The organism is Paenibacillus sp. FW507-14B1B (assembly GCF_058781425.1).
The window spans coordinates 444,882-502,552 of record NZ_JBYSWS010000003.1 but is presented as its reverse complement, the minus strand read 5'-3'; the positions used below and the strand labels follow the sequence as shown (position 1 = coordinate 502,552).

General features: G+C 44.0%; 49 protein-coding genes (2 of these 49 cut by a window edge). 37 read left to right on the top strand and 12 right to left on the bottom strand.

Annotation, left to right across the window (positions count from 1 at the left end):
• The 9 genes from AC3WJJ_RS17925 to AC3WJJ_RS17885 all read left to right on the top strand — a co-directional run.
• A protein-coding gene (locus AC3WJJ_RS17925) for a glycosyltransferase family 4 protein (RefSeq protein ID WP_492542797.1) crosses the window boundary here: on the top strand, positions 1–619 show its 3' portion. Its footprint begins 578 nt before the window's first position; 619 of the gene's 1,197 nt are visible here — the last part of the coding sequence; its start codon lies beyond the left edge, outside the window; the stop codon is at positions 617–619.
• Entirely contained in the window at positions 619–1,758 is a 1,140-nt protein-coding gene (locus AC3WJJ_RS17920; protein ID WP_492542796.1) for a glycosyltransferase, read from the top strand. Before AC3WJJ_RS17925 ends, AC3WJJ_RS17920 begins: the two co-directional genes overlap by 1 nt.
• A 2-nt stretch (positions 1,759–1,760) precedes the next feature.
• Positions 1,761–3,137, top strand: a complete 1,377-nt coding sequence (locus AC3WJJ_RS17915) for a sugar phosphate nucleotidyltransferase (protein WP_492542794.1) — start codon at positions 1,761–1,763, stop codon at positions 3,135–3,137.
• A gap of 28 nt (positions 3,138–3,165) precedes the next feature.
• On the top strand, positions 3,166–4,503 hold the full coding sequence (locus AC3WJJ_RS17910; protein WP_492542792.1) for a UDP-glucose dehydrogenase family protein: 1,338 nt from the start codon (positions 3,166–3,168) through the stop codon (positions 4,501–4,503).
• A gap of 50 nt (positions 4,504–4,553) precedes the next feature.
• Positions 4,554–5,735, top strand: coding sequence for a nucleotidyltransferase domain-containing protein (locus AC3WJJ_RS17905; RefSeq protein WP_492542790.1), 1,182 nt, complete (start codon positions 4,554–4,556; stop codon positions 5,733–5,735).
• Between the two features lie 157 nt (positions 5,736–5,892).
• Positions 5,893–6,186: a lasso peptide biosynthesis PqqD family chaperone gene (locus AC3WJJ_RS17900; protein ID WP_492542789.1), complete on the top strand. Its 294-nt coding sequence runs from the start codon at positions 5,893–5,895 to the stop codon at positions 6,184–6,186.
• Positions 6,186–6,668 carry a lasso peptide biosynthesis B2 protein gene (locus tag AC3WJJ_RS17895; RefSeq protein WP_422659337.1) on the top strand — a complete coding sequence of 161 codons (483 nt, stop codon included), beginning with the start codon at positions 6,186–6,188 and terminating at the stop codon, positions 6,666–6,668. The genes AC3WJJ_RS17900 and AC3WJJ_RS17895 overlap by 1 nt, the downstream gene beginning before the upstream one ends.
• 30 nt (positions 6,669–6,698) lie before the next feature.
• Positions 6,699–8,504, top strand: coding sequence for an ABC transporter ATP-binding protein (locus AC3WJJ_RS17890; RefSeq protein WP_492542787.1), 1,806 nt, complete (start codon positions 6,699–6,701; stop codon positions 8,502–8,504).
• Positions 8,505–8,789: 285 nt separating this feature from the next.
• A complete protein-coding gene (locus tag AC3WJJ_RS17885) occupies positions 8,790–8,990 on the top strand; it encodes a cold-shock protein (RefSeq protein ID WP_422659342.1) in 201 nt (66 codons plus the stop codon).
• Between the two features lie 171 nt (positions 8,991–9,161).
• On the opposite strand, the gene AC3WJJ_RS17880 is transcribed toward AC3WJJ_RS17885, so the two are convergent.
• Positions 9,162–10,784, bottom strand: coding sequence for an amidase family protein (locus AC3WJJ_RS17880; RefSeq protein WP_492542785.1), 1,623 nt, complete (start codon positions 10,782–10,784; stop codon positions 9,162–9,164).
• Positions 10,785–11,010: 226 nt separating this feature from the next.
• Between AC3WJJ_RS17880 and AC3WJJ_RS17875 the strand changes: the two genes are divergently transcribed.
• From AC3WJJ_RS17875 to AC3WJJ_RS17840, 8 genes are all read left to right on the top strand, one after another.
• A complete protein-coding gene (locus tag AC3WJJ_RS17875; protein WP_492542783.1) occupies positions 11,011–13,095 on the top strand; it encodes a methyl-accepting chemotaxis protein in 2,085 nt (694 codons plus the stop codon).
• A 332-nt stretch (positions 13,096–13,427) separates the two neighbouring features.
• Positions 13,428–13,628: a cold-shock protein gene (locus tag AC3WJJ_RS17870; RefSeq protein WP_422659342.1), complete on the top strand. Its 201-nt coding sequence runs from the start codon at positions 13,428–13,430 to the stop codon at positions 13,626–13,628.
• A gap of 268 nt (positions 13,629–13,896) precedes the next feature.
• Positions 13,897–15,573, top strand: a complete 1,677-nt coding sequence (locus tag AC3WJJ_RS17865) for an extracellular solute-binding protein (protein WP_492542781.1) — start codon at positions 13,897–13,899, stop codon at positions 15,571–15,573.
• A gap of 98 nt (positions 15,574–15,671) precedes the next feature.
• The gene (locus AC3WJJ_RS17860; RefSeq protein ID WP_492542779.1) at positions 15,672–16,571 is read left to right on the top strand and encodes an ABC transporter permease; all 900 of its coding nucleotides are present in this window, start codon (positions 15,672–15,674) and stop codon (positions 16,569–16,571) included.
• A gap of 20 nt (positions 16,572–16,591) precedes the next feature.
• Positions 16,592–17,476 carry a carbohydrate ABC transporter permease gene (locus tag AC3WJJ_RS17855; protein WP_492542777.1) on the top strand — a complete coding sequence of 295 codons (885 nt, stop codon included), beginning with the start codon at positions 16,592–16,594 and terminating at the stop codon, positions 17,474–17,476.
• A gap of 41 nt (positions 17,477–17,517) precedes the next feature.
• Complete coding sequence (locus tag AC3WJJ_RS17850; RefSeq protein WP_492542775.1) at positions 17,518–19,248, top strand: sensor histidine kinase; 1,731 nt, start codon at positions 17,518–17,520, stop codon at positions 19,246–19,248.
• Between the two features lie 21 nt (positions 19,249–19,269).
• Positions 19,270–20,922 (top strand): response regulator transcription factor, encoded by a 1,653-nt coding sequence (locus AC3WJJ_RS17845; RefSeq protein ID WP_492542773.1) that lies wholly within the window; start codon positions 19,270–19,272, stop codon positions 20,920–20,922.
• 28 nt (positions 20,923–20,950) lie between these two features.
• Complete coding sequence (locus tag AC3WJJ_RS17840; protein WP_492542771.1) at positions 20,951–22,675, top strand: alpha-1,3-galactosidase-related protein; 1,725 nt, start codon at positions 20,951–20,953, stop codon at positions 22,673–22,675.
• 64 nt (positions 22,676–22,739) lie between these two features.
• On the opposite strand, the gene AC3WJJ_RS17835 is transcribed toward AC3WJJ_RS17840, so the two are convergent.
• From AC3WJJ_RS17835 to AC3WJJ_RS17820, 4 genes are all read right to left on the bottom strand, one after another.
• Positions 22,740–23,753, bottom strand: a complete 1,014-nt coding sequence (locus AC3WJJ_RS17835) for an anti-sigma factor (protein ID WP_492542769.1) — start codon at positions 23,751–23,753, stop codon at positions 22,740–22,742.
• The gene (locus AC3WJJ_RS17830) at positions 23,750–24,241 is read right to left on the bottom strand and encodes an RNA polymerase sigma factor (protein ID WP_492542767.1); all 492 of its coding nucleotides are present in this window, start codon (positions 24,239–24,241) and stop codon (positions 23,750–23,752) included. The genes AC3WJJ_RS17835 and AC3WJJ_RS17830 overlap by 4 nt, the downstream gene beginning before the upstream one ends.
• A gap of 213 nt (positions 24,242–24,454) precedes the next feature.
• Positions 24,455–25,495: a hemolysin family protein gene (locus AC3WJJ_RS17825; RefSeq protein WP_492542765.1), complete on the bottom strand. Its 1,041-nt coding sequence runs from the start codon at positions 25,493–25,495 to the stop codon at positions 24,455–24,457.
• 69 nt (positions 25,496–25,564) lie between these two features.
• A complete protein-coding gene (locus tag AC3WJJ_RS17820) occupies positions 25,565–26,872 on the bottom strand; it encodes a hemolysin family protein (protein ID WP_492542763.1) in 1,308 nt (435 codons plus the stop codon).
• A 373-nt stretch (positions 26,873–27,245) separates the two neighbouring features.
• On the opposite strand from AC3WJJ_RS17820, the gene AC3WJJ_RS17815 reads away from it, so the two are divergent.
• From AC3WJJ_RS17815 to AC3WJJ_RS17785, 7 genes are all read left to right on the top strand, one after another.
• Positions 27,246–27,431: a hypothetical protein gene (locus tag AC3WJJ_RS17815; RefSeq protein ID WP_422659353.1), complete on the top strand. Its 186-nt coding sequence runs from the start codon at positions 27,246–27,248 to the stop codon at positions 27,429–27,431.
• 95 nt (positions 27,432–27,526) lie between these two features.
• A complete protein-coding gene (csaA, locus tag AC3WJJ_RS17810; RefSeq protein WP_492542761.1) occupies positions 27,527–27,856 on the top strand; it encodes a chaperone CsaA in 330 nt (109 codons plus the stop codon).
• A gap of 104 nt (positions 27,857–27,960) precedes the next feature.
• Positions 27,961–28,575: a PspA/IM30 family protein gene (locus AC3WJJ_RS17805; RefSeq protein WP_492542759.1), complete on the top strand. Its 615-nt coding sequence runs from the start codon at positions 27,961–27,963 to the stop codon at positions 28,573–28,575.
• Positions 28,576–28,589: 14 nt separating this feature from the next.
• Positions 28,590–29,621, top strand: a complete 1,032-nt coding sequence (locus AC3WJJ_RS17800; RefSeq protein WP_492542757.1) for a TFIIB-type zinc ribbon-containing protein — start codon at positions 28,590–28,592, stop codon at positions 29,619–29,621.
• Between the two features lie 2 nt (positions 29,622–29,623).
• Positions 29,624–30,418, top strand: a complete 795-nt coding sequence (locus tag AC3WJJ_RS17795; RefSeq protein ID WP_492543091.1) for a TPM domain-containing protein — start codon at positions 29,624–29,626, stop codon at positions 30,416–30,418.
• Positions 30,419–30,436: 18 nt separating this feature from the next.
• A complete protein-coding gene (locus tag AC3WJJ_RS17790; protein ID WP_492542756.1) occupies positions 30,437–31,438 on the top strand; it encodes an SPFH domain-containing protein in 1,002 nt (333 codons plus the stop codon).
• A 599-nt stretch (positions 31,439–32,037) separates the two neighbouring features.
• Positions 32,038–32,670, top strand: a complete 633-nt coding sequence (locus tag AC3WJJ_RS17785; protein ID WP_492542754.1) for an FMN-dependent NADH-azoreductase — start codon at positions 32,038–32,040, stop codon at positions 32,668–32,670.
• 82 nt (positions 32,671–32,752) lie between these two features.
• Here the strand turns inward: AC3WJJ_RS17785 and AC3WJJ_RS17780 are convergent, their stop codons facing one another.
• A complete protein-coding gene (locus AC3WJJ_RS17780; protein ID WP_492542752.1) occupies positions 32,753–34,663 on the bottom strand; it encodes a beta-N-acetylhexosaminidase in 1,911 nt (636 codons plus the stop codon).
• Positions 34,664–34,883: 220 nt separating this feature from the next.
• Here AC3WJJ_RS17780 and AC3WJJ_RS17775 point away from each other — a divergent pair, with 220 nt between their 5' ends.
• The 7 genes from AC3WJJ_RS17775 (at position 34,884) to pstB (ending at position 41,742) form a co-directional block, all read left to right on the top strand.
• Entirely contained in the window at positions 34,884–35,351 is a 468-nt protein-coding gene (locus tag AC3WJJ_RS17775; RefSeq protein WP_492542750.1) for a hypothetical protein, read from the top strand.
• Between the two features lie 78 nt (positions 35,352–35,429).
• Positions 35,430–36,386, top strand: coding sequence for a serine hydrolase domain-containing protein (locus AC3WJJ_RS17770; RefSeq protein WP_492542749.1), 957 nt, complete (start codon positions 35,430–35,432; stop codon positions 36,384–36,386).
• Between the two features lie 248 nt (positions 36,387–36,634).
• Positions 36,635–38,032 (top strand): stalk domain-containing protein, encoded by a 1,398-nt coding sequence (locus AC3WJJ_RS17765; RefSeq protein WP_492542747.1) that lies wholly within the window; start codon positions 36,635–36,637, stop codon positions 38,030–38,032.
• 80 nt (positions 38,033–38,112) lie between these two features.
• The gene (locus tag AC3WJJ_RS17760; RefSeq protein WP_492542745.1) at positions 38,113–38,967 is read left to right on the top strand and encodes a phosphate ABC transporter substrate-binding protein; all 855 of its coding nucleotides are present in this window, start codon (positions 38,113–38,115) and stop codon (positions 38,965–38,967) included.
• A 96-nt stretch (positions 38,968–39,063) separates the two neighbouring features.
• Positions 39,064–40,026, top strand: a complete 963-nt coding sequence (gene pstC, locus AC3WJJ_RS17755; protein ID WP_492542743.1) for a phosphate ABC transporter permease subunit PstC — start codon at positions 39,064–39,066, stop codon at positions 40,024–40,026.
• Entirely contained in the window at positions 40,023–40,931 is a 909-nt protein-coding gene (gene pstA / locus AC3WJJ_RS17750; protein WP_492542741.1) for a phosphate ABC transporter permease PstA, read from the top strand. Before pstC ends, pstA begins: the two co-directional genes overlap by 4 nt.
• A 55-nt stretch (positions 40,932–40,986) precedes the next feature.
• On the top strand, positions 40,987–41,742 hold the full coding sequence (gene pstB / locus AC3WJJ_RS17745; RefSeq protein ID WP_492542739.1) for a phosphate ABC transporter ATP-binding protein PstB: 756 nt from the start codon (positions 40,987–40,989) through the stop codon (positions 41,740–41,742).
• A 63-nt stretch (positions 41,743–41,805) separates the two neighbouring features.
• On the opposite strand, the gene AC3WJJ_RS17740 is transcribed toward pstB, so the two are convergent.
• Genes AC3WJJ_RS17740 through AC3WJJ_RS17725 form a run of 4 tightly spaced genes read right to left on the bottom strand, consistent with a single transcriptional unit; the run spans position 41,806 to position 46,180 of the window.
• Positions 41,806–42,588, bottom strand: coding sequence for a PHP domain-containing protein (locus tag AC3WJJ_RS17740; protein WP_492542738.1), 783 nt, complete (start codon positions 42,586–42,588; stop codon positions 41,806–41,808).
• 53 nt (positions 42,589–42,641) lie between these two features.
• The gene (locus tag AC3WJJ_RS17735; RefSeq protein ID WP_492542736.1) at positions 42,642–43,451 is read right to left on the bottom strand and encodes an energy-coupling factor transporter transmembrane component T family protein; all 810 of its coding nucleotides are present in this window, start codon (positions 43,449–43,451) and stop codon (positions 42,642–42,644) included.
• On the bottom strand, positions 43,426–45,297 hold the full coding sequence (locus AC3WJJ_RS17730; protein WP_492542734.1) for an ABC transporter ATP-binding protein: 1,872 nt from the start codon (positions 45,295–45,297) through the stop codon (positions 43,426–43,428). Before AC3WJJ_RS17730 ends, AC3WJJ_RS17735 begins: the two co-directional genes overlap by 26 nt.
• Positions 45,290–46,180, bottom strand: a complete 891-nt coding sequence (locus AC3WJJ_RS17725) for a DUF8171 family membrane protein (protein WP_492542732.1) — start codon at positions 46,178–46,180, stop codon at positions 45,290–45,292. The genes AC3WJJ_RS17730 and AC3WJJ_RS17725 overlap by 8 nt, the downstream gene beginning before the upstream one ends.
• A gap of 184 nt (positions 46,181–46,364) precedes the next feature.
• Here AC3WJJ_RS17725 and AC3WJJ_RS17720 point away from each other — a divergent pair, with 184 nt between their 5' ends.
• Positions 46,365–47,207 carry a MurR/RpiR family transcriptional regulator gene (locus AC3WJJ_RS17720; protein WP_492542731.1) on the top strand — a complete coding sequence of 281 codons (843 nt, stop codon included), beginning with the start codon at positions 46,365–46,367 and terminating at the stop codon, positions 47,205–47,207.
• Positions 47,208–47,269: 62 nt separating this feature from the next.
• Here the strand turns inward: AC3WJJ_RS17720 and AC3WJJ_RS17715 are convergent, their stop codons facing one another.
• Both AC3WJJ_RS17715 and AC3WJJ_RS17710 read right to left on the bottom strand, forming a co-directional pair.
• A complete protein-coding gene (locus AC3WJJ_RS17715) occupies positions 47,270–47,569 on the bottom strand; it encodes a helix-turn-helix domain-containing protein (protein WP_492542729.1) in 300 nt (99 codons plus the stop codon).
• A 7-nt stretch (positions 47,570–47,576) separates the two neighbouring features.
• Positions 47,577–47,834 (bottom strand): hypothetical protein, encoded by a 258-nt coding sequence (locus AC3WJJ_RS17710; RefSeq protein WP_492542728.1) that lies wholly within the window; start codon positions 47,832–47,834, stop codon positions 47,577–47,579.
• Positions 47,835–48,045: 211 nt separating this feature from the next.
• Between AC3WJJ_RS17710 and AC3WJJ_RS17705 the strand changes: the two genes are divergently transcribed.
• The 5 genes from AC3WJJ_RS17705 to AC3WJJ_RS17685 all read left to right on the top strand — a co-directional run.
• A complete protein-coding gene (locus AC3WJJ_RS17705; protein WP_492542726.1) occupies positions 48,046–51,075 on the top strand; it encodes an ATP-binding protein in 3,030 nt (1,009 codons plus the stop codon).
• A gap of 171 nt (positions 51,076–51,246) precedes the next feature.
• On the top strand, positions 51,247–54,663 hold the full coding sequence (locus tag AC3WJJ_RS17700) for an S-layer homology domain-containing protein (protein WP_492542724.1): 3,417 nt from the start codon (positions 51,247–51,249) through the stop codon (positions 54,661–54,663).
• A gap of 671 nt (positions 54,664–55,334) precedes the next feature.
• On the top strand, positions 55,335–56,471 hold the full coding sequence (locus AC3WJJ_RS17695; protein WP_492542722.1) for a response regulator: 1,137 nt from the start codon (positions 55,335–55,337) through the stop codon (positions 56,469–56,471).
• 309 nt (positions 56,472–56,780) lie between these two features.
• Entirely contained in the window at positions 56,781–57,530 is a 750-nt protein-coding gene (locus AC3WJJ_RS17690; protein ID WP_492542720.1) for a hypothetical protein, read from the top strand.
• Between the two features lie 14 nt (positions 57,531–57,544).
• Positions 57,545–57,671: the start of a vWA domain-containing protein gene (locus AC3WJJ_RS17685; protein ID WP_492542719.1), read on the top strand. The gene runs 1,559 nt beyond the window's last position; the window shows 127 of its 1,686 coding nt (coding positions 1–127); the start codon lies at positions 57,545–57,547; its stop codon lies beyond the right edge, outside the window.

Here is a 57,671-nt window from a genome sequence, read left to right as displayed (position 1 = left end):
AACACCTCAGGAAGCACAAGTGCTCACGATTATCGGTCAAATTGCTCCTTGGAAGAGACAAGAAGATGCAATAGAAGCATTCGCGAATCTTGTTCGTGAGGAGCGAGATGCGATTCTATGGATTGTCGGCGAGGCGAAGTTCCGGCAAGAGAATGAACAATATCTAGGCAGACTGCACGAGAAGGTAAGACTAATGGGCCTTGAAGATCAAGTGAAGTTCACAGGATTTAGAGAAGATGTATTGGAGATCTGCTGTGCTGCAGATCTCCTTTTATTATGTTCTGACCATGAACCTTTCGGACGGGTCATTATTGAAGCGATGTCACAAGGTACTCCTGTGATAGGAACAAGAGGTGGAGGGGTCCCTGAGATCATTGAACATGGAATGAGCGGGTTCATGTATGAGATCGGGAATACGGAAGAACTAACACATTATATCCGTCAGGTGCTGGATGATCAGGTTGTATGGTCTTCGTTAAGCTATAACGGTCAGGAGAGAGCGAAGGATATGTTCTCCATTAAGCAAACCTCTCATAAAGTTGAATTGATCTATAGGGAGCTGTTGTCGAGACCCGGAGCCGTGGTCATGGAGCATCAGCGGGCAAAGGAGATCGTATAATGCGGAATTTGAAAGTAGCCATTGTACATGACTATATGAACCAAATGGGCGGAGCGGAGCGAGTCGTAGCTGTATTCCACAAGATGTTTCCGGAAGCGCCTATTTATACAACGATTGTTGATCGTAATAAATTACTTTCAGAATTTGAAGATGCGGATATCAGGACGACTTGGATGCAGCGAATACCAGGGATATTGAGCAAATTCAAGCTGTTTTTCTGGCTATACCCATTCGCTGTGCGGACCATGAATGTGAAAGGTTATGATCTCATCCTTAGCTCCAGTAGTGCCTATGCAAAAGGAGTGCGTAAGGGGACTCAAGGTATACATGTATGCTACTGTCATGCCCCGATGCGCTTTGCTTGGGATTTTGAAACTTATATGGATAGCGTTAAAGTTCCAAGTATTGTGAAACGTATGGCAAAATGGTTCACCTACCCACTTCAGTCATGGGATAAGAAAAACTCGAAACAAGTTGATTATCTCATTGCCAACTCCAGTATCGTGAAAAAGAGAATTAAAACGTGGTATGGAATGAATGCTTCGATTATATTTCCTCCGGTAGAAATTAGCCGATTCGATATTAGTGAAGAAAAGCCGGGGGATTATTTCCTTATAGTCTCAAGATTAGTTTCCTACAAAAGAATCGACCTTGCAGTAGAAGCATGTACTCGATTGGGTCAGCGGCTACTCGTTGTTGGAGATGGGCCAGATCGACAGAGACTTGAACAACTGGCAGGGGAGACTGTTACTTTTCTTGGAAGGAAAAGTGATGAAGAGGTTGTTCGATATATGCAGCATTGTAAAGCGTTAATATTCCCCGGTATTGAGGATTTTGGAATTACACCGCTCGAAGTAAATGCTTGCGGCAGACCGATTCTTGCTTACCATGAGGGCGGAGCACTCGACACGGTTGTGGCTGAAAAGACCGGGCTGTTCTTCGAAGAGCAGACTGTAGATTCACTGTCCAAAATCATAAAGCGTTTTGATCATTATGAATGGAATCCTGAACAAATCCGACAACATGCGGAGAAATTTAGTGAACACTTATTTATAGAGCGGTTGCAGTCCAGTATTGATGGATTGCTCAGAGCAAAGAAAATTGACGCTAAGCTTACGGAAGTCGAAGGGAGTTATTAACGATGCACATCGTTCTATTGTCTGGAGGCAGCGGCAACCGATTATGGCCGTTATCCAATGAGACGCGTTCTAAGCAGTTTCTAAAAATATTGGATGGAGAGCCAGGACGTCGTCAGTCGATGGTTCAGAGAGTGTGGAATCAGCTAGGACAAATGAACCTTCAACAATTCACAATTGTGGCAACCGGAAATTCCCAAGTTGAGCTACTCCAGAACCAGCTCGGGTATGAAGTGGAAATTATCGTTGAACCAGAACGCAGAGATACTTTACCTGCTATATCCTTGTCAGCGGGTTATTTGTATTCCATGAAGGGTGTCAGCCCAAGTGAGATTGTTATCGTACTTCCGGTTGATCCATTTGTAGAGGATCATTTTTTTGCGAAAATAAAGGAATTAGAAACGTTAATGCTGGAGACAGGCGCTGATCTAGGACTGATGGGGGTCACGCCGGATCATCCCTCCTCAAAATTTGGTTATATCGTTCCAGAGTCGGCATCAACCTTGGGGAATGGATCTGAATTCTACAAAGTGAGCCACTTTGTAGAGAAACCAGAAGAAGAATATGCACTTCGCCTTATCGAACAATCTGCACTTTGGAATTGCGGCGTGTTTGCTTTCCGGCTCGAATATCTCCTTAACTATCTGCAGGGGCAAACGCTTCCTATTCAATACTTTGAACTACTTCAGCAATATGGCCGTATAGACAAAACGAGCTTTGATTATGCCGTGGTAGAGAAAGCGGAAAACATTGTCGTCATGCCCTATAAAGGTGTGTGGAAGGATCTGGGTACCTGGGATGCGCTGACTGAAGAAATTCAGTCTACTTTAATCGGAAAAGGGACTCTAACCGACGATTCTATAAATACACATGTTATCAACGAATTAGATATTCCTATAACGGTGATCGGAGCCCATGATTTAATTGTGGCTGCAAGCCCTGACGGGATTTTAGTATCTGACAAAAAAGCTAGTACTCGGATAAAAGAAGTGATCCAATTCGGAGATCAACGTCCGATGTATGAAGAACGCCGTTGGGGACGTTACCGCGTACTTGATTATATTAAGTATCCGAATGGAAACGAAGTATTAACGAAGCGTATATGCATTCTTGAAGGCCAGAACCTGAGTTATCAGTACCACATGCTTCGTAGTGAAGTGTGGACTGTGGTGTCCGGTGAAGGTGAGATGGTACTTGATGATACCGTTCGCATGATTGGAAAGGGAGATGTTATCGTTATTTCGGCGGAAGCCAGGCATAGCCTAAGGGCGATTACAGACATTGAGATCATTGAGGTACAGACGGGTAGTGAATTGATTGAAGATGACATTGTGAGACTCGCAATGAATTGGGATGAAATTAAAGTCAATGTGATGAGCTGATCATCTTCATAATTAGGAGTGAAGTAGAATGAAAATTACGGTCATTGGTACAGGATACGTTGGATTAGTATCAGGCGTATGCTTCTCAGAGCTTGGCAACGAAGTGATATGCACGGATAAGATTGAGGCGAAAATTGATCTGTTAAATAGTGGAGAGGTGCCGATCTATGAACCTGGTCTTCAATCATTGGTTGTCTCGAACATGGAGGCTGGGAACCTCAGTTTTACAACAGATCTGGATTCATCCGTGAAACGGTCTGATATGATAATCATCGCTGTAGGAACACCTTCGTTACCTAATGGTCAAGCTAATTTGAGTTATATAGAGCAGGCAGCCAAGGAAATTGGGCAAGCGATGAATGGTTACAAAGTTATCGTAACAAAAAGTACGGTTCCTGTTGGAACCAACGAAAAGATCAGGGAGATCATAGCTCAGTACACGAAAGAACCTTTCGATATTGCCTCCGTACCTGAATTCTTACGTGAGGGAACCGCTGTTCAAGATACGCTTCATCCGGACCGGATCATCATCGGTACGGACAGTAAGTGGGCAGAAGAACAACTCGTTGAGCTACACAAGACGTTAACTAATAATATTGTCGTAACAGATGTACGAAGCGCTGAAATGATTAAATATGCTTCGAATGCTTTTCTAGCAACGAAGATTTCCTTTATAAATGAAATTGCCAATATATGCGAGAAGGTTGGAGCTGATGTGACTAAGGTAGCCCATGGAATGGGTTATGACAAGCGCATTGGCTCTTCTTTTTTGAAAGCAGGCATCGGATATGGAGGATCTTGCTTTCCGAAAGATACACAAGCCCTTATTCAGATTGCTGGACAAATGGACTATGATTTTAAGCTTCTGAAATCTGTTGTAGAGGTCAATCATGAGCAACGCTACAACGTTATTCGAAAGCTAGAAAGCGTCTTAGGCGAATTGAAAGGAGCAACAATCGGTATATGGGGCTTAGCGTTTAAGCCTGAAACAGATGATGTTCGGGATTCTCCGGCATTTGAGATTATTGCTGCATTGGAGGAGAGGGGGGCCATCGTAAAAGCTTACGATCCAATAGCCACTGATAATTTCAGAAATAACTTCAATTTCAGCAGATTAACCTACTGTGCGAGCGCGAAAGAAGCGGCTTGGCAGGCAGATGCACTTTGTATATTAACGGAGTGGAACGAGTTTCAACAGATCGCTTTAGACGATATTGAGAGTTGGCTGAAATCGCCGTATTTAATTGACGGAAGAAATATATATAGTGAAGAGCAATTGGCGGGCACACAGCTTGGATATTATTCAGTTGGTCGCCCTGGAATGAACAAGGGTGTGAAGGAGCAAGTGCCTGTAAGTTCACTATAATTGGGCTACTCTTTCGGTAGTTCCATTGTGCAATTTAGGAGGTAGGGTCATTGATACTAGAAGATGCGATTGAGCTCGACATGAATGACATCTCGAAAGAGATGTCATTTTTGCTATATATTTTGCGTGATCATACTCAAGACGAAATGCTCTTTCAGCAATATACAGAAGATTTAGACTGGCATCTGTTCAGGAAGCTCGTAATGCATCACCGTGTATATCCGCTTGTATATCTCAAGTTGAAGGGAATTAGTTCAACTATCATTCCGTCTCATATTAGGGAATCACTTCATGTTGAGTACCATAAGAACACTATGAAAATGCTGCATTTAAGCCGTGAAATGAGTCATATTTGCGAAGCGTTTACGAGCAGTGGAGTTCGTAACTTGTTGTTAAAGGGACCTATTCTGGCTACGCAGCTTTATGGAGACTTAGCGCACAGAACATCTAAAGATCTGGATATACTTGTCGCTGAAGATGAAGTGGAGAAGGCAGGAGAAATATTAGTGCAGCTTGGTTATGTGTTGCAGGATGAATATGTCCTCGGCAATTGGAAGAAGAAGTCGCACCATCTCTCCTATGAGCATTCAAAGCATGGGACCCAGATTGAAATTCACTGGCGTTTAAATCCTCATTACAGTAAGTCATATTCCTTCGATAAGCTGTGGGAACGGAAGAACGACGTGTTCCTGTCGAATCATACGTTTCATTATTTAGGGAATGAGGATTTACTCTACTATTTAACCGACCATGGAGCCAGGCATGGCTGGTTTCGATTACGCTGGTTAATGGATATTGAACGATTGCTTCCTCGGATCGACAGCGAGAGGATGAGACAACACTCTGATCAGTACGGTGGGAAGCAGTTCGCTGGGCAGGCCTTCATTCTATTGGCATTATTACTCTCAACGAGGATTCCTCCAGAGTTGGAAAGCTTAACAATTAGTGCAAAATCACATCGACTTGCAGGAATGGCCCTTCATTACATTAAAAGAATTGTTAGATTAAACCCAGTACCTGAAAAAAGTGTGGCTTGGCATTATAACCGCTATCTTTTTTCGTTAATGTCAGGACAGCAAAAAATCGCTTATATTTTAAATAAGTTTCAACCAAGCTCGCAGGATGCACTTTTGTTACCGTTACCTAAATCGCTTCATTTTCTCTACTTCCCTCTTAGACCCTTCCTATGGCTCCGGAGGTATTTTAAAAGAGCATCAGCATTAAAGGGATAACAAATCTTAGGATAAGCTTGTTTCCCTTGTTAGATATTCTCCTGATCCATCCCCTCAAAAGCCCATAATCACTCACAAACCATGTATACAAATCGGCACACCATTGTTATAATTGATACATATTGTATCGTTAAAGTTTAAGGGGAGGTTCAAGTCCATGAGCGTTGAAATCATCACAGCAGTTGATCTTATCGTACAATCCGAAGGTTTCCTGGTCAGTGATATGGATGGCGAAAAGGTGATGCTGAGCATCGAGAACGGGAAGTATTATAACTTAGGTCTGATCGGTGGCCGGATCTGGGAGCTGGCTTCTACTCCAGTGACTGTTACGGGCATGGTTGAGCAATTAGTAGCGGAGTATGAGATCGAACCTGAGGTATGCGAGCAGCAAGTGCAGACATTTTTGAAGCAGCTAATCGCTGAGGGGCTTGTGCAGGTGAAGCAGCAATAATGCGTCTCTATAGAAAATTACGCAAGTTTATATCGTATCCCTTAGATATGAAGCGAATGTTCTTTGAAGCGTATTTCTACTTAGCCTGGGGGAGGGTGTTCAAGCTTCTTCCCTTCTCTAAGGTAGCGCCCTCTTTAGGCGAGCGCATGAAGGAGACTCCCGTTACAGGTTATACGGAGCAGGATCTTCTGCTGTTACGTAAAATCTCCAGATCGATTCATGTGATGAGCCGCCTAACCTTATGGGAGAGTCAATGTATGGTTAAGGCGGTCGCCGCGATGAAGATGCTGGAGCGAAGAGGGATTCCGAGCACACTCTATCTGGGAAGTGGACGGGATGACAAGGGGCAGATGGCCGCTCATGCCTGGCTTCGCAGTGGTCCGTATATTCTAACCGGTAAAGAAGGTCATGAGAGATATGCTGTTGTAGGGATTTTCGGGAAAGATGTACAGCGAGCGGCTCTATCGCCCATGAGGCGGTGAACGGATCATCCGCACAAGGAGTTTTGTATATTGAAGGATTTATTTTATTTTATTCGCAAAATGCACTATTTCGCAGGCGTGAAGCTATACATAAATATGATAATGACTTTGCTCATTAGTTTACTTGACGGCATAGGCATCTATTTGATCATTCCACTCCTCAGCATTATAGGTGTATTTGATACGAATCTGGATGGGATACCGCTGGTCTCCACATTGCAGAGTTTCATCAATTCGTGGTCGTTTGAATTGAATCTGCCCATGATATTGGCGTTATATGTCTTGATCGTTGGGGGACAGGCACTTCTTCAGCGGAGTCAAACCTTATTAAACGGGAAGATTCTGCAGGGCTTTATTCGTACACTTCGAGTGGAGACGTATCAGGGATTACTGCGGGCGAAGTGGGAGTTCTTCTTGCGCAGACGAAAGTCGGACTTCAACCATGTTATGACTAACGAGCTCGGGCGAGTCAATTATGGAACCTCTTTATTTTTGCAGATGATCACTTCTGCTCTGTTCACGGTAATACAGATAGGTCTTGCTCTATGGTTGTCACCGATGTTAACGCTAGTTGTACTCGTTAGTGGTGGGCTGCTTGCTCTATTCGGGCGAAGGTTTATTAAGAAATCGAAGCATATTGGAGAGCAGACAACAGAGTTGTCTAAGTATTATTTTGCAGGAATTAGTGATCATTTCAATGGGATTAAGGATATCAAAAGCAATCGACTCGAGAAGTCTCATATTGACTGGTTCAACAATTTATCTCGAAAAATGGAACAAAACTTCATCCAATTCGGCAAAATGAACTCTTTGTCCCAGCTTATCTATCGCTTCTCTTCGGTTATATTGGTTGCTGGCTTCGTGTATCTCGCGCTTGAGGTGCTACATACACCAGCAGAGCAGTTGATTGTCGTTGTTCTCATCTTCTCGCGTCTGTGGCCAAGGTTTATTAGTATCCAATCCAATACGGAGCAGCTTGCTTCTAATTTTCCCGCGTTTCAAGCCATGCGCAAGTTGCAGATGGAATATGAGACCGGTCAGGAACTTGGGGATGTGACAGCTGTTTCTAAACCGCATGAGTTTCGAATGGAGCAAGGCATCGAATGCCGGAATGTTGATTACCGGTATGATCACAATTCATCTGTATATGCACTGTGGGATATTAATGTCCAGATCCCTGCGAATCGCATGACTGCAATTGTAGGTAAATCCGGTGCCGGTAAAAGCACACTGATCGATATGCTCATGGGACTCATTCAACCGGAAAAAGGTGAAGTCTTGATCGATGGTGTATCGCTTCGCGATGAGCAGCAGCTTCTTGGACTGCGCGGGGCTATCGGTTACGTTGCACAAGATCCTTTCCTCTTTAATGAGAGTATTCGGGATAACTTGAAGCTCGTTGCTCCTAATGCAGACGACGATGAACTATGGGAAGCGCTGAGGTTCTCCGCTTCGGAAGAATTTGTACGCAAGCTTCCGCAAGGACTGGATACGGTAATTGGGGATCGCGGAATCCGATTATCCGGGGGCGAACGGCAGCGGGTCGTGCTTGCAAGAGCCATCTTAAAGCGCCCATCGATTCTTGTATTAGATGAAGCGACAAGTGCGCTGGATAGTGAGAATGAAAAGCTTATTCAAAATGCGTTAGAACTTCTCAAAGGTAGCATGACGATTATCGTTATTGCGCATCGCCTGTCCACGATCCGCAATGCGGATCAGGTTATTGTGATGGAAGAGGGAAGTGTGATTCAACAAGGTGGCTATCATCAATTGTCCCAGGAGAGCAAGGGCACTTTTAAGCAGTTGCTCAATTATCAGACAGGTGTTCAGGTGTAGTAAGCTAGTAGGCGGCTGGAGTCGTCAGAAGAAGCCGTCCTTTCAGTTTGAAAGGGCGGCATCCTATTCCCATTTAGTGGTCGTATCTATCTCACCTCTGTCCATGCTATAATCAATATATCGAAAGCAAGCAGTCACCTAACGAATTCGCATAGCGTAGAGGGTTATTCTTGAGACGACAATAACCTTGTACCATATGTGAATTTTTATTTTTTTAAGAGATTTTGTGAGAAGTTTTTTTGAGAGTAAGAACATATGTAATAAAAATTAGGTGGTAATTGAATTATGCAAACAGGAACAGTGAAATGGTTTAACGGAGAAAAAGGATTTGGCTTCATCGAGATCGAAGGCGGCAATGATGTATTCGTACATTTTAGCGCAATCGTAGGAGACGGCTACAAATCATTGGACGAAGGCGACCGCGTCGAGTTCAATATCGTAGAAGGCCAACGTGGCCCACAAGCTGAGAATGTCGTAAAACTCTAATATTGAGTATGAGAACCCCCACAGCCATATGGCTGCGGGGGTTCTTTGTCTAGTTGTACTCATAAATCAAACAAAGCCCCGCAGTAGCGGGGCCTTGTCGTAACTAACAATAATCTTACTTAGCATACAAGTTGAAATGGGAGAGAGAACCAACTTACCTGTAAATAAGGATTACTGTGTCAATTTAGGTGTGTTCTCAGGAACGGTTCTAGCATGCGTAGCTTGCTCGAAGGAATAAGCAAGGTCAAGCAGCTTCTGTTCGCTGTACGCTGTGCCAAGGAATGAGATACCAGCAGGTACGCCTGCTTCTACAACACCAGCAGGTACAGTAACTTCAGGGAATCCTGTAGCGGATGCTACATAACTAGCAGCATAGGTATCGTAAGCGTTGCAGTCATAGCTAGGATCTTCTTTGTCAAAACGGTTTGAAGCAGGGCAAGACATCGTAGGGAATACGATTGCGTCTAGTTTGTTGTCTTTCATGATTTTTTCGATTTCTTTACGAGTCTTTGGCATTTCTTTATTAACGATGTTCTTATATTCTTTGGAATTCAGGGTATCTGCTTGTGCAAGTGCTGTCTTCAAACCTTCAAGACGCGCAGGGTTTACAGGTGTTGCTGAATTCATGACTTCAGGAGATTCACTGATATCGATAACTTCTTGTAGTGTCTTAGGACCGTTACCAGGAATGAAGCTCAGGTATTTTTCGAATTGGCTTTTGAATTCTGCATCTCCAACAGGTCCAAGTACTGGAGTCCAGAGATACTTCGTTTGATCAGAGAAAGAAACAGGAACAACAGAAGTTCCCATATGTAACATCGTAATAATCGCTTGGTTCGTAATAGCATCGATCTCTTTATTGTCACCAAAGAAGTCCGTTGCTACACCGATACGTGCTGTCTTCAGTGAATTAGCGTCTAGTGCAGTAGCGTAATCTTGAACATATTTATCTGCGTGTTTTGTAGCTTCATCTGCTTTATCTTTTCCAGCCATAGCTGTGAGCAGGGTACTTACATCTTTGACACTGCGTGCCATAGGGCCTGTTACATCCAGGGAAAGAGAAGAAGGAATAACACCGTCACGGCTGGTCAAGCCCAGCGTTGGACGAATTCCTACTAGACCGGTAACATTGGCAGGACCTCTGACAGAACCGGAAGTGTCCGTTCCAAGACCGAATACAGCAAAGTTAGCTGCAACAGCTGCAGCACTACCGCTGCTAGAACCAGATGCATCACGATTCAGATTGTAAGGATTAAGTGTCAAACCACCCATGGAGCTATATCCTAGTCTGCCATAAGAAGCAGCAAGCTCAGACATATTGGTTTTGGCAATTACAATCGCACCTGCATCGATCAACTTTTGTACCGTATACGCGTTTTTAGTAGGATAGATATCCTTCAGAGCTACGGATCCAGCCGTAGTAGGCATACCCACCACGTCATAGTTATCTTTCACAACAAATGGAATACCATGAAGGCTGCTTCTAGGTCCTTTGGTTGCGCGCTCAGCATCGAGTGCTTGTGCTGTTTCAAGAGCTTTATCATTTATAGTAATGATGGAATTGATTGCTGGGCCTTGTTTATCAAAGGTTTCAATACGATGTAAATAGTATTCAACCAGTTCTTCCGAAGTAATAGTATTGTTATTTAACGCATTTGCAATTTCCTCAATGCTTTTCTCAAATGGATCAAATGCTGTTTTCCCTGCTTCGGCCTGTGCTTGATTCCACGGGAACAAGGATACGACTAGCAAAATAGCTAGTAGACCTTTCAAATTAAACAGTTTGTTTCTCACGTGTCCTACCTCCTGATGTCTGTTTGATAGTTCCTAGTACTTAATTTTGTTTTTTTCTCCCCCTTAGTATCTATCGTCCATAGTCCTGAAAAAATGAATAGAATCCGACAAAAGTACCTAATATTCGATTTTTTCATTCGACAATATTTAACAAAATGTGATCTTCTGCCGATAGTATGGTATAGAGAAAAATACATTTAAGGGTAGAAAACGGAGGAGAGACATCTTGAGAAAGAAGTTGCAGTGGAATTTAAAGATTCAACTACTGGTTACGATGGTTGTTCTGGTAGTGCTGTCTACACTATCGCTGGGTATAGCCGTAGACCACAAAGTAAAGACAGACATGGAAGAAAATTTCTATGAGGCTACGCGCAAGGAAATCACACAGGTTAGTGGTGCCATGAACCTGTATTTCAATACGGTGAATGAGTCGGTTGAATACTTTGCGAATTTACCTATTGTGAAGAAGATTGATAGCTCGATTACCTCTTACATAGATGCAGAAGGAGAAGACGGGACTATACAGATGACCCCATCCAAAAAGGGTGGTATGGAATCCCAAATCTATAACTCATTTTTGAATTACGCGAATACGCATCCTAATGTTGCTTATATTTACATGGGAACGAAAGATGGAGGATACATACAATGGCCGGAAGGTACATCGAACGAGAAATTTGACCCTAGACCTAGAGCTTGGTACACACAGGCTATAGAGAACCCGGATAAGGTCATGCGTTCTGGAGCTTACGCTTCCTTTACAGGAAACGTTCCGATTGTCAGCTCTTCTGTTACGATCAAGGATAAGGCCGGGAATGTTGTCGGAGTTCAAGGTGTCGATGTAAGCTTGGAGTCACTGACCAAAACAATTAATGATATTAAGATCGGTAAGACCGGATACGTTATACTTGCAGACCAAACGGATACGATTCTTGCAAATCCGAAGAATCCTGAAATGAACTTCAAAACATTGAAAGATCTCAATGTGAAGGAATTAGCAGAGATCGACAAGATGGTGGATAAGAATTTTGATATCACTATGGATGGTAAGAATTACACCGCAAGCGTGTATGTATCACCAGAAACCGGGTGGAAATATATTTCGATGATGGACAAGAGTGAAATTGCCGAATCCATTAATGCTATCCGAAAAATCATTTTCATTATCACAGCGATTATTACGCTTCTCGCAATTGGAGCTTCCTTGTTATTAGCTGGTGCAATTACGAAGCCGATCAATGCGGCAGTATCATATTTGCAGCAAATCGGTAGTGGCAATCTTGCAACAGAAATTCCTGAATCAATGTTGAAAAAGAAAAGCGAAGTCGGTACCATGGTCCGGGCGATTAATGATATGAAAATGGACATTCAGAAGATGATCGGTGGGATTTCTGGTTCAGCACATATCGTCTCACAATCAGCAGTCAGTCTAAAAGACAGCATGGATCAGACGCAAATGGCCTCTTCACAAATTACGGAGTCCATTATTCAGCTCTCCACTGCTTCCAGTGATGAAGCGAATACGGTTATGCAAGGCTCAGAAAAGGTAGAGGAGCTCGGTGGAGCCATCGATCAGGTTACAGGGTCCACACAGGAAATACTGAGACTGGCTCACCATACAAGTGAACTGAATCAACGGGGAATTGGCATTGTGCAAGAATTGGTAGGTCGCTTTAATAGCACGCTTCAATCCTCTGAGCAATCCGTGCAGGCAATCAATGACGTGAACGACAGTGCAGGTGAGATCAGTTCCATTCTGGTCACCATCCTTGAAATCTCAAGACAGACGAATCTGCTGGCTCTAAACGCTTCTATTGAAGCTGCAAGAGCGGGTGAGCATGGACGAGGCTTCGCCGTTGTAGCTTCCGAGATCCGTAAGCTTGCGGAGCAATCGGCCTCTGCGGTGAATGATATAGGGCAGATTATTACGAATGTTAACACCCAGGTAGGAGCAGCCGTTCAAGCGATCGGGTCTTCTAGAGAGCTATTCATCAATCAGGAATCCGCAGTTCGGGAAACAGAATCGGTCTTTAATGATATTATGGTCTCTGTAGATAGCCAGATGGGTAAGGCAGGACAAGTTAACGATCATATCCAAGTGATGATTGCAAAACGTAATGACCTCATGGATGTCTTCACGAATATCTCTGCTATTACCGAGGAGAATGCTGCTATAACGCAAGATGTATCTGCGGCGGCTGAAGAGCAGCTTGCAACGATTGATAATGTGGCTGGTTATCTGACTCAGCTTAAGGGACTTTCCAAGGACCTTGAAGAAAATATTAAGAAGTTTACGATTAATAACAAGTAATCACGGGGAAAATGCTGCTCAAGAGGTCACTCTTGGGCGGCTTTTTTTATAGATATATACTGAAGATGGAAGACGGGAGGCTCTTAAAGGTGTACCCTGCACTAGTAATCATGACATTCCCATATAGTGGTCGTATCTATCTTCCCCTGAGCATGCTATAATCAATATATCGAAAGCAAGCAGTCACCTAACGAATTCGCATAGCGTAGAGGGTTATTCTTGAGACGACAATAACCTTGTACCATATGTGAATTTTTATTTTTTTAGAGATTTTGTAAGAGATTTTTTGAGAGTAAGAACACATGTAATAAAAAATAGGTGGTAATTGAATTATGCAAACAGGAACAGTGAAATGGTTTAACGGAGAAAAAGGATTTGGCTTCATCGAGATCGAAGGCGGTAACGATGTATTCGTACATTTTAGCGCAATCGTAGGAGACGGCTACAAATCATTGGACGAAGGCGACCGCGTCGAGTTCAATATCGTAGAAGGCCAACGTGGCCCACAAGCTGAGAATGTCGTAAAACTCTAATATAGAGCATTAAAAGATCTATAGCCTTAAGGCTATAGATCTTTTTTTGTTGTTTATGATTATCGCTTCAAGCTGTTTCTGTTAGAGCACACAAGATCCATACGCTAGCGGGTAACCCATTGCTGCTGTTTATAGAGTAAATGGTAAATTTGAGTATAGCAAAGTCAAAATGCGTATATTGCTGGGCTGGAAAGCAAGGGCCTATAATATGAACAAAAGAAAGCGTTTTCTTAAATGTCCGAATTGATAAAGGGGGAGAATGATAAGTATGAAGCTTTTCTTTAAGAACTTATTGATGGCTACTTTGGTATCTATGTTAGTTGTTGTTACTGCATGTAGTAGTGCCTCGCCAGGCAAAACGGAGGAGAACAATTCGCTCGATCAAGCGGATGCGGCTGACTTCAATCCGATGGCAAAGTATGATCCACCGATCGAATTAACGACGGTAAGATCGATATCAAACATCAAGTTTGATGAAGGGGAAACGATTGATAAAAATGCTGTGTACGATGCATATGAGAAAGATTTAGGTATCCGCATTAAAAACCAGTGGGTGGCGGAGAAATACTCAGAGAAGCTGAAGATTAGTATTGCTTCGAACGATATTCCAGACTTTTTCAGAGTCAGTGCAGCTGAGATGAATCAGTTGTATGAAGCGGATATGATCATGGACATGACGGAGTATTTTGATAAATATGCTACAGAGGCGACGAAGAAATGGTTCAACCTTGATGGAGGGCGGCAGTTGAGCACGGCGACCTTTGATGGTCGGCTTATGGCCATACCAGCTACGGATAATCCGTATAACTCTTCCAATTACCTATGGATTCGTAAAGATTGGCTTGAAAAGGTAGGATTGCCTAAGCCGAGTACGATGCAAGATGTGATCAAGATTGCTGAAGCGTTTGCGAAGCAAAATCCAGGCGGAGCAGATAAAACCTATGCTTTTGCCCTGAATAGTGATTTTATTGCGAACGGTGCTTATGATTTACAAGGATTTTTCAATGGATACCACGCTTACCCTAATTACTGGGTGAAGGATAGCAACGGTAAGCTGAGTTACGGCTCCATTATGCCAGAAATGAAGCCAGCACTGAAGCAGCTGCAGGATATGTATAAAGCAGGCTTGATCGATCCCGAGTTCGCTGTTAAGGATGCGGATAAAGAGAATGAGCTTGTCGTAAATAATCAGATTGGTATGGCATATGGCGCTTTCTGGCTAAGTATTTGGCCACTTCAATCCGCAGCTGTACAGAATGATAAGTTGGTACAGGATTGGGAGGCGTATCCGATCGTTTCCGCAGACGATAAACCAGCTAAATCATCTACGGATATAGGGGTTAGCAGTTATATCGCTGTATCTAAGAAATCCAAAAATCCAGAAGCCGTCATGAAGATCATTAATAAATGGGTTGAAGTACAAACGGACCTGAATGATAGCAATAAGGTTTATATGTTTGGTAAATCCGGTGTAGACAAGAGTGCGTTACTGTGGAAGATCAATCCGACAACCTTCTTTGCACAAGATGAGAACTTGTATGCAGGTCAACTCTTACCAAAGGCTATTGAAGCGAAAGATCCATCTCTGCTCGGTACGAACCCAGAAGTACGTTCGCGCTATAACCGTGTGCAGGATTACTTGAAGGGCGATTTATTCAACTGGAACGAGTGGGCGATCAGTAAGCCTGGGGGCTCCTTTGCTATCATGGATCAATATAACCAAGAGGGGCGTTTCCAAGTGGATGAGTTCTACGGGCCACTCACACCTAGCATGATCGACAAGAAAGGAATATTAAACGAGAAAACAAAGGAAATCTTCACGAAGATTATTATGGATAAAGCACCCGTAGATGAGTTTGATAAGTTCGTAGAAGAATGGAAGAAGCTCGGTGGCGAACAAATGACTAATGAAGTCAATGAATGGTATGAGCAAGTGAACAAGTAAACATTTTCGGTGAAAAGAGATATTCGGTAGATGGGTGATTCACTCGTTTACCGAATATTCTCTTCTTCTAGCTGTTATTTTTTACGGAGGGGATATAGATGCTTAAGTTACTGCGGAATGAAAAGCTACCCTTGCATCTCATGCTCGTGCCTAGCTTAATTCTTCTGGCTATATACGCTTACTGGCCAATGGTTGGAAGTGTCATGGCATTTCAAAGATTCATACCAACCAAAGGTATTTTCCATTCCCCGTGGGTAGGGTGGGATAATTTCACCTATTTGCTGGATCTTCCGGATACCAAAAGAGTAGTTGTGAACACGCTTGTCATCGCGTCAATGAAGATTGTTGTCGGACTAATCGTACCGATTTTTGTTGCATTGCTACTGAATGAGGTTAGAAAAAACTTCTTCAAGAGAACCTTTCAGACGCTTGTATATCTACCACACTTTTTATCATGGGTTATCTTGGGTGGGATACTCATTGACCTGCTGTCACCTTCGACGGGATTAGTTAATTCTTTTCTCAGAGTGTTCGGCGTTGATCCGATCTTCTTTCTCGGGGATAACCAGTGGTTCAAATTCGTGATCGTTAGTTCGGATGTGTGGAAAGAGTTCGGATTCAATACGATTGTATATTTAGCAGCATTAACAGCGATCAATCCTTCATTGTACGAAGCTGCTGAGATGGATGGTGCGAGCAGACTTCGTCAGACATGGCATATCACACTGCCAGGTATGCTGCCAATTGTGATCTTAATGGCTACGCTCAGTATCGGTAACATATTGAATGCGGGCTTCGATCAAATCTTCAATTTGTACAGTGCACCTGTATATGAGTCCGGCGATATTATTGATACGCTCGTTTACAGACTTGGTATTTTGCAGGCACAATATGGTCTTGCAACTGCGGTCGGCTTGTTCAAATCCATTGTGTCGATGATATTGATTTCGAGTTCATATTATATGGCTTATCGATTTGCTAATTATCGTATTTTCTAGTGCTGCGGAGGTGAGAACACATGATGTACCGATTTTCTACAAGAAGAAAAATATTTACGGTGTGTAACTATATCTTTTTGCTCGTGTTATCCATAACTTGCGTGCTACCGCTATTGCATATATTAGCACTTTCATTTAGCTCAGGAGCAGCCGCATCGGCTGGTGTTGTAAAGTTCTGGCCTGTTGAATTTACCCTTTCAGCCTATATCAATATACTTGATAAACCGGAGTATTTATCCGCATTCTGGATATCGATCCAACGTGTGGTGATAGGCTCGTCTCTTCAGCTGTTTATGTCAATTACAGCGGCTTATCCACTTTCAAAAGAGTCTTCCTATTTTCGTTTTCGAACACCGTATGTATGGATCTTTGTCATAACGATGCTGCTAAGTGGAGGCTTGATTCCTTGGTTTATGACGATTAAATCAACAGGTCTGATGGATTCCATCTGGGCGCTCGTTATCCCGTCAGCTGTTCCTGTCTTTAATGTGATTCTCTTATTAAACTTTTTCCGTGGTCTACCGAAGGAAATAGACGAATCAGCACGAATAGATGGAGCAAGCCACTGGACGATATTGTGGAAAATATTCGTTCCACTCTCACTTCCAGCGTTAGCGACAATCACTTTATTTAGTATGGTTGGGCATTGGAATAGCTGGTTTGACGGATTGCTGCTGATGAATGATCCATCGAATTATCCGCTGCAATCCTTCTTGCAGACGATCATTATAAGTAAGGATCCGCGCTTCTTAAGCGCTCAGGAAGCACAGCTGCTCCAGCAATTATCGGATCGAACAAGTATAGCTGCGCAGATCTATATTGCAGCATTACCGATACTGCTTGTGTATCCGTTCCTCCAGCGTTTCTTCGTAAAGGGGATTGTTATGGGTAGCGTAAAAGAGTGATAGGCCCGTGGTGATGTAGGGAAGGAGATTGCATAACTGATATGAAACCACTTCGCCGATCTTCGACTATATTCTCACGGCTTGTCCTTGCTTTTATTGTTGTTCTTACTCCTATTTTTATCATTATGCTATCTATTATTTACAGTGGAATGGAGGATCTGCGAAGCAAGATTTCAGAATCCATATTTGACCGAAGTGCAAATACGCTCCAGGCACTTCAGGTTGAAAGTGAACGAATCTTGAAGCAGTTACCTGAATTTGTTCTAGATAAAGATGTGCTCGATCTGGCGATTAACGGCAATAGCCTGAATGATTACGAGAAGGTGATGTTGATTAAGTCTATCCAGCGTAGACTTACCTTGGTGAAGGAATCGAGTCCACTTATTTCAGAAATAAAGTTGTTCGTTCCTTCCATTGATCGGACAATTACGGACAAGAATTTCTTTACTTCCATTGATCACGCTGAGTTTGATGCGATGAGAGGCCGCAATGAATCCAAGGGAAGCTGGATGGAATGGAACGGAGATATGTGGATTCGATTTCACTATGGGGGCACTGCCTCGACAGGTCCTTTATTTCTTGTAAGTGTCCAGTTGTCTAAATCCCAGCTACATGAGAGCCTCTCAACGATCTATCCAACCTTTGATGGTCAGGCGGTCATTATGAACCCTGAAGAGGGATGGTGTATGGAATGTAGCAATGATGAAGTAGAACGGATGGATTGGCTGCAATCCTATGTACAATCCAAATCAGAATCTTCAGGTATTGAATCGGTTTCCTTTAACAAGGAGCGTTATATGGTAGCTTATCAATACTCGTCACTGATTGGAGCTCATATGGCGGTATATGTACCAGAGCAGGCCGTTCTAGGGAGCATGAAGAAATATGAAGCAAGATTATGGATGCTGCTTGCAGCTTCGCTGCTGCTAATTATTTTGTTCTCCTACTGGATCTATCGCATCCTTCATCGACCACTCAAGACATTACTCATTTCATTCCGGCAAAACTACCAAGGTCACTTGAATCCAATTCCCATGCCTACAAGAAATGATGAATTTGCCTATTTATATCAGGGATATAACTCGATGGTGGGAAGATTGGATGAACTCATACATGAGGTTTATGAGCAGAAAATCATTAGTCAACGGCATGAGTTAAAACGACTGCAATCACAGATTAATCCACATTTTCTCTATAATTGTCTGTTTGTATTGAATCAGCTGATTCTAACGGGTGATATGGAAGTGGCTTATCGCTTCTCGCTCTCCATCGGTCAGTACTTTCAGTTCATGACCAGGGACGGTGCAGATGAGATTCCATTAGAACTGGAGCTTGTTCATAGCAGGACGTATGCAGAGATTCAAGAAACTTGTTTCTTAGGTCGTGTGGAGTCCTATTTTCCTGAGGAGGTTCCGTTAAGTAAGGATTTGATTGTACCCCGTCTTATTTTACAGCCCGTACTTGAGAATGCGTACAAATATGCTTTTGGTAAAGGTCAGTCTGGTGGTGAATTGCGAATATGTGCGGATGCAGATGAAGAGTTTCTGAGGATTACAGTTGAGGATAATGGTGCAGCGCTTTCAGATGCTGATATTACTAGGTTACATGAACGCATAACATCTGTGTTGTCACACCAGGAAGACGTATCAGGCCTACAAAACGTACATAGACGTATTCAATTGAAGTTTGGAATGGATAGCGGACTATCTTTCAGTCGGTCGAGTACGGGAGGCTTGAAGGTGACACTAAGATTTCAATGGACATCATCATAATAGACAGGCGGGATATTTGATATGCATCGTATATTGGTTGTTGATGATGTTCCAATCATCGTAGAAGGATTAGCTGAATTGTTACAAGATGAGGAAACACTTGATCTAGAAATATACAAAGCTTATTCAGGCATAGAGGCCATTGAAGTGCTTAAGATGAACCGGATTGATATTGTTCTATCTGATATTAAAATGCCTCATCTAGAAGGTATAGCTTTGTTTGAGATCATTAAAGAGCAGTGGCCTAACTGCAAAGTCATCTTCTTGACTAGCTTTAACGATTTTAACTATGTGCAGAGTGCACTAAGCTTGGGGGCATTTGACTATATCCTGAAGACAGAGGAGCAGTCCAAGATTATTCGCGTTGTGTCCAAAGCGATTGAGGCGATCGAGGAGCAATTCGCATCGGAGTATTTGATTGAGAAAGCACAGCAATATATGCAGTTAGCGATTCCCTCGCTGCAAAAGCAATTTTTGCTGTCATTGCTAGAGGGTAAGGAGAAGAGTCGCGAACGAATCGAGCCTTATTTTGAAGATATGCGGATCCCTCTAAAGAGTAGATTTCCCGTTTACTTACTAGTGGCGAGAATCGACAGCTGGCGTGCCGTATCGATCAGACCTGATCAAGAATCACTTCTATATGCGGTTCAGAACATTGTTGAGGAATGTTTAGGTGAGCGGGTGTTGTTAACTGCCGTAATTTATGAGCGTTCTAAGATCGTTTGGTTCATTCAACCACGGCAGGTGCAAGATGGTCACGTCGAAGATGAAGAATGGGAGCGGGTCTTTTATTTAATAAAAGGAATGCTTGAAACGGTTCAAGACGTGTGCTCAAGCTTACTCAAACTGCCTATTTCTTTTGTGTTCGGTAATGCCGCTTGTGATTGGACAGCCATATCTGAGAGATTCGATCAACTGATTACCCTACTTGCTAAGAAGATAGGAATGCAGAGTGAAGTGCTTCTGATTGAAGGCAGTGGCAAAGAAATGATCGATAAGGTGGAGACTTCAGACAAGGTAGCAGGATTCTCGCTTCAAAGAAAAGTCAGTTTACTCGGTTACCATTTGGAAAATGGGGAAGAGCAGGCTTTTTCAGCAATTTTGGAGGAACTGCTTGCTATTATTATGGATGAGGATGTCCACGATTTCTTGAAGATGGAAGTCTATCATAGTATTTCTTCGTTGATGATGTCTTACATGAATAGGTATGAGTTAACTTCGAAGGTTATGAAACATGTTGCTCCTGATAAATTGCTGGATACAGAGACGATCATCTCGTGGACAGATTTAAGTGACTATTTTCAGGAACTGGCACAGTATATATTCCGCTGTAAAGAGAATGAATTGGATGAAAATGTACATATGATCGTGAGCAAGGTTCGCGAGTATATACAGACGAATATGGACAAGAGCATATCGTTAACCGAACTTGCGGAACAGGTTCATCTCAATCCATCCTATCTGTCACGTCTATATAAAAGCATCACAGGTTATGGAATCACAGAGTATACGGCTTCCCTCCGCAATGAGAAGGCAAAGAAGCTGCTCAAAGAAACGAATATGAAAATTCAAGATATATCGAATGCTGTCGGTTACCAGTCTGGCGTAGCTTTTATAAGATTTTTCAAAAAGTACAATGATATTACACCACAAGAGTACCGGAACGGGAATTAACCAATTCGTGATTACGGAGGGATATTCAATGATCATACATGCGGATCAATTCGGAGTGAAGTCAGGGAAGGGGCATGACAATACCTTAGCGGTAATCTTTGCGCTGGAACACTCCCGGCAGTTTGAACAAGCAGAACTTGTATTTCCGAAGGGGGAGTATCACTTTTATCCAGATCATGCTCATGAGAAGCAATTGTTTATATCCAACCACGATCAGGAGGGAGTGCGCCGAATTGCGTTTCCGATATTTCAAATGAACAACCTTACGGTGGATGGGCAGGGGTCGGAGTTTATTTTTCATGGTCCAATGATTCCGTTTGTTGTAGAGGACAGTCGTCATATTGTCGTTAAAAACATCGTTATCGATTGGGAGCAACCGATGTTTGCACAAGGGATAGTCACGCGTTCGGATGCTGATTCTTTCGATGTTCAAATGTCGCCTGATCAACCTTACAGGTTGGAACAGAATCGGATTCAATTTAAGTTTGGGAAGTGGGAACCTGTGTGGGGGATGAATGAATTTGATCCGAATACAAATGCTCCTGCCTATCAAAGTGGTGATCGATTCGGATGGGGGCGAGTGCGGGATACGCATGTAGAGGAAGTGGAACCGGGAGTTATCACATTCCATGGACTTGGCCCATATATTCCACAAGTGGGGAACATTGTAGCTCTGCGATTTGGCAGAAGGGAAAACCCGGCATTCTTTATTAACGGTGGAGCTCATATCAACCTGGGTACGGTTTGTGTACATCACGCCCCTGGGATGGGACTAATCGCACAGAAGTGCGACAGTATTCATCTGCATCGATTTGAGGTCAAGCTGCGCGAGGGGAGTGAGCGGATTGTATCAGCCACAGCGGATGCCACTCACTTCGTGTATTGCCGGGGTTTGATTAGAATTGAGCATTGTTTATTCGAGAATCAGTTGGATGATCCTTGTAATATTCATGGCATTTATGCCAAAATAACCGAGCGTTTGCGTGATGATCAACTCCTTATAGAACTGGCCCATGGTATGGCAAAAGGGATTGAGATTGCTGGAAGCGGTGACGAATTCGCTTTTGTTAGTCATGAGTCGCTACAGGCATATTCTAGTGCGAGCGTGAAAGACGTGAAGCACCTAAATAAGGATTATATGATCATCACATTTGATCAGCCGCTCTCGGATCATGTACGCATAAACGATGTGATTGAAAATCTGTCATGGACTCCTGACGTGATCATTACACATAATATCATTCGCGCGAATCGTGCACGGGGGTTATTGCTTACAACATCCGGCGATATCCTAGTGGAGCATAATAAGATTAGTGTACCTGGATCAGGAATCAAAGTATCCGGCGATGCAAATTCTTGGTTTGAGTCAGGTGCGGTTAAGCAGTTGTCTATTCGTCATAATGAGTTTATCGACTGCAACTACTGCTGTCCGGATTGGGGAAGAGCGGTTATTGATATTGACCCTGAGATTGAAAATCCCGAACAATTCGAAGGATACTACCATCGTAACATTTCGATTGAGCATAATCGGTTTGTTGCCTTTGACACGGGAATTGTCTATGGATTGTCTGTGGATGGACTCACATTCGCACATAATGTAATTGAGAACAGCGGAGCCTATGAACCACACCATGTGATGAAGTATCCAATAGAGCTAAAAGCGTGCAGGAACGTAAGCATGGAAGGCAATCATTTTGCGACAGGTAAATTAGCGGTAGCGAAGATCAATGATCAAGAGGTTGATATCTCATAAGAGGTTGGACTTGTCATTATGGATCATGCAAAGGCCCCGCTCGAAAGAGAAGGGCCTTCAACAATTAGTATTTATCGACTATAGCCCCTAAAGTAGCTCCCCTCACATAAGGTTGCCCACTTAGCACCTGAAGCTCCTTTGCCGTTCCCGTAACGACCACGCCCAGAATACGAACATCACTCGCATCCGGCTTTTCTTTATCTTTCTTCAAATAATTGTAGATTCGGTTGAAATCATAACGGTATTGACCCTTCAACTGAATACCCATTTCTAAAGCATCAAGGAATTTTTGTTCGGTTATCTCCGTTGTTGGTTCGGTTGGAGAGATTCCAAACCCATGAGCCCATGATTCTGAAAAAGGAGTAGCGTAACTTTTATTTCCGTTTCCATCGATATAAGGCTCTAAATATTTTTTATTGTCGTATGTATCCACCCAATACCAGGTCTGGGTTAGGCCGGGAGGTGTCAATTGCTTCACTTCGCTTAACGAATAACTTTTATCAAAAGAAATGGACATTTCGACGAGCTTTGCTGGATCCATCTCCTGAAGCAGGGGGAGATCATTTAGAATTTTGTCGTTATAATCGACTTCCGGAATGTAAAACATCATCTCTCGTTGTCCGTTTAATCCGTTATAACTTCGTGTATACTCATAACCGTTGTCTTGCATAGAGGCATCAGGCACTGAGACACTTTGCTTAATGCTTCCAGACAAGGAATTGAAGCTTAGGAAGGGTAAGACATTGTAACTTGTTTCTTTATTAGACCAAGGTATGACGACCCCTTCAATCACTTTAGCGGTATATATTTGCAATGTACCTGACAAAAATCCGCTGTTACCAGATTGGGCTGTTTGCACTTCATTTGGACCAGTAATCCGTTTATAAGCATATTCACTGTCCATAGTACGCTGGAAACTCGCGCCCGTTAGTTGAGTATTTCCAAGCATCAGACCAAACAGAGCGATGACAGATACCAACACTGAAATGATCGTCGTTCGTATGATTGATTTCCATTTTGCTTTCTTAATTACTTTTGAAAAATTGACCTCATCATCTTTTTTATACGATTCGTTCATTGAACTTCACTCCCATACTTTTTTTTGAACTGCTGCCTCGCTTGGTATAGCGCCGCTTTAACATGTTCCATCCGCATGCCGAGTAACTTCGCTATTTCCTTATACGGCAGCTCCAGTTCATATTTCATAATGAGAAGCTGTTTATGGAGTGGTATGAGCTGGTTCAGAACAACTTCTACTTCTTCTTTCTTTTCCTGAATCAAAAGAGAGTCTTCCGGCAACTCGGAATCTGGAATGTCCATCGTATCGATCGGAATGTTAATCCACTTTTTTCGGCGGCAGAGATCGTAATATTGGTTAATCGCTACCTTATACATCCACGCGCCAAACTTTCCGTCTTCAATCGAATCAATGTATGAGAAAGCTTTATAGACCGTCTCCTGTACGATATCCTCTGCATCAGATGGAGAAGCGCCCAGACGAATCAGATATTTCCGGATTTCATTTAGCTTGGGTTGCAACATTGTGTATAGCCTTCCGGTGTCCATGCTTCACCACCTTTCATAGGTATAACGGGTGGATATCTGAAATGTTAAGAGTAGTGTGAAAATTTTACTGAAGAAACAACGAATGCGATCGCATCGAGTTAATATCGTAGAAGGAAAGCGGGACCACAAGCCGAGAATGTAGTAAAACTCTAATATAAAGTAAAAGAACCCCCACAGCCATGAGGCTGTTGGGGGTTCCTTGTCTAACTACAATTACAAATTGTCTTCGTCACGAATATCGCCGACGATTTCTTCTAGTATATCTTCCATTGTAACGAGACCTATGGTCGCTCCATCCTCATTCGTTACAGTTGCCATGTGAACACGACTTTGCTGCATTTTAATGAGAACATCTTTAATAGATGAGTTCTGCAAAAAGCTAGGCATTTCATGAATATATTCGTTCATTCTACATTCTCGTCCCGCAGCCATACTCGTCAGCATTTCTTTGGTGTTAATGAATCCGATAAATCGATCATGTCCCTCTTCTGTGACAGGGTAACGGGTATAATCATGTGCAAAGACAACTTTCATCATCTCATCATGAGACATATCCTTTCTTAATGTAACAATCTGTTCACGCTTGATCATAATTTCTTTGAGTACTCGTTCATCAAATGCGAAAATGTTCTCCAGATAATCAAGTTCCGTTTGATTGATCTCTCCGCTCTCATAACTATGAGTCACAATGAGTCTGAGCTCCTCTTCGGAATAGACCGTCTCGTGCCCTGCAGGCTTTACACCAAACATACGTAGTAATAGTTGTGCAGAGCCATTTAGAGCATAAATGAATGGATACATGATTTTACCGAACCAATAAAGCGGTGTAGCTAGTAGTAACGTCATCTTCTCTGCAAACTGTATGGCTAGTGTCTTCGGTGCCAATTCACCGATAACGACATGCAAAAATGTAATAATAGCCAGAGCGATGGTATAGGATAGTGCGGTTGCTACAGCTGCGGGTACATTAAAATGATCAAAGATTGGGTGCAGTATCTTTTCTACTGTCGGTTCACCCAGCGCACCAAGTACAAGCGCAGTAATGGTAATACCCAGCTGACAGGCTGATAGGTAATAATCCAAATCATGAGCTACCTTTTTGGCAGTTACTGCTTTTTTATTCCCCTCAGCAATCAGTTGATCGATCCTCGACATCCGTACTTTTAATATCGCAAATTCAGCTCCGACAAAGAAAGCGGTTAGTCCAATAAATACAGCGACTAAAACTAAGTTTAACGCAATTATTCCATCCAATTCATTCCCTCAATTGAGGGATTCACCTCCAAGAAATTGTTCTTACTTTCTTTCATCAAGAGAATCCCTCTAGCTATGAGAAACATACTGAAGAATAACTTGTTTGATCTGAAAGTTATCCATCTCTGCTACAGTCCACACAAATTCTCCATGTTCAATAACATCACCGACTTCAACGGTTGTACCTTTCTGATACTGAATCCAGCCTCCAATGGTGTCCATCTCTTCATCGCCCTCAAACGTAATTTCAAACTGCTTCACCAGTTCGTTCAGGAGGACGCGGCCGTTAATCAAATACTCATGATCTCTTGTTTTCTGTATATCGGCTACTTCATCCGCATCAAATTCATCACGAATTTCGCCTACAATTTCTTCTAATATATCTTCCATGGTAAGAATACCGGATGTACCGCCATATTCATCGATCACGACGGCCATATGCACTTGTTGCTGCTGCATTTTGATCATGGCATCCTGTATCCGCGTGTTTTCAATAACATGGGGAAGTTTCCGGATGAAATCCTCCATCTTGATTTCTTTTTTAGCAACAATATAGGGAAGCATCTTTTTTACATTCACGATCCCTATAATTCGATCCTTATCAGCCGCTTCTGTGACGGGGTAACGGGAGTAATTGTATTTATCTAGAATACGGATGATTTCTGTATACTGCATATCCTTATCTAAGGTAATCAATTCTGTCCGTGGAACCATAATGTCCTTGGCAACCCGCTCATCAAAAGAAAATACATTATTCATATAAGCAAGTTTCGTTTGGTTAATCTCGCCACCTTCAAAGCTTTGATTCATAATAATTCGAAGCTCGTCTTCCGAATATGCTTGGTCATGCTCCGCAGGCTTTACCCCAAATCCCCGAAGGAGGATGCGTGATGCCCCATTCAATGCCCAAATAAATGGATACATGATCTTGCCAAACCAATACAATGGCGCAGCAAGCAGCATCGTCATTTTCTCGGCATACTGAATTGCTAGAGTCTTAGGTGCCATCTCACCCACTACGACATGTAGGAAGGTTACGAAGATAAAGGCTATAGCATATGAAGCAACAGAAGCAATCGATCCTGGTATATTTAGATAATCAAATACGGGATATAGTAAGCGTTCAACGGTTGGCTTTCCTAGAGCTCCAAGACCGAGGGCAGTAACGGTTATACCGAGTTGACAGGCTGAGAGATAGTAATCGAGATCGGTGACGACCTTCTTTGCCAAGACCGCTTTTTTATTACCTTCGGCAATGATTTGGTCGATTCGAGATACACGTATTTTAACAACAGCAAATTCGGATGCAACGAAAAAGGCAGTTAATCCAATCAAAACAACGAGCACAAATAAATTCGTAATAGTTACAATGTCCAATGACTTCCCTCGACTGAGGGGTTCACCTCCAAAGATAGTTTCATTCTAAACGATACCAATACTCTATTTAATGATAGCGGTTCTTCCTCCTCTTAGTTAAGAACTAAACCATACAGTTACGTCATGGTTGGATTGTTTCAACAATACCATAAAATCATTCCACTTCTAAATTTCCGCGTATTACAATTTTGTAAGTGAACTGTAAGCTAAAACACTAGTAAGTCATTTTAACATTTCAATAGCATCAGTTATTTAAGCGGGTTCTAAAAATGTATGCGCATTCCTATTCATGTTATAATAGTGTCTAATCGTCATCCTATTAAATATTGAGATTGTCGATTCATTCTGGGGCTGGGTCAGGAGTGTTGTGAAAATGAGGTATAATATATGGCGTCCGATCATGTTAGTCTTGGTCGCACTGATTACGAAGAGTTTTGTTACTAACCTGTGTATGTTGTTTGGTATGGCGCCTGGAGCGGCGGAGAACCTTGGATATGCGGGCATGGTGGTAGCTGCACTGATTATGTATAATCGAATTACGAAGAGTCGTCGCAAATAGAACAATTTCAGTAGAATGTACATATCGGCAAAAGAGCACCTTTATAAGGTGTTTTCTTTTTTTATAATGATTTATAAGGAAATGGAGTGATCCCTATGGCAACGATTGAGGACTTTGGAAAGTTAGATATACGCATTGGTACGGTAGTGAAAGCAGAACCTTTTCTAAAAGCACGAAAGCCTGCTCTAAAGCTGGAGATTGATTTTGGCGAACTTGGGGTAAAGCGATCCTCTGCCCAAATTACGAAAAGATATGAACCGGAGCAGCTTATTGGTGAGCAAGTGGTTGCCGTTGTGAATTTTCCAGTGCGGCGGATTGCAGGCTTTGATTCTGAGGTGTTGATTCTTGGCGGGGTTCCTGAAGAGGGGGATGTTGTGCTATTAAAACCAGGGCAGCCCGTTCCGAACGGCACACCAATTGCTTGAGGTGATTCAGATCTGGTACTGTTGTCATCTTCGTGAAATGAAACCTTTTGCCTGAATAGATTGTATTAAAGGGTAAATGTGAAATTTTGAGGAGGGATTGCATCATGGGAATTTTGTCGAGATTTAAGGACATTATGAGCGTCAATATAAATGCCTTGCTTCATAGAGAAGAGGATCCGGAGAAGACGATTCATGAATATATGCAGAATTTAAGCAGTGATTTGGGAAAGGTCAAGGCTGAGACAGCTTCCGTGATAACGGATGAGCGAAGATCGAAGAGAGCGCTGGATGAATGTATGGCGGAGATCAAGAAGCTGGAGCGTTATGCGGAGAAGTCTATGGAAGCAGGTAATGACGGGGATGCTTCGAAGTTTCTGGATCGAAAGGCGGTGCAAGCGGAGAAGCTGGGCGACTTACAAACAGCCTATGATCAGGCGGCTTCCAAAGCTGCTATGATGAAGCAAATGCAAGATAAGCTTGTATCGGATATGGCACAGCTCGAAGCACGTCATACCGAACTGAAAGGGAAGATGGCCGCTGCAAAGGCACAGCAAGCACAGAATGATCGTCATGCTAAGACGGCATTCGATGCCATGGAAGAGAAGGCTAGTCTGGCTCTCGATGAGGCACTAGCATTAGCCGAGCTTAGAGCAGGCACGAAGAAAGATGACTTGGATGACCTGATCGCACAGCTGGAGAAAGAGCAGAATGAACGATAAAGTGGGGTGAGTAGATGCCGGTTATTGAATACAAATGCCCGAACTGTGGCAGCGGCATGGTCTTTGACAGTGAGACAGGAACGTTATCTTGTCCTAGCTGCGGGAGACATGACAACATTGAGAGTATGCCCGATCCGCTTGTCACGAATGTTTTTACAGAAGATGAAGTCAGTGAATATCACTGTACCAGTTGCGGTGCTGTTATTATGACGGAAGCGGAGACAACGGCAACCTCTTGCAGCTTCTGTGGCTCAGCAGTTGTTCTGGGGGACAGACTGAAGGGGAAGCTGGCTCCGGCGAAGGTGATCCCTTTTTCGATCAGCAAGGAAGAAGCGATGAAGGCGTTCAAGAAATGGTGCAAGAATGGCCTTCTGACACCCAGTGGATTCATGACTGCGGATCGCGTGAAGGGGATTACCGGGATCTATGTACCATTCTGGTTATATGAATTACATAATAAAGTGCAGGTTCAAGGACACGGGACGAAGGTTAGAGTCTACACCCGAGGGGATTATCAGTATACGGAGACGCAGCATTACGAAATTTACCGTAAAATCCGACTCAATTATGTGAGAGTGCCAATTGATGCTTCAGAGAAAATGAATGATGAACTTATGGATAAATTAGAGCCTTTTCCATACGAACAGCTCAAAAGCTTCAAGACCCCGTATCTCGCAGGCTATATTGCGGAAAAATACAGTTATGACGAGAAGGAGTTACTCCCGCGTTCTAAAGATAAAATCAGAGGTTTTATTGAGCAATATATCTCGTCAGCGGTGACGGGCTATACGACCGTAAACTATACGAATAAGCAGATTGATACGACGGTGAAACAGGCCGAGTATGTTCTGCTTCCGGTCTGGATGGTACATTATGACTTCAACAAAACAGAGCATACCTTCGCGATGAATGGTCAGACCGGCAAGGTTGTTGGCAAGCCTCCGATTAGCAAAGCGAAGGTGGGAGGATGGTTCGCCGCAATTTCCGGCGTCTCCTTCTTGGTACTTAGGCTCATCTCTTGGATGATGGGAGGCGAATTCCTATGAGTATGAGAAGGTTCCGAGCGGTGATTGCCTTGTTGTTCTTCCTGGTTGTTTATGTTGCTGCTCCAGCGGGGATGACCGCGGCTGCAGTCGAGATGAAGCCATTGATCTTTGATAAAGCGGAGCTGCTCAGTCAGGAAGAGCGGGAAGAACTCAATGTGATGGCGAATGAATACGGGGCTAAGCGAGAAACGGACATCATCATCCTTACAGCGAAGCGTGCTCCCAATGACGACTATGAGTTAATGACGGAGAATTTCTACGATGAATACGCACCCGGATATGATAAGAAACATGGGAATGCTGTGATTCTGACACTCGTGCTAGATAGCCGAGATGTACATTTAGAAGGTTATTATAAAGCAGAGAAATATCTGGACAGTGGTAGGCTCGATAAGATACGTAACAAGATTACGCCCGCTCTATCCAGTGGCGATTACAGCCAAGCTTTTGAACAATATATTAAGACTGCCTATCGATATATGGGATTTGAGCCGGGAGTGAATCCTGACAATATCCTGTTTAACATCTGGTTTCAGCTGGGAGGAGCGGTGGTTATCGGAGGTATTGCCGTTGCGGTGATGGCTTATCGTTCCGGTGGTCGTGTGACCATCAATCGGCGTACTTATGAGGATGCAAGCACTTCGGGGATTGTGGACCGGGAAGACCGTTATATTCGAACAACGACAACGAAGCGTAAGATTGAGCGTAACTCTGGTGGAGGCGGCTCGGGTGGCAGTGGAGGCGGTGGTGTCTCCCGAGGTGGACATTCGCATAGCAGTAGCAGCGGGAAATTCTAAGGGAAGGAATGATATAGTATGGGATTCTTCAGAAATCAATTTTCGAATGTGGTGGAATGGGAAGAGTTTAGAGATGATATGATTTTTTGGAAGTGGAGCAATCGGGAGATTAAAAAAGGAAGTAAATTGATTATCCGCTCCGGTCAAGACGCGATTTTCGTGAATAATGGCAAGATCGAAGGGATATTCGAGGACGAAGGGACGTATAGCATCGACTCGGAGATCATCCCCTTCTTATCGACACTAAAAGGGTTTAAGTTTGGTTTTAACAGTGGGATGCGGGTGGAAGTCTTGTTCGTCAACACGAAGGAATTCACCGTTCGGTGGGGAACGCAAAATCCGATTCTAATCCCTACACCACAACTTCCGGGCGGGATGCCGATTCGTGCGAACGGTACATTCAATTTCAAAGTGACGGATTACGTTACGCTGATTGATAAGATTGCTGGGATGAAGGAGAGTTATCTGGTCGAGGATGTGAAGATTCGGATTACCTCAGTGCTCGATCAGCTGTTGATGAAGTGGATTAGCCGGGAAGGTAAGGATATGTTCAACTTGCAGGCGAATGCATCGGATATCGCTAGAGGTATCCAAGAAGATTTGGATATGCAAGTGATGGATAACGGGATGACCATTACAGGCTTCCAGGTTATGAGCTTCAATTATCCGAAAGAAATCCAAGACATGATCACGAAGACAGCTTCCCACGAAATGATCGGTAATCTGCAGAAGTATCAGCAGGTAAGTATGACGGACGGCATTGCATCCGGTAAGGTGCAGGGCGGCGGTGCTGCTTCGGATATGGCGGGCATGATGATGGGTATGAACATGGCGAACGAGATGATGAAGAACATGAATCAAGGTCAGAATCAGGGACAGAAACCTGCCGCTGAGACTCAGCCATCGGCACCTGCTCCTTCCGCTTCTGAGGGTAAGAAGCCGAACTTCTGTCCGAACTGTGGTGCGAAGAACGAAGGCGCTGCTAATTTCTGCCCGAATTGTGGTCAGAAATTGGGTTAGGCCTGAGAGATCTAACTAGAGAGATGGAATAACGAGAATGGATATACCATGCAATCCACAACCGTAGGAGGTTGTGGATTTTTGCTCTGAGCCTGAGTGGCGCGACGGGCAATGTTTTTATTCGGAATTAAGTACCTTGCAGCGGCTTGATATTGCTCAAAAGTGGGAAGCGTGGCAGAAGCAGAATGGGTAGCGTGAGGAAGGGGAGGAGGCCTCCGATAATCACAAGGAAGGAAGTTGTGGTAGCATGACTCAAGGTGTAACTGGAACAATTGGCGGACAGACAATCCGCTATATGTTAGAAATCAATGGAGTATGCAAACTATCCGGATACAGAAGCTGTTATTTTGCTCAAAACACCCTATATTCAACTGTTTAAAGGTAATAACGGCTCCTGTGTCCGCTAACGCTCTCAAAGAGAAAATATTAGCGAAATAACGGAACGTCAGTCCGCCAAATGCCTTGCGCAGCATTTATGTTTACACGAACCAAAATTAATTAGTGACTAACTAAATGAAAGATGCTATACTATATATAAGAGGTATGACACACTTTACTTAATACCAATACAAAACATAATGATAGGGGATTTTAATTAAATGAATATTCTAGTTGTAAAAGCAAATAACCGCCCAGCTTCCGAAGCTGTATCGAGCAAAATGTACGAAACTTTCATGGAAGAATTGAAAGGTCTTAACGTAACTACTTACGATGTATATGAAGAAGATATGCCTTACTTCGGTCAAGATCTGTTCAACGCATTTGGTAAAGTACAAAGCGGCGCAGAATTGACAGATGTAGAAGGACGTATTTTGGCTGCTAAACAGAAAGCTATGGATGCTCTTACAGCAGCAGATGTTGTTGTATTCGCATTCCCACTGTGGAACCTGACTATTCCTGCGAAACTTCAAACATTCATCGACTATGTGTATCAAGCTGGATTCACATTCAGATATAATGAGCAAGGCCAACTGGTTAGCATGATGAACGATAAGAAAGCTATCTTCCTGTCTGCTCGCGGCGGAATTTACTCCACTCCTGAAGCAGCTCCACTAGAAATGGCTGTAAACTACATGCGTAATGTTGTAGGTGGCGTATTCGGTATGGAAATCATCAACGAAGTGGTGATCGAAGGTCACAACGCATTCCCAGAGCGTAAAGATGAAATCATTAACGATGGTATGGAAAAAGTTAAAGAAGCTGCAGCTGCCCTTGCTAAACAACTTGCTTAATTAATCTCTTCAATACAAAAAAGACGACCTGAGAGATCCGGGTCGTCTTTTTTGTATTCCCTTAGAGGTAAGCTGGCACGAATCAAAATGGATTCAGTACATGATAGAACACGTTCGGCGAGGCCATACGATAGTAGAAGCTGCACCAGCCGACACCTTTGTTATTCCAGCGATTCGTTGTACTATACACTAATCGTTCCTGCTCCAGTTCTTCTATCCTCTGGATACGTCCTTCCACAAAATCCATAATTCGAAGGGATGCCGTATCCAATCGAGAGATTACACCGCCATAACGAATATCGATGACCTCCCATCCGAATGGCTTGAACATTCGAAGCCACTGGGTACGGTGTGCAGCGCGTAATTCCTGAACTAATTGTGAAATCTCCGGCAATACGTTCTCAGCAATATCTTTTAGAGCGGCAGTATCCTTATTGTCATAGGCCTGCTTGAGATGAATACCGATCTCGCTTTTGCGTTTTAAGACCGCACTTAACTTCTCAGGCATCTCAAATAGATAATCCAGATCAGCGTTCGAGTCCCGTCTTGCATGAATGCTCTGTTCCAGCTGTTCATAATGGTTATTTAGATCCAGACCCTCAATTTGTTTATCGAACAAACCTAGAAGTACATCCTGATATAATAAAAATTTCGAAGGATTGCTCTGTTTGGAGTTATTCGGCTCTTGACCCGGTATTTCGTCCAGGTCTTTCAATTGTAGGAATGTCTCTCTGTCAATGCCAGTACAGAACTTAACTCGCTCGGCAAGTTGAGCTTCAGAGGGCTTCTGTTCTGAGTATGCATGCTCTGCATAGAGTTGTAGACCAAGTAGCGCGGCAAAAGGATTGCCCTCATTCCCGTCATCTCCCCACATCGTTGCGTACACTTCGCGAATTCCTTCTTTTTTGCATACCTGCAGTGCTACATCAGATGCATTTAGGGATAAGCCATAATTGACCCCGAACGTGTTAAAGATCCATACTGCTCCCGCGAAGACCAAGTTACAACCAAGTGGTCTGTGCTTGCCAATCAAATTCTCATAATCTTCTGCCTCAATATGGTTGTAATCCCAATACACCATATCCACATCCTTTGGTATACGGCGGGCCATTTCTTCGGGTATCGAGGTTTCCTTGTTGTAATAATCTTCACCATTACCTGAGGCAAGCTTCAAGAACATATCGCTCCACATCATAGGCTTCAATCCCCGACTGCGAACGATTTCGAGCACTTTATCCAAATGAGAGATCATGATGTTGAAGCGGGTATCGTAACCGTTCTTGTCTAAGTACTTACCTCGGCCAAGTTCCTCGGCTTCGTCCATTCCGATATGAATTTTTTTGCTGCGGAATGGTGCGCTGGCTGCCACGATCATTCGCTCGATCAGTGAATTTGTCTGCTCACTTCCGACGAGTAGCGCCCCTTTGGTATCCTTGTAATGTCTGACCGGCTCCCACTTCAGAAATTCTTCTAGGTGGGCAAGGGTCTGGATGCTTGGAAAAGCTTCGATACCGAATTGATCAGCATAATCATCAATCTCTCTTAACTCTTCTTGCGAATAGCGTCCCCGCATGTAGCCGAAGTAAGGTTCTCCTTCGATCTCATATGTATCTTCCATGTATAGCATGACCGTGTTCATACCCATGAGTGCCATTTTGTTCAGCATTAATTTAAAGCTATCTACCGTAAATACGGCGTTACGAGATAAGTCGAACATCGGCCCAATTTCGTCAAATTGCTGCTTCTCTTGAAGGTGGAATGAATTGCTTGTGCAGCTATGTTGGATGAGTAACCCAAGTCCCCGGAAAAATTGATGTTTTCTTTCATAACGAATGTAGGCATGGTTCTCTTCATAACCGACTTCCAGGCCGCCTTGTGAGGCTTCTACTCGAACTGGAATTCCATCCTCACTGAGCTCAACTTTAACCTCATCTAACAAAGACTGAATACCGGGCATGAGATTCGTAATATCGCCCTCGAAACGAAGTTTCATTGTAACATCTCCTTTGCTTAGTATGATTTGCGAGATTAAACATTATATCATTATAATGTTTAATCTTATTGGAATGCAGAGGGGAAATCAATCATTAGTTTCGCTAATGATTTGTTATAGGATTTATGTAACTTTGGCTTAGCGAAAGAGTTATTTCTTTATAGGAACTGAATGTTGGATTAAAGAGAGAAAATGACTTGTAACACATGGAGGTTAAGATATGAGAAAAAGATGTATAGTGATTTTCGCTGTATTTTTCATGGTGCTGATAACTGCTTGTAACCGTAGCGAGGAGCCTAAGATCCTCTCACATAACGAGGAGGAAGCAGGCCCCTCTTCTGAAGTGCCAATTGAAACATCCGTTAAGATTGATAAGGTCTATACCGATGCCAAGATCGAAAATGGATGGTGGGTTGTTAACGAAGACGCAGAAACTTTAACGATCTATGTTGAAGCGCAGAATGCGGACGCGGTCATATTTTGGTCTGCACCGACAGGTACGGAGACGGGGAAGGAAAGAGAGTTAATCGGTTATGATGTAGATGGAGATGATGGATGGTCTTTTGAATGGAACATAAAGGGTCAAAATTTCCATCATCATATTGGAGTTCAGGCTTTAGGAATGGACGGTAGTTCACTTGCTAGTGAGACTTTTAATCTGCATACCTTGAGTGAATACGATAACTGAGCTTTTTTACGATTGGACTTTGGGTGTTGAGCATGACATCATGGGTATATAGAACTCAGTATAAAAGGAAGTAAGGACATGAATTATGATGATTTACAAAAATTAGTCTCCTCCGTTGATCTTAGAAGCTGCCTCATCAGCCAAGACGGAGCAACGGTCTTCCAATACTATCGGGATCAACAGGCTGAGGATAGACCTGCTAAGATCAACTCCTGTACCAAAAGCATTGTCTCTGCATTATTCTGCATTGGTATGGACCGCGGACTAATCCCAGAGGTGACGACCCCCGCAGCTGCATTCTTCCCCAAGCTTCAGGCATCAGATGATAGCCGGAAGCGGCAGATCACGCTAGAACATCTGCTAACGTTAACGGCTGGTTTCAATTGGACTGAATTCGGTGGGCAAAAATCCTTTCCCCGGATGACCAGATCACCACATTGGGTTGATTTCGTATTGGAGCAGCTGTTATCCGAAACACCCGGCACACGCTTCGAATATAATTCGGGTGTCTCCCAGATGCTATCCGCAATCCTATGTGAGGTGACCGGCATAACAACCGCACGGTTTGCGGAGCTGCATTTATTCGGCCCCCTTGGTATCGAGGATTATGAATGGGAGGTTGATCCTCAGGGCGTGCACACCGGGGGTTATGGTTTACGGATGAAGCCTGCTGATCTTCTGAAATTCGGCCAGCTTTATCTGCAAAAGGGGCAATGGCAACAAAGGCAGCTCATTTCTTCAGAACGAGTCCATCGCTCTGTCCAGCGGAGCATTACGGTAGATCCTCCCTGGTCCGGTGGGTATGGCTGGCATTGGTGGGTTGATGCATTCCCAGCTACTGACGATGGACAAGCTTCCGGTTCTCCCGTGGATTACTTTTACGCGCGAGGCTTTGGGGGGCAGTTTATCTATGTGGTGCCACAGCTGGAGACAGTCGTCGTCCTAACGGAAGATAAACGTAAGAAAGACCGGCACAAGGTTGACGTATTCCGGGAATGGATCGTTCCTCTGTTGCTTGATGGAGTCCGCAGCTAATATGAAGTCTGGATACGTGTAATTATTGAGGATAAAGCGAGTCTCTACCTACGGGTTGCTGCCAGCAGCCGAGCGAGGTAGGGACTTTTTTTGATGATTATAATGAATATTTTTTATGAAAATATTGACAATTACATAACAAATATAGGCTTATCCGTTTACAAATGGCTCCTATAATAACAATCAGATCAGGTTAATTTTTACAAAAAAATGATTCGAATGCTAAAAAAGAAGGGTGACATGAGCCAATGTTGATGAAGAAGGCGTTCGTGGTTTCGATGGTTACAGCTGCAGTAAGCACTTCAGTTGTGGGTGCGGTATCGGCTGCACCAGTAGCGAAACCGGTAGCTGCGGTAAAAGTTCAGCAATCCTCGTTAAAAATTAACGGTAATGCCGTTTCGGTTCGCACGATTGTCAGAAATGGTGAAACGCTTGTATCTGTACGGGATCTGATCAAAGCACTGAGCGCGCAAGCTGATGTGCGGAGTGGAATAACAACCATCAAGTTGAATGACCATACAGTGGTCCTCAAAACCAATTCGAAACAAATCATCGTCGATGGCAAGGCTTCAAACATGTCACAACCCATGACGAATATTGAAGGCTCAAGTTATACAGCGATTCGTCCGCTTGTTTCTGGCCTTGGTGGCACACTGGTTCGAAATGCGGGAGCTATCGAGATCAGCACGGTAGAGCTGCTCGAAGGGGCAGAGAATCCTCGTTTTGCAGGAGCAGGCAAGATGATCGTCTCCAAATCGGATGAGAATGGTAGAACAGATTATCTAATCGATACAGCTAGCGGCAAGTACGATTTGCTTCTGACGACAAGTGGGGGATCTGATCTGGTAGTTTCGCCTAGTGGAGATAAAGCGGCATACTCCTCAGCCGAAGGTGCAGTTTATGTACTGGATCTGAACAGCAAAGCCTCCACGCTCATCACGGATGATAACAGCATTAAGCCAGAACTTGTATGGTCCGCAGACGGAAGTGCGATCTACTTCCTGCAAGGAGATAAGGGATCGGTTATTGCCAAGCTCAGCTTGAGTGACGGATCGATTACGAAGATCGTTGAGGATAAGGTGGACTACAAGGAGAACCTGAGTGTATCGCCGGACGGCAAGAAGTTTATCTACACGGTAACGACACTAGGTAAGGTAACTTCCGATACGACTAATATTGATGAGGATAATGTATCCATCGATTTCTCATCGAATCAGGTACAGATTAATTCATTTAACAACGAATTATCAAACTCAAAAGCTGTAAGTCTTACCTCCTCAACGGATGACAAAGTTTTTGTTGTATCGGGTGATGGCTCGAAAGCTTACTACGTAAGTGTGCCTTCGACGGATGAGAAAGCCACGCTTATGTCTGTAGACAGCTCACAACGAGTGACAAAAGTTTTTGCAGATAACGATGTGGAGCAGCTCGTTCTACATAACAATAGGCTGTATGTACTGGCCGCGCAGGACGATACGAGCAGCGTGATTTATGCCATCGATACGTTGACTGGCAAACAAACCAAGCTGTATACCGTATCCTCTGACGTATCTTCTATAGCGGTTTCGGTATCACAAATTGCAATCGTCAAGAACGATCAAGTCTTTGTAAATACGGACAACACTTGGCAACCCGTTACGAAGTAACAGAAATAACACCTAACACGAGTTGATCAAGTCCAGATTCATTAAATTATGATTTTCCATATTGAGAGGGGTTAATAACGATGAAAAAATGGATGAAATCTTTAACAGCAATCATGGTAGCCGTATCTCTGGTCGGCGGTGCTTCTTCCGCTGCAGCAGCAAAAAGCAATGTGAAAGGGAACATTGTCATCAACGGGTCTTCCGCACTCCTTCCGCTTACGCTTCAAGCAGCAAGTGAATTCAAGAAAGACAACCCGAAGGTTAGAGTTTCTGCTTCTGCCGCGGGTTCCATCACAGGCCCACAATCAGTTCGTAAAGGGATCGCTGATATCGGTGCCGTAGACTGGGATGCTTCCAAGGACGTGCCGGGCTTTAAGAAATTTGATGGTTTAGTAGCAAATCCAGTAGCAGTAACGGTCTTTGCCGCTGTAGTAAACCCGAATGTCGGTGTGAAAAGTCTGACAACGAAACAATTGCAGGACATCTTCTCAGGTAAAGTGACCAATTGGAAAGATGTTGGTGGAGCCAATGCCAATATCGTTGTCGTGAACCGTAAATTCGGTTCCGGTACACGTGTTAACTTCCAGCAGAAAGCTTTGGATGGTAAAGACTTCATGAACAAAGGCGATAACTACAAAGAAGTTGGCTCCAGTGGCGATATGAAGACAACGATTGAGACAACGCCTAACGCAATCGGTTATATCGACCTTCCTTATGTAACTAGCAAGATGAAGGCGATTGGCATTAACGGTGTGGACCCAACGGAGAAGAATGTACTGAACGGAAGCTACAAAGTATGGGGAATCGGTTATTTCATGACAAAAGGTCAACCAACGGGTGCAACCAAAGCGTTCATTGAATATATCCAGAGCAGTAAATTCCAGAATGGTTCATTGAAAAAGCTGAAGTTCATCCCACTTTCTGCAGTGAAGTAGACGAATCCATAGCCTGTACAAATGATAAGGAAGAGAAGCTAGCTAGAGCGTATGGACGCCAAGCTGGCTTCTCTTGTATGAGAGGGAGATTGCAATATGATGAATATGAATTCCGAGGCGAAAAGTATAACCGCAGCTGAGCTTGGTCACAGTATTGGCGCAGCTTCCGGTACGAAATTCGACCGAAAGGCACGTCTTCGATGGTCGAATAGCCTTTTTCGAATACTCTGTATATCTAGTGCTTTGTTTGTCTGTCTTGTTCTATTCAGCATTTTGATTCTGATGCTGCGGACAGGAGTCTTAACTTTTTCTCAAGTTTCATTTAAGGAATTCTTCTTCTCTACCAATTGGGACCCCGAAAATGAGCATTATGGTGCGCTAACCTTCATTCTAGGAACCCTCGCGTTAACCAGTCTCACGATGCTGATCTCCATCCCAATCTCTGTAATCATTGCGGTATTCTTGGCTGAAATGACACCGAAGTGGTTGCGTAATTTACTACGCCCGGTGCTTGATCTGCTAGTCGGCATTCCATCGGTCGTGTATGGATTTTTAGGGCTTACCATCCTCATTCCGTGGCTGAGAAGCATTAGCGGGCATGATCTAGCTGATGGACTATTAGCGGCGTCGATTGTTCTTACGATTATGGTACTTCCAACGATCAGCCGAATTAGTGATGATGCCATCTCCGCCGTTCCTAATAAATATCGTGATGCAGCCTACGCGCTTGGCGCGAATCGCTTTCAGACGGTTATCCGAGTGGTGCTACCTGCTGCTAAAGGTGGAATCATGTACGCGGTCATACTGGGCATGGCCCGGGCCATTGGTGAGACGATGGCCGTTGTGATGGTCATCGGGAATACGGCGCAATTGCCGAACAGTCTGTTCACACCAACTGCCGTATTAACGAGTAACATCGTGATGCAGATTTCGAGCGTTGAATTTGATTCGACCTGGAATTATGGCTTGTACATGATGGGCTTTATCTTGCTCGCCATCTCACTCTTGATGATTGTAGGGGTTAGGATGCTACAGAAGAGAGGGGGACGTTACTCATGAGTTTGAAAGAGCCAGCAGATTCGATCCCCTCCTATTTTTTTGGCAAACGCAGAGGTTCGTCTGTCGTATTAGACCGGTTGTTTACCGGGCTTGTATGGGGTGTCGGTATTGTCGTTATTCTATTTATCCTCGGGTTACTATTTCTCTTGCTGGAAAAAGGGCTTCCGAAGCTTAGCTGGGATTTTCTCTACGGATTGCCCAGCGAGATTGAAGAGGGTGGTGGGATCGGACCCGCCTTGTTCAATTCATTCTACGTACTTATTATTTCGCTCATTATTTCCATCCCGATTGGAATGGCGGCAGGTATATACTTGGCTGAGTTCGCTCCGAACAATAAAATCATTGAGGTTATCCGAATCTGCGTTGAGGGTTTATCGTCTGTTCCGTCCATTATCTTTGGTCTGTTCGGAATTGCTCTATTTGTTGAATTCTTCGAAATCGGACTTACGATTCTTGGCGCAGCGATCAGCCTTGCTTTTCTGAATCTGCCTGTATTGACCCGTGTGACGGAGGAATCGATTCGCGCTGTTCCTGTGGAACTTAGAAATGCTTCCTTTGCCCTCGGGGCAACACACTTACAGACGATTCGGCGTGTATTGCTGCCGGCTGCGATGAGTGGAATCATGACGGGGATCTGCCTTACAGCAGGCCGGGCTTTCGGTGAGAGTGCTGTCATAATTCTGACCGCCGGTGTATCCACGTCGGGAGAAATGTGGGATTTCAGCTTGTTCTCACCGGGTGGAACGCTTGCGGTTCATCTCTGGTACGTCCAGTCGGAGGCCATTGTTCCTGATGCACAGGAAATTGCACAGAAGACAACAGCTGTACTGATTTTGGTGGCACTGCTTATTAACATTGTGTTCCGTGTACCGCTGTGGCTGAATTCACGGAAGAATAAAGCCTAATTGTTTAAAGACGGATGCATACCATATTAACTATTTCGTCCGGGGAGGGTACGTTATGCAGGCATTCATTGAAATGAATAAACTCAACTTATTTTACGGAGATTTCCATGCACTTAAGAATATATCGTTTACAATCCCTCGGCTTGCCATTACCGCGTTAATCGGACCTTCTGGGTGCGGTAAATCGACATTGCTACGAACACTGAATCGGATGAACGACCGAATACCAGGAACACGGATCGAAGGACAAGTTGCTATTGGTGGTACAGATATTTATGCAGATGAGGTTCCTATTGAATCTCTACGTCAAAAGATCGGCATGGTATTTCAGCAGCCGAATCCGTTTCCCAAGTCTATCTATGATAATGTGGCTTTTGGCCCCAGACAGCATGGTATTCGTAATAAGAAAATGCTTGATGAAATTGTTGAACAGAGTCTTCGTTCCGCCGTACTGTGGGATGAGGTCAAGGACAGTCTGAAACGTCCAGCGTTAAGCCTCTCTGGAGGACAACAGCAGCGACTGTGCATTGCACGTGCGCTAGCTGTTGAACCTGATATTTTGCTTATGGATGAGGCTACCTCGGCGCTCGATCCTGTATCCACCTTTAAGATAGAAGAGCTCACACATGAGCTGAAGGAGCGCTATACCATTGTGATGGTCACCCATAACATGCAGCAAGCAGCGCGGGTATCACAGCAGACGGTATTTTTCTTAAATGGCGAAGTGGTAGAGCATGCAGCAACTCAGGATTTGTTCTCCAATCCGAGAGACTCAAGGACGCAGGATTATATAAGTGGACGTTTTGGTTAATGACATAATGCGAAAAAATGCCCCAGTCAACGAATGTGACAGGGGCATTCTCTATGGATAGAGCTAGATGGAGCCAACGCTTGAAGCCGCTTCAAGCCGGGCAATTTTCTTCATTAATTTTTTTAGCATGACTGAGGCTTTGACCTTAATTGGCAGGCTATCAGAGACTTGAAGCTGGTAAGCCTCCTGAAGGATAGCTGCCTTGAGATCGGCAGCTGTTTCGCACGGCATATTAAGCTCATTAAAGACACTCCCGTATTGAAGGCATTGGTGGGTGTCGCTTCCTGCGGTAACCGGCTTGCCAAGATCCTTGGCAAAGTGCCTTACTCGTTCATGATTGATCTCACTTCCGTATTGATACATATCCTTTGCATTGAGATCGAATGCGTCTAGACGTAGGAGTTGATTGCGGTCTAAATGATGCAGCGGTGTGGTTTCACGGAAAGGATGAGCCCCAATCTTGAGCAGTGGCAACGTTTCTGCTAAATCCATTAGAGCATCAAAGGAGATGAAAGATCCTTTTTCAGTGTAGTTATCCAATTGCCGGCGAGTCTCTAAGATATGCTCTTTCTGCCCAATCAGTAGAATATGGCCGGTTTCCTGAATATCGACTTCCATACCGGGGAAGATCTTCAATCCGTTAGCCTCGTAGTATTCGCCATTGTAAGGAAACATACGATCTAGCTGCTCATATACTTCGTAGAAATTTCTTGTATTGAAATGCTCGGTTAACGCAAGCGCGTCCAGACCGTTGGCTAATGCTTCTTGGATCATTTCCTCATAATAAGCGGGTGAGAAATCGGATGCTTTGGATAATTTAGCATGGGTATGCAGGTCAATTTTCATTTAGGTGAACACTCCTTGTTAAATAGTTAAGTTAAGTTCTTGCATAGAGCGGTTTAACCGATCCAGAATAACAGAGCCGTATAGGCCGCGGTTCCAGATAGAAACACCATATCTCGTGCTGAGATGCGAAGATGGGATAACTTTAGTTTCTTGGAAGCTGGGTTATTCATTCCGTAAGAGAACCCACGAGTCTCCAGCGCTTCTACGGTGGTACGGGAACGTTTCGCAGTTGCTAACATCAATGGAAAAAAAGATAGAACGAGCAGTTTTACATAATAGGTAGCCATTCGCCAGTACATAAAGCCGTGGCGATCTGGTGCCTTCCCTCTGAGTCGATAAGAGAGCAGAACATTTCGAAATTCCTCAAAGAGTACAGGCAGGATCCGGTAACCATACGAAAGGCTGAATGAGAATGTAGCAGGCATACCGAGTGCCAGTAGACCGTCGCTGATCTTCTCCGGGTCCATGCCAGAGAAGACAGTGATGCTTGCCAGGGAGACAACCGAGAGCTTCAATGTTAATTTCAGCAATGGCAATGCTGAGCTTATATCTCCGCCGAAGAAGAGGGAGATGATGAATAACCAACCGACCTGACCAATGAGTCCGAGACATAACACGATAATAATAAAGGGTGTAACCCTTGAGAGGATGGTTGTGATGACCATCATAAGGAACAATCCAGCGAGCACCGTAATGCTTGAAATGAACCATGGCGCTATCGCGAAGAACAGATACCAGATTAGCATCGCCCTGGGATCGAGCCTCGACAAAGTAGCATGGCCACTGCCGTAAGCTGTGTTCATCAATTCAAGCTGGATTCGTTCGATTGTAATTTTGTTAACCCAGTTGCGGACAAGCTGCATCTTGAGGATTCTCCTTTCCGGTAAGGATTCTATACATCTGCTGGGCGAAACGTTCAGGAGAGCTGCTTGACGAGTTCATGCCCAGCCTTACAGATAGATCCATCATCTGTGTGGGAGCAAGGCCAGCTTTTTCGATCAGGGCAGCATCCGAGAAGATTTCATCTACGGTTCCATCGCCTGCTACGGTACCCTCATTCATAACAATGACTCGGGTTGCCCACTGATGGACAAGCTGCATATCATGTGTGGCGATAATGACGGTACGTACATGCTCCTCAAGTTCCTGAAGTGTGCCAAGGAGCTCTTCACGAGTGGCCAGATCAAGATTAGCGGTTGGTTCATCCAGAAGGATAACCTTAGGCATAATGGCTGCCCCGATCGCCAGAGAGACACGGCGCTGTTGACCCCCACTGAGGAGTCTCGCATCCCGATCTTTTAAGGGCATTAGTCTGAAGTTATGTAGCATTTGGTTCACCTTGGCTTCCGCATCTGGATAACGGCGGCTTTTCAAGCAGTAGGCCACTTCTTTATGAACATTGTCTTCAATGAACATATCCTCAGGATTCTGAAAGACAAATGCAACATGTGAAGAGAGTTGTTCAATGGATAAATCCTTCGTTGATTGCCCCATAACCGAGACGGTGCCCTTGGATGGCTTAGCTATGCCGGCAATCAGTTTCATGAGAGATGATTTGCCTGCGCCGTTATTGCCAACAAGCGCAATGCGTTCACCTTCATATAAACTCAGATCAATGCCCCGAAGTACTTCATGTTCGGCTTTTCGAATCGTTCGATAGCTTAGTCTTGTCTGGTTGAATTGTATGACGGGGCTGGTAGGGTAACGTTCAGCTGGATTAGGATCTTCCTGTTTCAGACTTTGCTCTTCATGAAGGGTCTCTGTTAAAGAGCTATCGTTATAGAAATGTAGAAGCTCTCCAAAATACTTCTCTGCGGATTCGGCAGTTACGGGATAAGGAAACAGGGTCCTTAAGCTCGCTTCCGTCCCCAAATTGGCAACTCTACCCTTGCTCTCGTGGTGTTTCGTCAGGGCTGCAGACAAGTGCACGGCTGCCTTCGTCACCTCAGGCGGCTGGATGCCAAGGCGCTCTAAATCTTCGAGACTGTTCAGAGCCTCCACAACGGGACGCTTCCACAGCACCTTGCCCTTCTCCATCAAGCAGACCTCATGGCAATAATCAGCGATAAACTCGGTATGATGCTCTATAACGATAATGGTCTTTCCATATACCTGATTCAGTTGACGCAGTACCTCGTACACTTGGCGTGCATGCTGAGGATCCAGCTGAGAGACCGGCTCATCTACGACAAGAATGTCTGGCTCAAGCGATAGGGCTCCCGCCAAAGCGAGCAAATGCTTTTGTCCACCGCTGAGTTCCCATATATAGCGCTCCTTCAGGTGAGTCAGGCCACACATTTCGAGTGCGCGCAAACCCATAGCCCGGTAATCGGCTAGACCATAATTTAGTGGGGCGAATAAAGCTTCATCCAGCACAGTGGGGCGGACAAGCTGATTGTCAAAATCTTGATAGACATAGCCTACCTTTCGAGATAGCTCTGCGACACTGTGCTCTTCGGTGGACAGCCCGCAGATCTCAACTGTGCCTGCATAATCGCCCGAATAATAATGAGGAATCAGTCCATTAAACAATTTACATAAGGTGGATTTACCGCATCCGTTGCCACCTATAATCGCGGTAAAGCTGCCGCGCTGAATGGTGAGAGTAGCTCCGTTTAGCACAGATTGGTCTGAACCGGGGTACACAAAGGATACATCGGATATGCTGACGATTATGTCGTCACCTTCAAGTTGGGTATGTTTAGGCATGCGGTAGATCTCCTGACGGTTTGTCTTTAGTGATATTACGGTTTCGCTTGGAACGCATGAGTGCAAGGACTGCAATGGCTACCACGGCTGCAACAGCTATGCTGATCCAGATCGCTCCTACACCGAATCGGTCTTCAAATCCGCTGTCCCATTCTCCGAAGTTCCAATCCGTCTCGGAGAGCGACTCCGCTCCGAAAGCGGCGATGGCTAATATGATTCCGATAATGATGATCTTAGGGGATATCATACCGGCAGATTCGTATTGGGTAATCTTTTGACGTGGTCTGATCCCGAGCAGCGGCTCGATTTTTCCATACAGTCTTGGAACTAGATACAAAGTAGGCAGAAGAGCAAACAGAATACCGGAGAATAGGACATCATTTAGGAAGCCTACACCTTCCACAAGGACAACACTTTGCGCCAGTCCAGGCACGGCTTCGAATTCTTCAACACCGATCCAGACCTTACCGATATCCACTAGCGAGCTGCAGAGCTGATGAATGACAACACCGGTCATTGCTGCGATACCCACATGAGCCCGCTTCGTCGGATCTTTCACCATTCGGCCAGCAATGTACATCGCAAAGGAGAAGGTAAGGAATTTCTCAAGTTCACCCAGGCCACCGAATTGACCAAGCATAAGCTCACCGAAGATCACTTCCCCAAGCGCTGCACCTACAGCAGCATAAAATGGATGAAATAGCATACAGAGGGTGAGTGGAATAAACGCAAAATATTCAATGGATAGCTCAATCGGCCCTAGCTTCAACGAAGGAATAAGTTCTGTGAACATGTTGGATAAGCCGTAAAGTGACATGGATAGAACAAAAATCATCATTTTTTGTGAAGAAGTGAGGGTGTAGACCCTTGAATTACGAAGCATGAAGAGGAGCCTCCTTGGTATGGGATTTGTTTCCTAGTATAAGAGGGGATTATTAAAACTAACGGGGGAGTATGTCATCGCAGTGTAATATTTTTTACATTATGTTAATGATGAAATAAAACTTACATAACAATCATGAATTAACATGGACTGTAGAGATGAACGTAGAAGGAGTGCAGCCCGAGTGATAAATCTGTTTCCACTTAAATCTGAACTTTCACATAGTCAGCTTAAGATTGCCCATTTTATTGAACGCTGTCCTGAAGAGGTTCTGTTCATGACTGAACAGGAACTGGCAGATCGGCTTGGCACAAGTATCGCGACGGTATCGAGGTTCTGGCGGGCGATAGGTTATGAGAATGCTAAGGCGTTCAAAAGGATGCTTCGAGAATCAACAGATACCACACCCGCTGTAAAATTAGAAAAGACGATATCCCAGATGGATGCATCCAGTCTACCGTTAAAAATGCTAGAGCAGGCGAAGCATCATCTTCAAGCTACGATGGAGAGGACCCGCCCGGATGAGCTAGAGCAAGCTGCCATGCTGATGGCCGGAGCCAGAAGGGTATATGTATATGCGCCAGGTCCGTCTCTTTCCCTAGGAGAATTGTTAGCTTATCGCTTGTCGAGGTTTGGTATGTCGATTCGGATTATGGCAGGAAGCGGTCATGAGTTATTGGAATCTCTTGCACATCTGGAACAGGATGATGTGATACTGATCTTCAGCTTTACACGAATGCTGCCTGAAACCGAAGTCATCCTCGACTGTGTGAGTCGCACGGACTGTTCGGCCATTATGGTCACAGACCGGGAGGATTTCAGATATGGAACCTGTGCGCAGGTATCGTTTTATGTCAGCCGAGGAGACATGGGGGAATTTCATTCCATGGTTACACCACTACTACTCATGGAGCAGATTATTCTGAGCATTGGGATGTTGAATAAGGAGAAGGTAATGGAGAGATTGGAGTGTCTCGGGCAACTAAGGAAGCAGTATGCAGATAAATTGCCGAGGGGGAAGGCTTAGGGGGAATTAAAAAAAAGCGAGGGCCTATTCGTAGGCTGCTCGCTCCTTTTATGTTCGTATGATTAGGCGTAAGCCAGTAGGGCAGTGGCCGCCTCTTGCTCTGGAATTAATGTGAATTGCAAACCTAATGCATGGGCTACCTTCTGTATAGTATCCATTCGTGGAATAGTGGAAGCCCGCTCGAGACGAGCTATTGCGGACTGTTTTAATCCTGCCTTAGTTGCGAGTTCTGCTTGTGTCATTCCGAGTTCCTCACGTCTTTTAATAAGGTCGGAAACAATCCTTGCGGTCTCTCTGATGGCTTGACGCTCTATATCCTCAATAGCATCAAGGGTTTGTGAAAATTCATTCCATTCTCTCATTTTAATTCTACTCCTTTTCAGATTCCTCTTTGTACTTATTCTTATATTCTTCCATCCTGCGTTCTGCTGTTTCAATTTCTCTGGGAGGGTTCCCGTTTATATGTTTCGTGATAGGTTCGCCGACTCTTGTTCCGTCTTTCTTGAGTCGTTCAATGCAGTAAAAAATTTTTTTGAGGAGGCCTCTAGCTAGTTTGTCTCGTGTGGCTAGCCCATTAAGTTCAGTTAGGAAGTTTTCAACTTCGTCCGTTAGAATGATTTTGTACATGGATTAGTACCACCTATAATAACATATATGTTATTATTATAACTTTTATGTTATTAAACATCAATTGATAATTACATGGTACGCAAATGACCTCGGAGAAGGAATAAGACCAAGATACGGAGAATAAAAGGGAGTTCATCTCGGAGCTTTTCTTTTGTGAATCACATAAGAGGGGAAGAGATGCGCTAGTAGGTAAGGAGGTAGAGGATGAGTGATACGCATCATGAAAGATAAATTTGTAATAATCCTCGTCCTAGCCACCCTTTTCGTCGGTTTCGTCATGACGTTATCAGCAGAACCGAATCATGAAGAGCCTGTGGTCAAGCAAGGGGTTCTGGATCTGAGAGACTGGGATTCTCGTGAACAGCCTTTATTCCCTTTGAATGGAGAGTGGGAGTTCTATCCGGATCAATTGTTGAAGCCAGGAGATATCACGGGTGATTCGGAGACGAGCCGTTTCATTCAAGTTCCGGGGAAATGGGACAACTGGACGGATGGAAACGGTGTTTCCATGAAGGCTAAGGGTTACGGCACCTACCGGCTTGTCGTTAGAAATGCTCCTCAAGGAGAAGTGTTAGCGGTCATCAAAAATTATGTTCGATTTGCAGACAAGCTATATATCAATGGAACATGGGTAGGCAGCTCCGGAGAGCCTGCTGCAACAAGGGAAGAGTATACACCGCGAAACGTTCCTTATACAGCGTATTTTAAGAATACGTCTAACGAGATCGAAATTCTGCTTCAAGCTGCTAATTATGATTATAAAGAGGGCGGAGTAGCAAACTCCCTGCACTTCGGTCTAGCCAAGGATGCTCAAGTATTAAAGGGTATGCTAACGGGATTGGACATGTCGGGGGTTATAATCTGGCTCTTTATTTCGGTGCTCATGCTCGGTATGTATTTTTGGTTTCATCGAAATCAGTTATTACTCTTATTCGGTATATATTTCGCAATCTTTGCTGTTAGTGTCTTATCGAATGGAGAACGAATCTTGCTCCAGTTACTGCCCGGCTTACCATTTGAGCTGGCCTTTAAGATCAAATTGATGTCCGTATTCGCAGCTCCGGCCCTGTTCTTCCTTATATCGTGGAAGCTGCTCGATAAATCTCGTACTCGCACCCTCCTCCTAGCTGAGACATCCATCTTGCTTCTTTATGTTGCAGTCATTGCGGTGCTGCCTTTCCGGATGTATTCGCAAGCACAGGATATTATGTACATGGGAATGACGCTTACCTTAGGAGCGTTGGTCTGTTATTTGGCGATGATATATATGAAAGGACACTACGGACGACTGAACAAAAGACAGTTTCAGCTGTATTTTGCATCAGCATGGGCGCTGCTTATGCTTGCCTTGAATGTTATTCTAAGTTACGAAAATCTGACGTCTATCTTTCTTAACAATGCAATCGGCTTCTTGTTCTTGATCTCGGTCCTTGCCCTGCTAATTCATCAATATGTGCAAGCTTATCATGATATGAATACATTGACGAAGCGATTACAGCTTGCTGACCGAATGAAGGACGAGTTTCTATACATCACTTCACATGAACTGAATACCCCATTGAACGGCATTATGAATGTGTCTCGGGCTTTACTTGATGAATCTTCCCGCAGGGTGCAGGGGCCACAGGAGACGGAACAGCTGCTAATGATTCGAAATACGGCTTTTCGCATGTCGAATATGGTCAACGATATTATTGATGCTACACATATTCGGCATGGTCATCTGGATCTTCGATTGGCACCGGTAGATCTGGTAAGCTGCATATCGGTTGTGCTGGAGGTTTCTCGTTTTCTAGCGAAGAGTAAGAATATTCAGATGGTCCCCGCAGTCAGTCCCGAGCCGAGGTATGTATATGCAGATGAGGGCCGGCTCACTCAGGTGTTGTATAACGTGATTCATCATAAATTGACGGATGTGCATGAAGGAGATATACATATATCCACGGTGATTGAGAACGGACAAGCTATCATTCGGATCGAGTCTGATGGAGATCCATCGGATCGAGACCATTCATCTGATGCTCAAGCACAGGAGAATGGATTTGCAGCGGGTCTAACTGTGGCAAGAGAGCTCGTGGAGCTCATGGGGGGACGAATCACTGGAGGTCGTGAAGTAAGCATTCAATTGCCACTAGCTGAACAATCGGTAGCCAGTGGGGAAGCAGCGGCAACAGCAGAGGGGTTACTGAAGAGGGATACATTATTAACAACTGATTCTGAACAATTTATGGAGGGAACACCACGTATTCTGATTGCTTCCGCAAATCCGATCGACGTAGAACATCTATCCAGCATGCTTACGACGGAAGGTTACAACACTTATTGTATCGGAAGTGCCCAGAAAGCTTACGAGCAAATATCAGGAATAGATCGACCTGACCTTGTTCTAGTGGATGTTATGTTACCCGAAGTGAATGGATTTGAACTATGTCGCTGGATTAGGCAGGACTTTACGCAAACAGAAATGCCGATTCTGCTCATTAGCTCCCGTAGCACTTCGGCGGATATCGAGGCTGGAATTTCTGCAGGTGCGAGTGATTTCATTACTCGTCCACTCGATCCGGGGGAAGTTAGGGTTCGTATCAACACGCTGCTAGCAATGAAACGGCTTGTCAGAGAGGCAGCAGTGAATGAAATGGCGTTTCTACGATCACAGATCAAACCACATTTTATCTATAACGCTCTGGGTACCATTATGTCTTTTTGTTATACGGATGGGGTACGTGCAGGTGAATTGCTTGGTATATTCAGCCGATATCTGCGAAGTATTTTCCATCTAGACAATACCGAGGATACCGTCAAGCTCAGCAAAGAGCTGGAATTGATCGAAGCATATGTTGATATTGAGAAGGCGAGATTCGGTGAGCGGGTAAATGTCGAGTTCGATATCGATAGGGAGCTTTATCATTGTAATGTAATGCCGCTGACGATTGAGCCGCTTGTGGAGAATGCTATCCTGCATGGCATAACGAAGCAGCTGGACGGTGGGACGGTTAGACTGGGGATACATAGAGACGTGGCATTCGTCCGTGTCGTTGTTGAAGATGATGGTGTGGGTATGACGCCAGAGCAGATAAAAGGCATGCTTGATACGAGTAAGCGAAAAGAAGGAGTAGGTTTCCGTAACACCATGCGTAGAATTGCACATATGACAGGAAGAGCACCCGTTATTCAAAGTGAACTGGGTCAAGGCACCCGTGTGACAATCTGGCTTCCTCTATTATTCTCTGAAGTATAAATCCCTATATATAATGTATAAGACAGAAGTTGTCCTCAAAGTAGTCTTTACTACGATGGGACAGCTTCTTTTTTGTTTGTGTTAATAAAAGTCTATGCATGGTTGTTAAGTGTTTGTTAAGTGGTATTTTGTAGAATTTAGTCGATTAATAGCAGAGGGAGAGATACAGGCATGAAAAGAATAAAGAAATTCTTCAGCTTACTGCTTGGAATCGCGATTATTATATCGTCATTTTCCGGTGTTCGTGTAAGCGAGTCATTAGCAGAATCATTTCAAAAGCCCGGATGGGACGGCTGGAAAGGAACGTCTAGGGCGGTGAAAGAGCGTGGACCCGATGGTCGGATTTTTGTGAACGATTTGGCAAGTAGCAGTATACGGGTATATGACAAGGACGAGAACTTACTTCAAACCATTGGCGAAGTCAATGTAACGGGTTCAGATAACAACCATTTTAATTATCAAGCTGACATTGCTATTCATCCAAATGGGGATTTGTACGTAGCCGATCGATGGAACTATCGGGTGCAAGTGTATAGAGCTAATTCACAAAATGGGTTGTATACGTATCTATCTACAATATCACTGTCATCTGATGTACTTAGCGTATCTGTGGACTCCAGTGGTCTAGTGTATGTTACGGTTGATGACCGTTCTACTCAACAACCGATACGTGTCTATGACAAAGACGGCGTGTTCCAGTATGGTATTGCTGCATTTAGTGCGATGGACGTCGCTTTTGATTCCAGTAATCATATGTATGTAGCTAGTTATTGGGGCAACGTCATTTATAAGCTTACTAAAGATGAGAGTGGCCTTTATGTAAAAGATCCTGATCAGTCGAAGGATGTATTTTATGGAGATTATAATCCGAATACAACTAACAATACAGGTAAGCTTAATCTTCCTATCTCCGTTGATGTGGGACAACAGGGGCAGGTCTATATAAGCGACACACAAGGCGTGCATCTCGTTGACAGTAATGGCACCTTTCAGAAGAAAGTAGTCAATAATGCAGGAGGGATTTTTTATAGCCAAAGAGTTCACGTCTTGCAGGATGGACTCTTATGGATTGCTAACTATTCGAAGAGTATTGCTGAATTCGATGCTGACGGTAATTATATACGGATGCTTGGGGAATTCGTAATTCCTAACGAAGCACCGGCTGCGCATAATGTAAACCTTAATTCAGCAAATGTGTATAGGGTCGGGAAAGTGATAGAAGGCAGCTATGAGTACAGTGACAAGGAGAATGATAGCGAAGGTATTTCCAGCTACCAATGGTATATAGCGGATGACCAGCTTGGGACGAATAAACAGATGATTGTGGGAGCAACGGAAACCTCGATGACGTTAAATTCCGACTCGCTCAACAAGTATATCTCTTTGGAGGTCACGCCTGTAGCTGTTTCAGGTACAACGCTGGGTACAGCTGTAGCATCGCCATTTTATGGTCCGATTATGGAGTCCAATGAGGAGCCTGTCGCAAGTGACGTTATCGTCACAGGCGCGGTTCAATCAGGCGGAACCTTGACGGCAACTTATAGTTATAGCGATGTTGATGGAGACCCAGAAGGTGAGAGCAGCTACAGATGGTACTATTCCAGTGATGCAAGTGGATCGGATAGAACGTTAATCGCTGAAGCTACAGCGAAGACACTCGAACTTCAGGAAGAGTGGCTTGGTATGTACATTTATTTTGAAGTGATGCCGGTGGCAACAGAAGGAATCCTTGCAGGAAAAAGTGTAATGACACCCGCGATCGGACCGATTGGCGCTGCCAATTTAGCTCCTACGGCCCGAGATGTGAAGATCACGGGTGAGGCGCAGGTAGGTCAGACGTTGACGGGAAGTTATGTTTTTGATGATGCAGACAGCGATGTAGAAGGAGAAACCTTGTTCAAATGGTATGTATCTGAGGATGCGAACGGAACGAACAAGACTGAGATTCAAGGTGCAGCTACTCAGAGTTTGGTGCTTCAGGCAACCTCACAAGGGAAGTATGTATCCTTTGAAGTGACACCGGTAGCGGCTACCGGAACGGAGTTAGGTTCGCCGGTACAAAGCCGATTAACTTCAGCGGTTGCTAAAGCTGCTGATAGCAACAGTGGAGGTAACACAGGAGGCAGCACTGGAAGTGCCGGCGGTGGTAGTGGTAGTGGTAGTGGTAGTGGAGCTATTGGTGGCGCGGGTAATCCAAGTTCAACGCAAGAAATTTTAGTGGACGTAGAAACCGGTATAAGAGGAAATATCGTATCGAAGACCAAGGTCCTGCGAAAGACAGAAGCTGATGGGAAGAAGAAAGACCATGTAACCTTACAGACGAGTGTTGTGGAAGAGGCACAGGCTAAGGCAAAAGAGCAAGGAACGAAGGCGATTCGAGTTGTGATACCAGATGTACGTGATGAAGTATCTGAAGTGAAGGTTGATGTGCCGAAGGCGTCACTACAATCACTTAAATCAGATTCTAATGATCTGGAGCTATCGACCGCAAATATGAGAATTATGATTCCTGGTGATTCACTAGCGACATTCACAGATGATCTCTACTTCCGATTCATTCCAATCAAGGAGCAAGCGAAGCGTCTTGAAGTGGAAGAAAGGGCCAAAAAAGAAGAGATCATTAAAAAAATAGCTCAAAGCGATAACCTTTCGATCTGGGGACGTCCCATGACGGTTGAAACCAACATGGAGAATCGTCCGGTCATCTTATACATGCCATTAGGTACGCTCCCATCTGATGATGCTAAGCGTAAAGATTTACTGGATCATTTAGTAATCTTTATTGAGCATGACGATGGTACCAAAGAGCTTGTTCAAGGTGAACTTAGCGAATTCGCACCAGGTATGCAAGGGATGAAGTTCAACATTAGTAAGTTCAGTACGTTCAGCATGGTGTATTTGCCAGGCTGGAAATCGGAGCAGAATTTAAGCGGTGCACATAAGGTATACATCAAGGGATATAATGATGGAAGTTTCCGTCCACAGTCTGCCATTCTTCGAGCGGAGCTTGCCGCAATGCTGGGTCGTAATATGAGGATTGACTCATCTAGTAAACGCCCTATTCAATTTAAGGATGTAGCAGACGGATACTGGGCGCTTGAAGAGATTAACCGCACAAGTCAGAGTGGTATTATTGCTGGTTTCAAAGATGGAACATTTCGTCCGAAGGCCGTAGTTACGCGAGCACAGATGGCGGCAATTGTCGCCAGGTGGGTGTCTAAGGAGTGTGAGTTGGATGCGAGCGCATTCGCAGCGTGCGGTAAACCAAGTGGGGCTAAATCATTCGCGGATGTAAAAGATGACTACTGGGCAGCAGATGAGATCCAGATTGCCTCTGCATTTGAGTTCATGGTGGGTAATGCCGATAATACGTTTCGTCCGGAGGATCCATTAACCCGGGCCGAGGCGGTCAAGGTAATGAACCGCTTGTTTAAGCGGGGCCCACTCTATGGTGACTTGATGCCGACGTTCTCAGACGTATCTTCCGGTAACTGGGCGTTTCATGAGATTGAAGAGGCGGCAACAGATCATTTCTGGTACATGGAGAAAAATCAAGAAGTGAAAGATAAGAATACAGATAACGAGTAGATAGAGGATAAAGGGATAGGGATTAGATATATAACAAAAAAGGATGAGTCATGCTAAGGAGTTATCTCCATATGCATGGGCTCGTCCTTTTTTATAATAGGCCGAGTTATCAACAACACTGAAGCCTAATTCTATGGGCTATTACCAATCAAAGGGAGTGAGAGTTGCGATATAAATGTATGTCTTTCACAATCTAACTCTATTATGATGAATGATGGCGGAAATACATCTTAAGGAGAGCTAAGTAAAATTACAAGGGGATTGGACTGGGATGGAAAAATAAATGAACAAAACTTCGTTGATTGAATTTCTCACATGGGCAAATTATTTTTTTGCTGTAATCGTACTGATAGCCGGTATTATTTTTCTAGTAGATTTAATATTTCTAAAGAGGAAAATTGTTACGTATGTTGGAAATAAAATATTCGGACCAAGGTTAACAAGGAAGTATCCTTCTCTAAACTTATTTGTGTATTTTATCTTTACGGCACCATATTATTTAAATAAATTACTTCTGTTGTTCCTTTATCCAATTAATTAATTAATGAAGGATAAGGAACTGCTAAGATACGACAATTTATTTATAACATGGCAACTCCGGTGCTATACTCAAACTAAAGATGCAGTAGAGCGTCCACTGAAGTATTGAATCGATAATTGAAGGAGCACCTATGACCACAGCCTTAATAGTCGACGATGAAGAACATGCACGTCGTATGCTCGAACTTTTTTTGAGGAATATGGATGTTGAAGTGATTGGCCAATCAAGCAATGGGTTTGATGCGATTCATCAATTGAAGCAGATGAGTCCGGATGTTCTGTTTCTTGATATCGAGATGCCTGAGATGAATGGGCTGGAGCTTGCGGAGCTAGTTCGAAATGAGAACAGTGATGTACATATCGTGTTCGTAACAGCGTATGATCAATATGCTATTGCGGCTTTTGAACATGCTGCGATGGATTATTTACTCAAGCCGATAGATCCAGACAGATTGGCGAAGACAGTTGCAAGAATAAGAAAAGAGAGCGAGCGTACTATATCTGCGATCTCGAAGGAACCAAGCAAGGGAGATGGAGAAGGGGCACCTAATCTACTGATCCAGCTATTCGGTTCTTTTGCCGCGAGTGTGGATGGAGGCCAGCAGTTGAAGTGGAGGACCTCGAAAGAGAAAGAGCTGTTCGCTTTCCTAGCTAATCAAGAAGATAAGCGAATCCATCGTGATCGTATTATTGAATGTTTATGGTCAGAAGAGAGTTATGAGAAGGCTAAGATATATTTGCACACCTGCATCAGTCTCCTGAGGAAGAACCTGAAACTGATTGGTCTTACAGGCATTGTCCAGTATGAGAATGGAAGCTACTATCTGCAACCAGAGCGGATAACGGTAGATGTGAGGATGTTCCGGAAGCGGATCAAGGAGCTTAAACAAGTGGCCAATCCTGATCCCGTGGATATTGAAGAGACTTTAGCATATCAGGTGTATCCATTCTTGCAGAATGATCTGTATGCATGGGCTGAACCCGAAGCTAAAGCACTTGAGAATGCGGCATATGCATGGAAACTCAGCTTGGGTGAAATTTATCTGCAAAAGCTAGATTATGATAAAGCCGTAGATACGGCAAACTCTGTAATTGATAGTTTTCCATATGATGAAGAAGCGTATCGTCTGTTGATGAAAAGCTATTCCGAACTTGGCAAAAACAATCAGGTTCATACCGTCTATCGCAATCTAGAGAGTAAATTGGAGGAATTGCAAGTTCGTCCATCGGCACAATCTCGCAATCTTTATGAGAAAATCTGCAAATAAAGCCATAGCTACATACTATTTAATGTTTGAGGTCCATGATCTAATAAGATGGACCTCTATGTCATTCCACTATATTTCACCAATATCCCCTGATTTATGATATTTTTCGTTATAATAGATGGTAAATTGATTCGTGCGTATATACATTGTTATTCGAAATTAGTAACAGACACAAAGACAAGGAAAATGCATCTAACTTCGATTTCACACGTAATATGTGTTATGTCCTAAATTTACTTGTAAATCGCTTTTGAATCGCTGTACTACGAATGGATGATGTATCGAACGCGTGGGGGAGGTGTATGTTGCTTGAATGGCTCGAAATCCTTGAAGCTGCTCTTACTTGTTGCTGGCGTTGCAGCTCTTAATATTGTGATGTTGTCACCGGGTCTGCTAGGTGTAGAGATCGGAGGGGGAAATGCTCTCCAGACCGCTCTTGGGGTCACGGTGTTGTTTATGAGTCTTTTGATTCTGCTGTATGGCAGTTATGTTCTATTGTTGAAACGGCCTACGATCGTCATAGCTCCAGTTAGGGATCTGAAATCGCGTGAGGATTACATAGCTGCAATTCACGGGTATCGCAATGTGAAGGTATTAAAGAATGATATTGCGCTAGCTTTGGAGCAATTAGATCGTATCGAGAAGAAGAAGCTGACGCTATTAAATGTGCTTAGGCAGCGATTTAATGAGGGGGAACTGAGCTATCGAAAATTCTATTCGGTCATTATAGAGGTCGAGAAGCTCTTTTATCTGAATATCACAGGAATTCTGAATAAGCTGGGCGTCTTTACGGCTTCTGACTTTGCAAATATGGCTACTCAGCACCGATCTACACAGCGGTCTACCAATGTAATGAAGAAAAAAACAGAGCTATACGACCAGTACCTGGCTGCTGTAGCGGGATATCTTGACGGTAACGAGGAAATTTTGCTGAAGCTGGACCAGTTATTATTGGAGATATCTCGGCTGGGGAGTACCGATTATAACGACGTTGAAGAAATGCCTTGCATGAAGGAAATTGATTTATTGATTAATCAGACTAAATTATATAAGCAATAAGAAAGGGGATAGGCATGGGTAAAGGTAAAGCATTTTTTGTGTTAGCGACAATTGCAGTGGTTGTCTTTATCATCGTATATGCAGGGGTCAACCTTACGTCTAATTTAGGCAAAAGCAAGACCGAGATAAGCTCAGAGGATG

Coding starts and splice junctions, on each gene's coding strand:
- AC3WJJ_RS17920 (WP_492542796.1), top strand. CDS start 619: ATGCGGAATTTGAAAGTAGCCATTGTACATGACTATATGAACCAAATG.
- AC3WJJ_RS17915 (WP_492542794.1), top strand. CDS start 1,761: ATGCACATCGTTCTATTGTCTGGAGGCAGCGGCAACCGATTATGGCCG.
- AC3WJJ_RS17910 (WP_492542792.1), top strand. CDS start 3,166: ATGAAAATTACGGTCATTGGTACAGGATACGTTGGATTAGTATCAGGC.
- AC3WJJ_RS17900 (WP_492542789.1), top strand. CDS start 5,893: ATGAGCGTTGAAATCATCACAGCAGTTGATCTTATCGTACAATCCGAA.
- AC3WJJ_RS17895 (WP_422659337.1), top strand. CDS start 6,186: ATGCGTCTCTATAGAAAATTACGCAAGTTTATATCGTATCCCTTAGAT.
- AC3WJJ_RS17885 (WP_422659342.1), top strand. CDS start 8,790: ATGCAAACAGGAACAGTGAAATGGTTTAACGGAGAAAAAGGATTTGGC.
- AC3WJJ_RS17870 (WP_422659342.1), top strand. CDS start 13,428: ATGCAAACAGGAACAGTGAAATGGTTTAACGGAGAAAAAGGATTTGGC.
- AC3WJJ_RS17865 (WP_492542781.1), top strand. CDS start 13,897: ATGAAGCTTTTCTTTAAGAACTTATTGATGGCTACTTTGGTATCTATG.
- AC3WJJ_RS17860 (WP_492542779.1), top strand. CDS start 15,672: ATGCTTAAGTTACTGCGGAATGAAAAGCTACCCTTGCATCTCATGCTC.
- AC3WJJ_RS17855 (WP_492542777.1), top strand. CDS start 16,592: ATGATGTACCGATTTTCTACAAGAAGAAAAATATTTACGGTGTGTAAC.
- AC3WJJ_RS17850 (WP_492542775.1), top strand. CDS start 17,518: ATGAAACCACTTCGCCGATCTTCGACTATATTCTCACGGCTTGTCCTT.
- AC3WJJ_RS17845 (WP_492542773.1), top strand. CDS start 19,270: ATGCATCGTATATTGGTTGTTGATGATGTTCCAATCATCGTAGAAGGA.
- AC3WJJ_RS17840 (WP_492542771.1), top strand. CDS start 20,951: ATGATCATACATGCGGATCAATTCGGAGTGAAGTCAGGGAAGGGGCAT.
- AC3WJJ_RS17835 (WP_492542769.1), bottom strand. CDS start 23,753: ATGAACGAATCGTATAAAAAAGATGATGAGGTCAATTTTTCAAAAGTA.
- AC3WJJ_RS17830 (WP_492542767.1), bottom strand. CDS start 24,241: ATGGACACCGGAAGGCTATACACAATGTTGCAACCCAAGCTAAATGAA.
- AC3WJJ_RS17815 (WP_422659353.1), top strand. CDS start 27,246: ATGAGGTATAATATATGGCGTCCGATCATGTTAGTCTTGGTCGCACTG.
- csaA (WP_492542761.1), top strand. CDS start 27,527: ATGGCAACGATTGAGGACTTTGGAAAGTTAGATATACGCATTGGTACG.
- AC3WJJ_RS17805 (WP_492542759.1), top strand. CDS start 27,961: ATGGGAATTTTGTCGAGATTTAAGGACATTATGAGCGTCAATATAAAT.
- AC3WJJ_RS17800 (WP_492542757.1), top strand. CDS start 28,590: ATGCCGGTTATTGAATACAAATGCCCGAACTGTGGCAGCGGCATGGTC.
- AC3WJJ_RS17795 (WP_492543091.1), top strand. CDS start 29,624: ATGAGAAGGTTCCGAGCGGTGATTGCCTTGTTGTTCTTCCTGGTTGTT.
- AC3WJJ_RS17790 (WP_492542756.1), top strand. CDS start 30,437: ATGGGATTCTTCAGAAATCAATTTTCGAATGTGGTGGAATGGGAAGAG.
- AC3WJJ_RS17785 (WP_492542754.1), top strand. CDS start 32,038: ATGAATATTCTAGTTGTAAAAGCAAATAACCGCCCAGCTTCCGAAGCT.
- AC3WJJ_RS17780 (WP_492542752.1), bottom strand. CDS start 34,663: ATGAAACTTCGTTTCGAGGGCGATATTACGAATCTCATGCCCGGTATT.
- AC3WJJ_RS17775 (WP_492542750.1), top strand. CDS start 34,884: ATGAGAAAAAGATGTATAGTGATTTTCGCTGTATTTTTCATGGTGCTG.
- AC3WJJ_RS17770 (WP_492542749.1), top strand. CDS start 35,430: ATGAATTATGATGATTTACAAAAATTAGTCTCCTCCGTTGATCTTAGA.
- AC3WJJ_RS17765 (WP_492542747.1), top strand. CDS start 36,635: ATGTTGATGAAGAAGGCGTTCGTGGTTTCGATGGTTACAGCTGCAGTA.
- AC3WJJ_RS17760 (WP_492542745.1), top strand. CDS start 38,113: ATGAAAAAATGGATGAAATCTTTAACAGCAATCATGGTAGCCGTATCT.
- pstC (WP_492542743.1), top strand. CDS start 39,064: ATGATGAATATGAATTCCGAGGCGAAAAGTATAACCGCAGCTGAGCTT.
- pstA (WP_492542741.1), top strand. CDS start 40,023: ATGAGTTTGAAAGAGCCAGCAGATTCGATCCCCTCCTATTTTTTTGGC.
- pstB (WP_492542739.1), top strand. CDS start 40,987: ATGCAGGCATTCATTGAAATGAATAAACTCAACTTATTTTACGGAGAT.
- AC3WJJ_RS17740 (WP_492542738.1), bottom strand. CDS start 42,588: ATGAAAATTGACCTGCATACCCATGCTAAATTATCCAAAGCATCCGAT.
- AC3WJJ_RS17735 (WP_492542736.1), bottom strand. CDS start 43,451: ATGCAGCTTGTCCGCAACTGGGTTAACAAAATTACAATCGAACGAATC.
- AC3WJJ_RS17730 (WP_492542734.1), bottom strand. CDS start 45,297: ATGCCTAAACATACCCAACTTGAAGGTGACGACATAATCGTCAGCATA.
- AC3WJJ_RS17725 (WP_492542732.1), bottom strand. CDS start 46,180: ATGCTTCGTAATTCAAGGGTCTACACCCTCACTTCTTCACAAAAAATG.
- AC3WJJ_RS17715 (WP_492542729.1), bottom strand. CDS start 47,569: ATGAGAGAATGGAATGAATTTTCACAAACCCTTGATGCTATTGAGGAT.
- AC3WJJ_RS17710 (WP_492542728.1), bottom strand. CDS start 47,834: ATGTACAAAATCATTCTAACGGACGAAGTTGAAAACTTCCTAACTGAA.
- AC3WJJ_RS17700 (WP_492542724.1), top strand. CDS start 51,247: ATGAAAAGAATAAAGAAATTCTTCAGCTTACTGCTTGGAATCGCGATT.
- AC3WJJ_RS17695 (WP_492542722.1), top strand. CDS start 55,335: ATGACCACAGCCTTAATAGTCGACGATGAAGAACATGCACGTCGTATG.